The organism is Peribacillus sp. NPDC055009 (genome assembly GCF_053608705.1).
In genome coordinates this window covers 1-57671 of the sequence record NZ_JBSGVZ010000024.1, presented here as the reverse complement: position 1 = coordinate 57671, position 57671 = coordinate 1, and the positions used below count along the sequence as shown (strand labels likewise).

The following is a 57671-nucleotide window of genomic DNA, read 5'->3' as shown; positions in this document are numbered from 1 at the left end:
TTAATCGAAGAAACTTCCAAAAAAATTTACATGAAGCAATTGGCAATACAGACCTGTATCAATATGATTGGCCGCACCATCAGCCAATCAGAATTTTATGTGAAGAAGGACAAAAAGATTGTGAAGGACGAAATGTATTACCGATTAAATGTCAGACCGAATCCGAACATGTCAGCCAGCCGATTTTGGCAGATTTTGGTCCATAAGCTGATCTATGACAATGAGTGTTTGGTTATCCAGTCGGATACCGAAGATTTATTGATTGCGGACTCTTTCACACGAGTTAAATATGCGCTGGTCAATGATTCATTCAAAGATGTTTGCTACGTATTCCCTCTTTTGTTGAATATATATCATAACCGTCTATCCATCGGGTAGGCGTTTTTTATGTTCCTTGTAAACTAGGCATTCAGAAATACATGATCTACAACAAATAAAGTGATTGTAATGTCTTGTACCTATTTTAGAGAGAACAAACAATTAGGAATCCTTGCCTTTTAGTTGAATATAAATAGTATGAAAACTAAGGGGGAGAAAAGGTGGATATATTTGATGAACATGCGAAAGTGCTAAAAAAGTTGTTTGACAATAAAAAAGTCCAAAAAGAAATTATAGAGAAAATGGCAAACGGCATAAATTCAGAGTTGGAGAATCAGTTGCAAACTTTAAAAAAGGAATACTGCGTTTTGAGCAAATTAGAAAGAACATATGATAATCGCTATGAATTTAATTAAAATAGAGCACTCATACATTTAAGTGCTTATTATTTGCAGGAAAACTTCTCCTTTTGTCGTATTGGTTAAACGAAGGGGATGACAAAATGAATGATGATTATGAGAAAATCGGTATTTTATTGTCCAATATGACGAATGAATTAGTGTCGAATAGAGTAAGGGTTAAAGCTATAGTAGAATTACTGATTGAAAAAGGTCAGATAACCTACGAAGAGTATGAAAAAAGCTTTGAAAAAGTTTTTGAAAGAGATGCAAAGTCATTTAGAGATGATTTAATAAAAAACGTCAAGAGTAGTGAATAAAAGGAGGGGGCATCCATTAATTTGGGTGCTTTTTTTATTGGGGTGAGAACAATGAACCGTGATGAGAAGAAGAAACCTGTTAAGAAGCCAGAGACGTTTAGTCGCAGGGATCTGGAAGAGCTGATGAACATGAAAGCCCCAACATATACAAAAGGTCATGGTGGAGCGATTGATTTTGTTTCTGAATTTTTAGCATCTAAAGGAGATAATTGCTTAATGATTTCGACGAATGTTATTCTATTTATATAGTTCTGTGCTTAGATATTTAAGACAGAATCATTTATAGTTAATACGATATTTTCTCCTTTTTCTTCCTGAGATCAACAACCTAACCACTACAATCAATAACTTAGAGGACTTTGATATTCAATAATCTTGTTTTAGAGACCATACCAGCACTTTCTAAAGTTTGTTTAGACGGAATATTATAATACCAGCACCCACAAATCGGATTTAGATTATTGTCATAACACCATTCCTTCAAGTGATGTATTATCGTTCTACCTATTCCTTGTTTTCTGAACTGTTCATTTGTAAAAATGCCGATACTTGCATATCTGTCGAGTAACTTACTTCGTTCTACAATCCCTATTCCAAGTAGTATATTTCCTTTAGTGAAGGTAAATATTTCTCTATTTTTAATACGTTCCTCCACTTTATCAATGAAGTCCTGACATACCTGGGTTATTTTTATAGCATCATTAGGAACGGCAGCTCTGAAATCCCCACCTTTATATAATTTTTCTTTTGGAATTTCCACTTTGTTATCTTGAAAAAAGTAAGCTTGTTTTTCGATTTTATAATCATGATCTAATACCAAACTTAAAAAAAGTTCGTCGCATGTTGGAACAAGTACAGATTGGATTGAATGATTGCTCAGAACATTTTTAAAAATCTCTTGGGCTTCATTAAAATATGATAAGTCTAAATAAAATTGTGTAAGGCAGTGATTACTGTGAACGGAATAATAACCTGCAACTTCAGAATTGTAACTGATAGTATAAAATGCGGAATTAAAAATTTGATCCTCTAAGAAGGAATCAATAGGAGAACTTAATGCAATTACATATTCCCGGAGTAAGTTTCTAACGTCACTTTGTTCACATTCTTTAAAATAAAAACTCATGTTTACCCTTCCTCTCCAAATCATCTAAAAGTATATGTGAAAAATTCTCCTTAAGTTTGTGGAATCCTTCTTGAGATAAACTGACCCATTAGTTCCAAAAGAAAAAGCTGCCTTTAAAGTCAGCTTCGATCTTCAGCTAACGCACCCGTTAGTTCATTAAGAAAATCGATTCTTATTAAAGAATCGCGCCCTATAATCGAATAACTTTTTATATTCTTTTAACTATGCTTTTATAGAACCAAACATTTATATAATCAAAAAACAAAAATAAAATCTTAACTCCCATAGTTTTAATAATCTGCGATAACCCATTGAATTTTATATCATTAAACGATATATTATATTTAATGATATATCGTTTAATGATATAAAAAGGAGGAAGATCATGGGGAGAAATGTCTCATTAGAAATAGGTGAACTGACGGACACAGCTTACTATATTTTATTGTCTTTAGTTGATGCGAAGCATGGTTACCTCATTATGCAAACTATTGAAGAAATGACTGATCAGCGATTTTCAATTGGACCTGCCTCTATGTATACAACAATCAAGAAACTGTTAGCTGCTGAATTAATTCAACTGTTTGATGATCATGATCAGAAAAGAAAAACCTATATTGCAACAGAAAAGGGCATTGAACTTTTGAAAAAAGAAGTAAAGCGAAGACGGGAAATGGTATTACATGCAGAAGAAGTATTTAAACGAAGAGGGGAGCAGTTATCATGAATAAGGTTAAATATATTCCTAGTGGTGGTTTAGCTTTTTTTGAAGAAAAAGAGATGAAAAAGCTTGCCGAATATGCAAAAGAGGGATGGGATTTAGAAAATTTTGCAGGGCTAGGGTACAAGCTAAGAAAAGGGGAACGTAAGAACATTGAGTATTCACTGGATTATCAAAAAGAAGTAGATGATGAATATTTAGCCTTCTTTGAAGTTGCTGGATGGTCACATGTATGTTCTGTAGGTAATGAAATTCATATATTTAGTGCCCCTACAGGAACCAAGCCAATCTATACAGACAGACCCACTACTGTTGAAAAATATGAACGAGAAAAGAATCAAATGGGGAAAGCTTCTCTTCCATTCTTCATTTCTACCGTTATATTTTGGTTGCTTAGTGTCTTTAGTAATTGGGGATGGGTATCTGAAAGTATTGGGAACTTTTTTCGAGTATTAGGGATAATTTTCCTTATCATTCTTATCTTCCCCGGCCTACCATACCTTTCTTATCAATTTAAATTATTGAAATTACGAAAGGAGTAAATATCAAAAAAGTTCGAAAACAAAAAAAATTTTCACGAACGGGTAGCTTAGTAAAACAAATAAAAAGGCGATTTCTTAAGAAACTGTAAATCGCTTTTTTAATGTTCGAGACTTCCTTATCGTTGTAAATCCGCATTTTCCTGACGTTGCCCCTTATAGAACTAATCTGCGCCTTTAGTGCCACAAGAAAAAGCTGCCTTAAAGACAGCTCCAATCTTAAGCTAACGCACCCTTTAGTTCATTAAGACTTTTTGTAGAGTTTACACAAACTGTCAGTTAAGCAAAATTGAATAAATCAATTGGAGGACTCTAAACGGATTCCTCTTTTTTTATTTAATATTATAATCAGTAGGGGGGTATTCTTCCAAATCTTAGTTTGTTAAAATTGAGTTGTTTTTATTACAGGTTATTAGGGGAAGCTGATTTAGTTGTGAATTTTTAAAAGTGATATTAGCAGCAGTGATTTTATCTTTCATTATCTCTATTATTGGATCAATAATGGCCTATAATCCATATTTAGATAGAGATCCAGATGTATATTATCCTTCAATAGGTGAAAGTACTATTTACGGTGTGATTTATGTAACTCCTGTGTTGATTATACTCAGTGTAAGTTCTTTTGTAGTCTATTCATCGTTACGTAAGAATAGGCGTTTATCAAAATGGGTTAAGGTGATTGTTAGTTTAGGGGTTGCAATTGGATTAGGAATAATCATTACTTTAGCGATAAGTGAAGAAAGAAAGACAAATGATATATATCTAATACCTGAAGGATATGAAGGTGATGTTTTTGTATTTTACAATGTTAAAGGAGCTCCTGAAATCGAGAAAGAAGATGGCTATGAGGTGCATAAGATCAATGAAAAGGGCTATTATGCGACCAGGACTAAGGACTTGGACTACGGTACAATAACGGACAAATACTTCTATGTTGATGATAAAGGACATAGAACACCTATAGATAATAAGTGTGTAAGTACATTTGGAACAGGTGGAACTACTCTTGAGGATAATATAGATATTATTTATACAGGATTTAAGCTAAAAAAGGATAACTGCAGTGAGGAATTTTCGATGGAAGCTCAGAATGAAGATGGAAACGTACAGATGATTAATGATATTTTAAAGAAGTATTATAATATGGAACCACAATTATTTTAAAATTGTAGACTTCACAATTGGGAACAAACTATGCTTGATGAACTAACCTGCCCCGTTAGTTTAAGTACAAACCTTCACAACCCTTCTGACCTCAAACCCCTTACACCTCTGGTGTCAGGGGTTTTTTTTTGTGGGCAAATCTAAATTAATTAAATGAAATGAAATAGATTTACCCACCATTTACCCACAAACTTTAGCAAAAAAATTTAATCGATTATCCCTTTGGTATATTCCTCAAACTTATCCATGTTTTTCTTTTCGAGTGTGAACATATTTCATATCTGCTCCAGCTTCTAGCTGGAGCACTGCATGTGTATGACGGAGGGAATGGATGGGGGAAGTGATGGCAACTCAGCCCTTTTTAAGATGCGACTGAATGCGTTAAATAAGTAGACTTTGGCATGTAGCTGCGATTATCCCTGCAAAGAACTAGGTTTAAATCGTGATATAGTTCTGACAGGGCCAATTTATTTTGGTTCAGGAATTCTATGGTAAATTAAATATTGTACTTACACTAACTACGCAGATTAGTTTAATAAGAGCTTGAAATCTCATATTAATATAAGGTGTTTTTGGTAAAAATAAACAAAACGGATGAAAAAAAAGTTAATTTTAATCATATTCATTGTGGGCTAAAAGGTATATAAACTGCTTTCAAGGGGATAAACCGGGGCATTTGGTTACTGTATGATAGTTGAACTCTTACTCTTCCTAATTTAATTATAGCATATAAGAAATGGTAAATATAGACTATTTATTCTTAATTGCTACTGCTAAAATACAATAGACCTTTATTGAGATTTGTGGGAGGGGTATAGAATGGGTTCATTGGTTCTCGGTTTTCAGGAGATGGAAAAAACACAGCTATTGCTCGTTGGCGGAAAAGGATTAAATTTAGGGGAATTATCAAAAATTGAAGGAATACAAGTACCAGAAGGATTTTGTGTTACAACCGTGGGATATCAAAAAGCCATCGAACAAAACGAAACGTACCAAGCTTTGTTGGATCGACTGACAATTCTAAAAGTAGAAGATCGTGAACAAATTGGTGAAATCAGCAGGAAGATTCGACAAATCATTAAGGATGTAGAAATTCCTTCCGATGTTGTGAAAGCCGTTATTCACTTTCTCTCCCAGTTTGGTGATGAACATGCATATGCAGTCCGGTCCAGTGCGACTGCGGAAGATTTACCACATGCCTCTTTTGCTGGTCAACATGACACTTATTTAAATATCATCGGCGTCGATGCCATCTTGCAGCATATCAGGAAATGTTGGGCTTCCCTATTTACGGATCGTGCGGTAATTTACCGTATGCAAAATGGATTTGACCACAGTGAAGTTTACTTATCCGTTATCGTTCAAAGGATGGTTTTTCCACAGGCTTCAGGGATTTTATTTACAGCTGATCCGATAACTTCTAACCGAAAGCTGCTATCAATCGATGCCAGTTTTGGACTTGGAGAAGCACTCGTTTCTGGCTTGGTTTCTGCCGATTGTTATAAAGTGCAGGAAGAGGAAATCGTCGATAAGATGATAGCAACCAAGAAATTGGCTATCCATGGACTAAAAGAAGGCGGAACAGTGAAACAACAGATCGATCCGGATCAGCAAAAGACCCAAACACTTACTGATCAACAGATTTTACAACTGGCACGCATCGGAAGACAAATCGAAGCTTGTTTTGGTCGCCCACAAGATATCGAATGGTGTCTGGTTGATGATGCATTTTATATAGTCCAGAGTCGGCCAATCACTACTTTATACCCGATCCCTGAAGCGAATGATCAAGTAAATCACATTTATGTATCTGTCGGTCATCAACAAATGATGACCGACCCCATGAAACCATTGGGATTGTCTTTTTTCCTGTTAACCACTCCTGCACCTATGCGTAAAGCTGGCGGGAGGCTGTTTGTTGATGTCACACATATGCTGGCTTCACCTGACAGCAGAAAAATGTTTTTAGATGCCATGGGACAACATGATCCGCTCATGAAAGACGCACTCATTACCATAATAGAGCGAGGAGATTTCATAAAATCTTTACCAAATGATAAGCAAGAACAGAGTTCCGGTAAAAGCAATAAAAGTGTGATGTCTGCGGATTCTAGGGCACAAATCGAAAACGAGCCGACAATCGTTTCTGATTTGATTAAGAGCAGTCAAACATCGATAGAAGAGTTAAAACAAAACATCCAAACGAAATCAGGATCAGATTTATTTGATTTTATCCTGGAAGATATCCAGATATTAAAGAAGATTTTATTTGACCCAGAAAGTTCAGCTGTGTTTATGGCTGCTATGGATGCTTCATCATGGATCAATGAAAAAATGAACGAGTGGTTAGGTGAAAAAAACGCAGCAGATACGCTTTCTCAATCTGTACCAAACAATATTACCTCGGAAATGGGTCTGGCGCTATTGGAGGTCGCAGATGTGATTCGTCCTTATCCGGAAGTCATTGATTATTTACAACATGTAAAAGATGATAACTTTTTGGATGAACTGGTTAAGTTCGAAGGTGGACAAAAAACGCAAGAAGCTATCTATGATTATCTCGGCAAATACGGCATGCGAGGTGCCGGGGAAATCGATATTACTAGAACTCGTTGGAGTGAAAAACCAATTACACTTGTTCCGTTGATTCTTAGCAATATCAAAAACTTTGAGCCTAATGCTAGTAAACGGAAATTTGAGCAAGGGCGACAGGCAGCTTTGAAAAAAGAACAAGAGTTATTAGATCGATTGAAGCAATTACCGGATGGTGATCAAAAAGCCAAGGAAACAAAACGAATGATCGACCTAATCCGGAATTTCATCGGTTATCGTGAATATCCCAAATACGGCATGGTTAGTCGCTATTTCGTTTATAAGCAGGCTTTACTGAAAGAAGCCGACCAACTCGTACAAATAGGCGTCATTCATGAAAAAGAAGATATATACTATCTCACTTTTGAAGAACTTGGCGAAGTAGTACGCACAAACAAACTGGATTACCAGATCATCAGCAAACGTAAAGACGAGTACAAATTATTTGAAAAACTAACTCCCCCACGTGTAATCACGTCTGATGGTGAAATCATTGTAGGTGAGTACAAACGAGAAAATCTCCCAGCCGAAGCTATTGTAGGTCTGCCTGTTTCCTCCGGTGTTATTGAGGGAAGAGCACGTGTCATCTTAAACATGGAAGAAGCTAATCTAGAGGATGGAGATATATTAGTCACTTCCTTTACTGACCCTAGCTGGACACCATTGTTTGTTTCCGTAAAAGGCTTAGTCACCGAAGTTGGTGGACTGATGACCCATGGAGCAGTTATCGCACGTGAATATGGCTTACCAGCAGTTGTTGGGGTGGAACATGCGACTGAACTGATAAAAGATGGGCAACGAATTCGAGTGCATGGGACAGAGGGGTATATCGAAATATTGTAATTGCTGAATACCTTACAGTATAAAGGATGTTATATTGAAATTATTATCGAATAATCATTTTTGTGTTCTCTAAGACCATTAAAAATCCCTGCTTTTTGATCAGGGATTTTTTTCTATGTTAAATGATTGTAATTGATTTTAAACACTACAATGGAGTAACACTTCATATGAGATGCTAGTGTGTTACTTTTTAGTTGAAAAACAGTTTGAATTTCTATAATGATTCAAACTACAATTATGTCACTTTAACTTGATAAGATTGCATGATACGGTTCCTTTGTCAGGCAACTCTACAGTTGCCTATGATTGACAAGCAACCGTAGAGTTGCTTATAATCGATATATGAATTGGGACAAAGACGCTATATTCAAAGCACTAGGCGATTCGACTCGTCGACTTATATTAGACGAACTATCCGAACGCAATGAGTTGACGTTGTATGAACTTACGGTACGTCTCATTATGAAGCATGACCTTTCCATTTCGAGACAGGCGATAGCTAAACATCTTTCTGCTTTGGAAGATGCAGGGCTCGTAAAATCTAAACGAAAGGGAAAATATCGTGTACTTATGTTCAACAACGAACCACTTAAGAACTTGTTGAAAGGATGGATAGAGTAATCTTTTGGAACAGGACTTCTGACGAATATGGGTTGTTTTGCTTGCAGCCAGATTGTCAGCAGATCACCATACGTTGCAAATATCTAAGGAGGCAAAACATTATGAAAATAATTGTTACCAGTATATTCGTACAAGACCAAGACAAGGCACTGGAATTTTATTCAGAAAAGCTGGGATTTGAAAAAAAACATGACGTTCCCATGGGGAAATTCAGGTGGATTACGCTTGTTTCTCCCGATGATCATGACGGTACCGAGCTTTTACTTGAACCGAATGAGCATCCTGCCGCAAAGGAGTATCAAAATAAGATATTTTCCGAAGGAATCCCAGCAACAATGTTTGGCGTTTCAGATATTCGTAAAGAGTACGAACGATTATTGGAAAACGGTGTGAAGTTTACTATGGAGCCGACAAAAATGGGCGAAGTCACAATAGCTGTCTTCGACGATACATGCGGCAACCTCATTCAAATAATGCAGCAGTAATTCATGACGAAATAGAAGTAATTGTTATATGAGAGTAAAGCTTTTCTTGTATAAAATTAAAGGTACGATTGTGGAACGAGAAGTAGAAGGGTGGTACAAATATGTACCACCCTTTCTATCTATCATATTGGTCAAAAGGTAACACAAAAGATACTCGATGGATGTACGGGAATAGTCCAGCTTATTATGATTTAGTGAAACAATAAGGGCTTGAAGGAATTGTCCAGATGAAGGTTTAATTAAAAGGACGTTGAAGTAGTAATCAAACATAATGAAAAGTTATAGAGAAGGGGAACAAAAACTAATGAAATACGAATGGAGAAAACAAGAGAAGAATTTATATATCCCAAAACAAAAATCTGAACTTGTAACAATTCCAGAACAGAAATTCTTTTCGATAAAGGGAAAAGGAAATCCAAATGAGCACGAATTCGCTGAAAAGATAGGTGTTCTTTATTCATTGGCTTATGCGGTAAGAATGATGCCGAAGCAAGGATACACTCCTGATGGATATTTTGAATATACCGTATATCCATTGGAAGGAATATGGGATTTAACAGAAGAGGGAAGAAAAAAAGATACTTTAATTAAAGATGAATTATTATATACGATCATGATTAGACAACCAGATTTTGTAACAAAAGAAGTAGTGGAGAGAGCATTTGAACATGTAGGAAAAAAGAAACCACATCCATTTCTAAATGATGTAAAGTTCGGTACATTTCATGATGGATTATCTGTCCAAATGCTTCATGTAGGTCCATATGATGATGAACCTCAAAATTTTAAATTAATGAATGAATTCATAAAAAATAATAATCTTGAAAGAACTTCATTACAACACAGAGAAATATATCTTTCAGATTTTAGAAAAGTCGAACCTGCAAAATTAAAAACTGTTTTGAGATATAAGGTTAAGCCAATAGACTAGGATAAACTCTTCAGTTTGTAGACAAAAGTGTTCTATCAAAAGTTAAAAAAGTTGATTGGAACAGGTGTGTGTGACTCCTGCGGATTTGCCTATGATCAACATAAAAATCCGAAATCCAGTTAATAATATTTTCCAATAAATCCCGTAAATTGATTTTAGTTGTAAAATAATAAGAATAAGAAATAAATTGTACTCATGGGACACAACAAGTCCGGGTTGACCCAATTGGAGACGGGGAATAGCTTAATATCAGAGCTGTCTTTAAGACAGTCTTTTCCTTATTCAGCCGGGGCAATTTTGTGGAAGAAGGATTCACGCGTGCTTACGAACAACTAATAGAAAAAAGCATGTAAAGGTGAAACTTAAGAACTATAATAGTGATCTTACATATAGTTAAGAGTGAAATTTCATAAAGTGGCAAAAGGTAAAAGAAGCACCTCCATTTTTCGTGGCGCATGGTGACCAGGACAGGTTAGTGTCCGTGGAAAATTCCCGACGCTTCACGGAGCATCTGCGTGATTCCTCATCCAATCCGGTTGTTTATGTCGAACTTCCTGGTGCGGGGCACAATTTTGATTTGTATCACTCCATACGGACCAAAGCAGTCGTGAATGGCATTGAAGCCTTTGTGGATTGGGTTCAAGCCAATAACAAACGTATATGATAGCAAATACTTAAACTATAGGATGCATTAGCTTAAAAAAATTATAGAATTTCAACACACCACTTAATGAGAAGGAAAAGAGTGTTAATCCTTATTTGATCAACACTCCCGTTAGGGCAGTAGCATTCACTTTGTTTTTTTAGGTTTGATTTCATTAATAATGAAAACTGTTGCTCATTAGTGTTTGGGATTTTTTCCAGTTGCTAAACAATTAACTTTTGTCTTAGTAATGGATGATTTTGACTTATCTTTGCTTTCGCTTCAAATGTTCATGTTTAATATTAACGCTAAATGAGTCCCGTAAGCCATCCATAATGTTTAAGAAAAAAGGTTCGCAATATTATGTTCCCTCATAATGTCGAAGGCAAGTGTTGAGTTGTGCAGGAATATACATTTTTTATTTGATTATATAGAAATCTCAATTGAACATGCAGTTAGGTTTTCCCCGATACAGCTCTGTTTTTTGATACAGGAGCATTTTTGCCTAATATAACAGAAAAGACAACAATCACTGCTATTATAAGAGTGAAAATTGTGATGGATTCATTTAGAAATACTGTTGCAAATAGAATCATCAAAAATGGTTGTAAGTATTGAATCTGGCTAACTCTTGCTATCCCGCCCATAGCCATTCCACTATACCAAGCAACATATGCTAGAAATTGACTAACGACTGCGAGATAAATGAAACTGATCCAAGCTTGTAAAGGGGCATGAAGCATTTCATTCGTGAGGTTTAGCCCAACTGGAATAACGAAAAATGGAGCACCGATCATAATTGCCCAAGCAATCACTTGCCAGCTGCCTATTTCTTTTGCTAATTCACCCCCTTCTGCATAACTAAGTCCCAGTATGATCACTGCTGCCAGTAAAGCTAAATCGGCAAATTGCAATTGGCCGAATCCAAGATGAAGTGCATACATAACTACCGCTAAAGAGCTGATTATACTTGAAATCCAGAATTTGAGAGATGGGTTTTCACCTGCCCTAAATATAGCAAATCCGGCTGTTGCTAACGGCAACAGAGCTAATTCCACAGCTCCATGAGAAACAGGCAAGGTTTCCATTGCCCAAGAAGTGAGGAGAGGAAATCCTAAAACTGCACCAAAAGCAACTATAAGTAGACGTTTGAATTGGCGAAGAGATGGTAGCTTTTCTTTTCGAACAATTAGTACCACGGCTACTAAAATAGCGGCAACAACCGTTCTTCCTAAACCAACGATCGTAGTCCCGAAATATTCTACTGCAATACTTGTAGAAGGGAGCGTTAAACTAAAACAAATGACCCCCACTAATCCCAAAAATAATCCGAATTTTTCTCTTTTTTCTCCCCGCATCTGTTCCAACCCCAATCTTTATACTTTGTACCACATACCATTTTTTATTTAACTTAAAAACAGTTTTGATATAATTAACATACTATGAGTATGCTTAATAAAAATAAACCATTTTTTTACCTATCTGTCCTGGTACAGATGAAGGGGGATCAATATATGAACTCAAAATATATAAAGATAATGGAAGACATTAAGTTTCGCCTTGAAGATGGTTCGCTAATTGCAGGCAGTAAGCTTCCTTCGATTCGTCAGTTATCTGAGTATTTTTCATGTAGCAAAAATACGGTTATTAAAGCATACGTAGAACTTGAAAAGGAGCATTTAATTTATTCTGTTCCTAAAAGCGGCTACTATGTTGTGAATGAATATCAAAAAGAGTCGGTAGAAAATGAGGTGATTGATTTTTTGTCTGCCGGTCCAGATAAAAATGTTATGCCTTATGTGGAATTTCAACATTGTATGAATCAAGCAATCGACCATTATAAAGAAGAGCTTTTTACATACTCTGATCAACAAGGGCTTTACTCACTGCGAGTACAGTTGGTGAAATATTTGCAAAACTTACAGGTGTTCACTCAACCGGAGAGATTAGTGGTTGTTTCTGGCTCGCAGCAAGCCCTTAATTTATTAGTTTCTATGCCATTCCCGAATGGAAAAAACAATATTCTAATTGAACAGCCGACTTATTTCGGATTCATTGAGTCGATCAATCTGCATCAAGCTACTACTTTTGGTATTGAATTATCAATGGAAGGGATTGATCTTGATCGGCTGGAATACATTTTTCGAAATAATGATATAAAATTTTTTTATATTATCCCGAGATTTCACAATCCACTTGGACATAGTTACACGAATAGCGAAAAGAAAAAAATCGTTGAGTTAGCTGAAAAATACGATGTATATATAGTGGAGGATGATATTTTAGGAGACCTTGATCCAAATCCAAAATCTGATCCTTTATTTTCTTTTGATCCTTCTGGGAGAGTGATCTATATTAAAAGCCTATCGAAAATCTTTCTCCCAGGATTAAGGATTGGTACTGTCGTTCTTCCTGCATTAATGATTAACAATTTTTTGCGATATAAATTCAGTTCTGATTTTAATAGTTCAGCACTTTCTCAAGGTGCGCTAGAAATCTATTTGAAAAGCGGTATGTTTTATAGTCATCTCAAAAAAGTAAAAGAGGTATACCGTACTAAAATGCAAATCCTTCAAGAAGCATGTGAATTATTGCTGCCGGCTAATACATCTTTTTCTAAACCGAATTCCGGATTCTATCTTTCCATCAGTTTGCCCGAGAATGTGAAAGCAAAACAGGTGGTTCATATGCTAAACGAGCAGCATATATATGTTGATGATGCCTCCAGAATGTTTTTAGCAGAATATAAAAAGGAAAATCTCGTTCGATTATGCATCTCTCAAGTGAACGAGAATCAAATTAAACTAGGGGTAGAACGATTGGCTCACTGTATTGCTTTAATTGATAGTAGAAAAAACCATATTACTCCAAATAACTTTTTACTCATTTAGAAAGTGTCGGGTTTTTCCCGTCACAACCTATATATAACCACAATAGTTATTTAAAATAATGTATATTTCCTTAAATGTTTTTACTTGTCCCTCCCTTAGTTCCTTAATATAAAGCTGTAAAATAAGAGCTTGTTTATAAGGGTAGGTTCTGGTATGATTGTTTGATGAATTTTTTAAAGGGTTTAGAGAGGGTGAGTCAATTGACTAAAAACCTTAGACAATTGAAAAACGTTTCGGTGTTCCAAACGCTTCTAACTTAGAAAAATAATTTAGAAGCGAGGAATAATTATATGAAAAATCAAAGAATCTTTAATAAATCATTTCTTTTTTTATTTATAAGCAACTTTTTAGTTTTTATTGGGTTTGAAATGTTGCTTCCTATTTTGCCCGCCTATTTGTTAAGCATGGATGCATCTTCCATTCAGGTTGGTCTAGTAACATCATTATTTACGATAGGTGCTGTTTTCATCAGGCCTTTTGTAGGTTACTATTTAATTGATAACCAGAGGAAAAGTCTAGCCATTTGTGCAAGTGCAGCTTTAATGATCATTACGATACTATATCCGTTTCTTAATATTATATGGCTTATTCTATTGTTACGACTTTTCCATGGTGCAGCGTGGGGGGTATCAACTACAGCTAATAGTACAATAGTAGTGGGTTTGATTCCTAAGACACGCTTAGGAGAAGGAATAGGGTATTTTTCTATATCCACGACAGTCGGGGCTATCGTTGCACCGAGTATAGGTATCCTAATCTATGACTCTTTTTCCTTCAATATTTTGATATGGTCATCAGTAATACTGAGCTTATTGGCAGTAATTGCGCTTCAATTTGTATATTCACCTACTATTGTAAAGCGTGAGAAGAAGCCATTTCATTTTTTGGATATGATTTTTGAAAAAGACGTTTGGTTCCCAGCATTACTTACAGTTATTACAACACTTGGTTTTGGGGCTATTATTACATTTTTGGTTCTTTTTGGTGAACAAAGGGAAGTAGATCATATTTTTCTATTCTTCCTTCTCAATGCAACTGTCTCAACTTTACTACGTCCGTTTACCGGAAAATGGTATGACAAAAAAGGACCTTGGTCTATTATCATTATGTCAGCTGTGTTAGGATTTTTTTCACTTGTTATCCTGTCGTATACGACAAATGATTCTCAACTTATCATTGCGGCGATTTTATTTGGGGCAGGTTATGGAACTGTTATGCCATGTTTACAAACATGGACTGTTCAAAAGGTAAGTGAAGAAAAACGAGGAGCAGCCAACGCAACCTTTTTTTCCAGTTTTGACGTTGGTGTTGGAGTTAGCGCATTTGTATTAGGTATTTTAGCTAAATGGATCAGTTTAGAGATGATCTTCAGGTTTGTTAGTCTAAGTTTTATTGTTGTTGCTGTTTTAGTCTATAAGGATTATATAAATGAAAAGATAAGGCATAAGAAATCGATCTAAAACAAGTCCACCTCTATTTTAATAGAGGTGGACTTGTTTATTTGGCTGATTCTACAGTAATTTTCTTGCCAGTAGAAGTGCTTTGATTTACGAATCTCACGCTCCAAAACTCATATCAAATTTCCCAGGTTCGAAGTTTGAGTTATAATAGTAAAAAACACCCGACTATACTAGGATGGATGTTAGTAAGCTTCTTGATTAATACATAAAAAGGATTGGTGAATAAAAATGGCAATTGTTGATGTAACGGTTATTCCTGTCGGTACACAAACTCCAAGTGTTAGCAGCTATGTGGCAGATATTCAAAGAGTATTAAAGCAATATGAAGAGAAGGGAGAAATCCGTTTTCAACTGACACCCATGAATACAATCATTGAAGGCGATCTGCCTAAATTATTTGAAGTGATCCAAGCGATGCACGAAGTACCTTTTGAAAAAGGTCTTGCTAGAGTCTGTACGAATATCCGAATCGATGACCGTCGTGATAAAGAACGCAGGATGGAAGACAAAGTAAAGCGAATTAAGGGCATGCTTGAGGAATAACAGGTTTTATAAGCAATAGAGACAGATATACCTCGATTTTCGTCTTTCGTAGATATATTATAGTTTTCGGAGATATATCCTGATTTTCGTAGATATATTATAGTTTTCGGAGATATATCCTGATTTTCGTAGATATATTGCTGTTTTCGGAAATATATACCGATTTTCGTCGATGATTTTCAATTAATGTCAATGTATTATTAGCTTTAAAGCCTTGGTATTACTGATTTCTCAGTTACCAAGGCTTTTCTTATTTATTATTTAATGAAAGGGAGCCAACTGGCTGATCCATTTCATAGATTTCCATATTCTATCTTGCATAATCCATGTTTTTGAATAACCATTTCACTTTTTTCTTGTCATTAGCATGCTACGGGTATCCTCTTTACAGGCGTCCATCTGCAAAACTGCATGAGTTGAGGTAGTGAGTGTAGATAATTTATAAACGTTCGCCATAAAGTTCTCTTTCTTCAATTGGATGAAAAAGAGTGAATCCTTTTGAACAAAATACAAACCTTCTATCTATCTCGAATCCAGCCTTATTCAAAATTTCAACAGTTCCATGCGAACCTGTGCCAGCATACCCGCAGCTACAACCTGATAGGTGTAGCTCATTTCCTTTTTTGTCAATAAGGATGAGATCGCTATCAAGCAAATTATTATCTTTATTAATTTCTTTAACAATTTTTGCTATTTTAAAACGGTCAAAATGATCTTTAACTGCTTCGAATAACTCTATACTTTTATTCGTAACACCGCGGTTTTCACCGTAATCTTTTATGATGAATACTTCCCGCTCATATGACTTCTTATATAGTTTGTATTTTTGGTAAGTGACGTCATTAATTTTACCTATAAGTGGACTGTTACTATCCAGTTTTTGATTAAACATTGCACCCCTCCTAAATAGTTAGTTTATTAAGTTTATTAGGAGAAAAAAAGATTAGTACTAAGAAGCTGTTAATAGGCAAAATTTTTTCATTTCTGATTATCTTTTAATTGATAGGATGAATCGTGATATCGAATGGAACAGTTAGGGGGAAGTGGAGAAATTAAAAAAACACCTAAAGTGTGTTTTTTAATAATATATCTTTATAAAATAAAGGATAAACATAATGTTCATGACAAACCCGATTATAGCAGTAATACTGACATCGATAATATTAGTTTTCCTTGAATGATAAGGGGCAAACAAGACGGTATAAATAGAACCAATGATAGTTAAAATTAAGCAAAAAAAAAGACTAAATCTTTTCCTCTTCTCTTCAAGCGTTGATCACAACTGAAAGGGGGAGATGAATGGCGGTTGGCATAAACAAAGTAATCTTTTGACAATTAACATGTCAATTCGTAGGCTATATCGTAAACGCCTATCCATAGGGTAGGCAGTTTTTTATGTTATTAGGCAAATGCATTTAATAAGTGTGTGCCTAAACACCTTCTGTATGTTTTATAAATCATCGAAAGGCACTCATTGTCTGGGTGCTTTTTCACTGTATATAAAATATGTAATTTAATTATTGGGGACAAGCACAAGCGTAATTTAATAATTTCTATAATATAAAGCAAAGCATGAGATGGAGGTGATTACATGGGAAAAGAAAAAGAGGAAGAAAATAATAGTAAGAAAGACAATAAGTCTAAAGAAGAAAAATGCTGTTTTAAATTGGAATATAGTTTTAAACTAGAGAAATGCAGTAGCAAAGAGGATAAAAAATGTTGTAAGAGCAAAGATAAAAATAGTAGCAAGAAAAAAGAAGATAAAAATGGCAGCAAGAAAAAAGAGGATAAAGAATGATGTTGTGATTGCAGTAAAAACAAGAAACAATTGCTAACACCATTAAGGGTTAAACCGATTTCCTTGGAGCATCCATTCATTGGGTGCTCTTTACTTTGGGAAATAATGTGACTCGAATGTATCATACAAGGGTATGAGAGTTCCCTATATGTATTCAGCTAAAAACATAATTTCGGAAAAATTTAAGTGAATCTATATGTTACCTCTTGAAACACATTTAGTTCCAGTTGGCGGAAATCAGTTTTATTAAATAGGAAAGACATGATGCCGAAGAATATGACAACCCCTCTTTGTCATACCCTTTAAAAAAAGATAAGGGTGTGACAATGCTGAGTATGAAGAAAAACGACCAAATCGTTATTTATATAATAAAAGGCTCAACAATTAAAAGGTTTTTAATCCTAGATCTAATTATTGGATCAGGAATTTTTTATGTGGTCAAATTCATTTCTTCAAGCATATTAATAGCGAGTGCGAGCAGTTTTGTTGGAACGGAAGGAATAAAAAAGGCACCGAAAGTTCTGAAAAATGCAATTGGATTAATATCCTAAAGGATTATGCATTCCACAAAATGGAGCGTTGTTTAACAAGAAGAGAATACATATTATAAACGTCTGATATGTATTCTCCATTTTATAAAGATACAACTTTGGCGTTCTCTACGTATTTTTCCATACAGTTGCATACTTCTTTTGATATTTTGCATTCTCTTCTTTTTCAATTAAATTCAGTGCCAATTTGCTTTATTTCTTCATCTTTTATTTCATTAAATAAGTTCCTAAGTCCTTGAATAATATCAAAACGAATTAACGTGTAGTTCTTTTCATGAACGCTATTTAAATACCAATCAACAAGACTTCTTAGTACCATTTCATTTTGCTCAGTGCCAGCTAGCCCTATTTTCCATATAGATTGTAGGCTATGTCTTGCAGTGACGAATTTTTTATCTTTTGTCACTTCCCAAATCAATGGGAAATCATTTAGCATTCTCTTCTCAGGATCACTTTTCGCCAAACTGCAAAGAAATTGTGCCGCCCTTGATCTTCGGTGGTTATCAGAATGAGTTAAATCCTTCTTCAATTGGTCCCATACATCATAAGCCCAGTCCACCTCTTCTTTGGTAGAAGCAAGGATATGATTGTAGGCTTCGTATTGTAAGTCCTTATCTTGAGAAAGTAAATTTTCAAAAGAAGTTTGTATAGTATTATCCATTAGAAATACTCCTTCTTAAAATATGATAGGCAGCCTCTCATCACTGTAGTTCTGTCCCGAACACAATAACTTTCTGGAGAAGCGGCCATTTTTAGCCGGCATAAAGCTCTTCTTTATTTGAAGTTAAAATTAATAACCTAATTAGGCTATACCGAACGTATACATCTATAATGATTCATATTAATTAGAGGGGGGAATTATGGCAAATCCACATAAAGTGAAACCCTATTTATTGACACGTAGTTTGCAGCCGGAAAATCAGGAGTCACCAATTCATTTCATCAATAATGATAGCATGGAAAACCAATTATTTTATAGAAGGAACCACTTTTCTTATCCGACTCTTTCCTATTCAAACTATTGGCTCCCTATAAATGGGTTAGTATCCGCTCCTTTACTGCTATCCATGCAAGACATTCTTCAATACCCATCCAAAACGGTGGAAGTTGTCCTTGAATGCTCGGGTGACAAGCGTAATCTCTTCGAACCTAAAATATTTGGAGAACAATGGGGAAAGGGAGCTATTAGCCAAGGTAGGTGGAAAGGTGTACCATTACGGACATTACTTGAATTATCTGGCATGGGGGAAGGGGCAAAAGAAGTTGTTGTGGAGGGTTATGATAATGGAAATAGGAAAGATCTAGATGAGATTTTTACCTATACAAGGAGTTTGCCTATCGAGAAAGCACTGCATCCAGATACCATTATTGCATATGAATATAATGACCAGCCAATTCCTTTTAAACATGGTTATCCACTGAGGTTAATAGTTCCCCAGTGGTATGCAATGGCATCCGTTAAGTGGATAAAGCAGATAAGTGTTATTGCTTCTACATTCAATGGGCCGTTTCAAACAATTGATTATGTGTATTATCCAAATCAAGACAATGTTCAAGGTGCATTTCCAGTTACTACAATAAATATCAATTCGACTATCCAAAAACCGCTGGATATGGAAATTATTAATACTGGTAAGCATTTAATAAAAGGAATTGCATGGACAGGAAAAGGAGTAATTACAAAGATTGAAATTAGTCTTGATGGTGGCTATACATGGAGAAACGCCGATATTTTACCTCGTCAAAATATTGGTTATGGATGGGTTAGTTGGTCATTTGAATGGACTATATTAGAAAAAGGTGAATATACGATTAAATCCAGAGCAACAGATTCATTTGGTCAAATTCAACCGGATTTTCCTTTTTGGAATAAAAAAGGTTATGGGCATAATGCCATTGATCAAATTAAAGTTAAGGTAGAATGACTATCAATTTATATTTAGGGAAGAAACAGGAGAAAAATTATTGAAGAAGAATATAAGTGATCCATTCTATATGAAAAAATCAGCTGTGATTATCTTTGAAATTGGTTAAATCAATTTACCAGGAACGTGAGACTAAGAGACGCTCGCTTCCGTAGCAAGAAACTCCTTCAGTGGTAAAAGGCGTTAATGATAATGAGAAAAGCCGTTCCTGGATTTGGCCAAATAACGGTTTTGTTTTACAGGGAAACACCCTACCAAAAGAGTTTTGGAGGGTTATTTGGCATGGTCAATTAAGTACTGAATAAGGGAATTGACAGCCTATTTAGCTGGTTAGTTGAGAAGTTGAGATGTGCGTGAAAAGCAGTATAGAATTCTCATGTCTCCAAATATTAAATTAAAGGAGGGCTGCGATATCGACATTTTGTAATTCATTTTAAATGTGAAATTATTTTGGGACCAAAAAGCATTGTTGAAAATATAGCAATAGTTATTTTAATAGGAGTGACCCAATGAAGTTAACAAGAATATTTTTTATAGCAGTTTTTCTTTTTACTTATTTACACTTTCAAACTTACTCCTATGCAACAGAAATTAATATTTCTGAAAAAAGTAGAGTTTTGTTTAAAGTTAAAGATACTAAAAGGATTAGTTATAATGTTTATTTTTTTGCTCCTAAAGAAACTAAAACAGACTATTACCTTTGCAGCACAGGCGATGAAGTATTTGTTGGTAATTATAGTTTTCTAATTCAAAAACAAGGTGAAAAAGATATAAAAACGACGTCCGTTATATTAAAGGATTATCCTTATAACCAAACCCAAAGAACGGTTTTTCCTATAATATCCAAATCTTATCCTGATATCGTGATGGTTTCAAATCAATTGGACTGTAACACAAAGGTAGGCTATCTGTATTATGTAGATAATGAAAAAATAGTATCGGTAAAGAGTGCTTTGTCTTATACTTTACCACCAAGGTTTAATGAGAAAAATAAGTTAGAAACAATGAATTATTACAATATGGAAGATTTACCTTGGGTATTAAATACTTATGAATTGGATTTAAAGAGTAATTCATTGAAAATGATAGATAAAAAATCCTTGTCTTTTGAGGAAGGTCAGAAGTTGAAAAATAAATGGCAATGAATTCTTTGAACTACTGCCTGAAACGCCCAAAAAGGCGTTTTTTTAATGTGAGGGCTTATATAGATAAAAGTGATTGAATTAAAAAATCATACTCTTGTATATAACCGTTGATTTTTGGTCCAGTTTAGGAAATTTAGAGTTCTCATCATAGTAGAAAAAGTCGCAGACTTGCTGAAGAACCATTATGACAACAAAAGCGCCGGAGCTAGATTCATGCTCCGGCTTTATTTCATGAATGATATTGTGATGAACTGATCTGCCTAGGGGAGTAGATCGTTCATGGTTTGTTATCAAAGGTACAAAAATGGTAAAGAAACCTTAGCTATTATTTTGGCAGCCAGCTGCTCATATACGCATCATCTTCTATAGCGTGTGCTTCTTTTACGATATACAGCGGACGGAATGTATCGACCATGACTGCCAATTCACGCGTTTCTTTTTTACCGATACTCGCTTCAATTTTGCCAGGATGTGGCCCATGTGGTAAACCGCTTGGATGAAGGGTAATCGATCCTGTTTCAATGCCGCGGCGGCTCATAAAGTCACCATCCACATAATATAGGACTTCATCACTTTCCACATTGCTGTGGACATATGGAGCAGGGATGGCTTCCGGATGATAGTCATACATACGTGGTACAAATGAACATACGACATAATTATGTGCTTCAAACGTCTGATGTACTGGCGGTGGCTGATGAACGCGTCCGGTTATTGGTTCAAAATCATGAATGCTGAACGCATAAGGGAAGAGATAACCATCCCATCCAACCGCATCAAGCGGATGAAAATCATACGTATAGGATGTGATCATGCCTTGTGCCCGCACTCTGATTTCATATTCTCCTTTTTCATCTTTAGGCTCCAGTTTTTCTGGTGTCCGGAAATCACGTTCGCAATAAGGTGAGTGCTCAAGAAGTTGTCCAAACTCATTGCGATAGCGCTTTGGCGGTACGATTGATGAATTAGATTCAAGGATGAAAAAGCGAGCTTCTTCTGTTTCCAAGACGACGCGGTACGTGGTGCCAATCGGAATGATGAGGTAGTCACCTGGCCCAAAGCTTAATTCACCGAAAATACTTTCGATTTTGCCTTTTCCTTCATGGACAAACAACATTTCATCACCTTCACCGTTTCGATAAAAGTAATTCATTTGCTGGTTAGGGCGTGCAACGCCAAGTGCTACATCTTCGTTTGCCATGAAAATTTTGCGAGATTCAAGAAAATCGCCGCCAACTTCCGTATTCCATGTCCTGAAATGACGATGTTTTAATGCATCTTTTTCTTCATATTCATAACGGACATCGCGGATTTTTTGAGCTTTTTTTACTTGTGTTGGCTGATTGATATGATAAATGAGTGACTGAATACTAGAGAAACCTTTCGTACCCATCAATTGTTCATAATACAGGCTTCCGTCCTCCTGACGAAACTGAGTATGACGTTTATGAGGAATGCGACCCATTTTAACATAATGTGTCATTGCCAAAACTCCTTCCATGTAACTATCTTTTATATTTAGTAGATTAGTTGCTACATCTTCACTTTATGGGTACCTAAAATCTTTGCCTCCGAAAGGGCTGGCAAAACTTGACCGCTTACTTCACCAAATCCAATTCGATACCCATCTCCTTGACACCAGCCACTGATGGTCAACTTGTCCCCATCCTCAATCCAGCTTCGTTCGCCCCCGCCTTTAAGTTGAAGCGGTTCTGTGCCGCGCCATGAAAGTTCAAGGAGGCTGCCTCGTTCTTCACGGCTTGGACCGCTGATAGTTCCAGATCCATGCATGTCACCGGGACGCATATTACAGCCTGTAATGGTGTGGTGAGCCACTTGCTGAGCGATTGACCAATACATATAGCTAAAGTTGGTATTCGTAATCCTAGTTGCTTGTTCTGTATTTTCTGGTGTCAAATGAACTTCAAGGTTAATATTAAATGCCCCATCTTTCTTTTGCTGCAAGTAGGGAAACGGCTCTGGATCCTGTTGCGGTCCAGCAGTACGAAAAGGTTCCAGTGCTTCTAGCGGCACAACCCAAGGCGAAATGGATGTAGCAAAGTTTTTAGAAAGAAATGGACCAAGAGGCTGGTACTCCCATGCTTGTATATCACGTGCACTCCAGTCATTTACCAGAACGAGCCCGAAAACATGATCTTCAGCCTGATTAACTGGAATTGGTTCCCCAAGAGTATTGCTGGGTCCAATAAACCAGCCCATCTCTAGTTCGAAATCAAGCTGTATCGAAGGTCCAAATACTGGATAATCTGCATCCTTTGGTTTGCGCTGTCCCGAAGGACGCCGCACCTGGGTACCACTTGGAACGATCGAACTTGCCCTTCCATGATATCCAATCGGCAAATGTGTCCAGTTTGACATGAGGGCATTGTCTTTTCCTCTAAAAATTGTCCCCACATTGGTTGCATGCTCTCTGGAGGCATAGAAATCTGTATAGTCTCCAATATCTGCTGGCAGAAGCATCTCTATATCTGCCAATGGGTGAAACGCTTTAAAACGAAGCTCTTCATTATCTCGTAGTACAGACGTTTTCGAATCCAAAAGGTATTGAAGTTTGTTACGTACAGCAGTCCAAACCGGACGGCCAAGTGACATAAATTGATTAAGTGAGGAAGAGGAAAAGACATTTTTTCCTTCTGCACCTGTCCCACTTAGCAAGCCAACCTCATCGATTACAGATAAATCAAGAACATAATCACCGATGGCTGTACCGGCACGGGGGCTTTGCCCGTTTTTTTGGAAAATGCCGTATGGCAAGTTTTGAATTGGAAAATGTGATTCTGGTGTTGTCTCAATAAAGGAATGTTTCATCTTACTGCCTCCCCATGAAAAATAGTAAGCTCCCCTAGTTCCTCCCGAGGCTCATTAAAGCTGCAGCTTCCATAGGAAGCTGCAAAGAAACTGCGTGCTTTGATGATTTCGGCCGAACTGACTTTCAAATCGCGCCAGGAAAGCGAGTCTGTTGTAAATGAAAAATTAGTTGGGTCTTCATCATGCAAAATGGCTTGAATGGTTGCTGTATTAACCGAACGGCTATATGCCATAATAGAAGCGGTAAATACGTTAACAAAACCATGCATGCGTGTTTTAACTTCCGTTCGGTACTGGCGTATCGGATGGTGCAGACCAGCTGTGAATTTAAGTGGCAGTTCTCGTTTCTGGCATTCGTGAATAACGAATGCTGCTTGATTGACTGTAGGAAACAAATTAGCCGTGATTCCACCCATGCGCATTTTGATACCTATACGTTTTAGGGATTTTTGGTTAATCGAATGGATAGTATCCAATGTGTTTAGAAATTGATCATTCGTTCCTTTCATTTCGCAATAAATGGGATAACTCCCAGTTTGTTTTTCAAGATTCTCCAAGAATGAATAATTAACCTGTGTTGGAAGCGGAAATTCTATTGCTTGTATGGTTCCAGCTGTTTTATATGTTTCTAAAAAATGACGAATAGCTTCCATTTCGGTTTCGATTTCTTCGAATTTCGTAAAAATAACAGATAACCGAAGTGGATATTTGTCATTAAATAGAGCTTTATATGGTTTAAGTTCACTCAATCTTGAAGCAGGAATAACAAACGGGCCGAGCATCCAGCTGTCCGAATCATGGATGTATGCATGAAAATTTGAAATAGCTTCTGGAAGCGGAAGTGCAGCCGGTGGAAATAGACCTGCATAATCAATGAGTTCTGTCATAAAATGACTGACCGCTTCTTCTCTCCACTTTACATTTACTTTTGTTAACAACAACCTCAACACCTCCTATTAAAGGAGGCCATACCGCGAGAGACAACGGTATGACCGTTCCAAATCAAATATTTCCGCGAAGTTCTTGTTCGCGTTCAATCGATTCAAACAATGCTTTAAAGTTTCCGTCGCCGAATCCAAGTGCACCTTTACGCTGTATGATTTCGATAAACAGTGTTGGACGATCAACAAGTGGTTTAGTAAAGATTTGAAGCAAGTATCCTTCATCATCACGATCGACCAGAATATTAAGTTCTTGAAGTCGTTTCACATCTTCATCAATATCTCCTACACGATTGGCAAGTTCTTTATAATAAGTCTCAGGGGTGTTTAAAAATTCCACACCATTTTCTTTGAGGGCAGCCACCGTGCCGATGATATCGTTTGTCAAAAGGGCTAGATGCTGAACGCCCGGTCCATTATAGTAATCTAGGTATTCTTGAATTTGAGACTTTCGCTTTCCTTCCGCAGGCTCATTAATTGGGAACTTAATGCGTCCTGTTCCATTCATCATAACTTTTGACATTAGAGCAGAGTATTCTGTCGAAATGTCTTCATCATCAAAATGCTTCAGAACAGTAAAACCGAATGCACTTTCATAATAGTTTGTCCATTCTTCCATAACTTCCACATTACCAACGAGGTGGTCAACACCAATTAATCCGGTTGGTTGAGATTCAAGGGTGTTCTCGCGAGCTTCAAACCCTGGCATAAATACGCCTTTATAATCGACTGATTCTACAAGCGTATGAATTGTATCCCCATATGTACCTAATATCGCTTTTTTTACCTTGCCGTTTTCATCTTCTTCCACCCATGGTTCCCGAAGAGCGATGCCACCTCGTTCGATCGCACCCGCATATGTTTTTTCTAGATCCTTTACTAGGAGGGCGATATCTTTTACACCCTCGCCATGAAGTTTTATAAACTCGGCAACGTCTGTATTGTCTGATAGGGTACCTGTTAAAATCAATCGGATAGCGCCCTGTTCCATTACGTAAGATACACGGTCACGGGAACCTGTTTCTAATCCTTTATATGCTACAAGTTTGAAACCGAAAGATTTCGCATAGTAATAAGCAGCCTGCTTTGCGTTTCCTGTATAGATTTCTACGTAATGAACACTCTTTACCGGGAACAATTCTTCTTTTTTAGTTTTAGGTGACGCTACCATTTTTTCAGCCATTTTAACCTCTCCTTTATCATTTTTAACTTTAAGAAACAGAATTTTCAAAATTTAGATTCTGTAATGTTTCACATCTTAATCTATAAAAATTCATCGCGCAAATATGTGTTTTAACGCGTTTAGTATTTATGGCATAAGTCTTTTAAACCGTTAAAGCGAATATGCGTTTGAGTGTACTCTTGCAAACTTTTGATTAATCCAATTAAAATGTTGGCAACAAAAACCGAAGGGGAGTTAGCCATGAAAATTAACGTAAAGTTCTGTCCATGTAATTTCGAAGACGAGTTGGAAACTATGAAGGGAAAATTAATTGAGCGAACCGATTTGGAGGTTATTGAAGAAAGGTGCTTGTTATACTGCGGCCAATGTTTGATGGAGCCATTCGCACTTATAAATGGTGAAAACATTGTCGCAGACGATCCGGATGAACTTTATAAAAAAATAGATCAATATGTGGCTAACATTAAACTAGGGGAAATCGTGTAAAACCGAAAGAAAATATATTTGATAGATGTTTTGATCGAGAATTATATATTTAGAGTTGTTACTGTCCGGAAACTTGAGACCTTCAGAAGGAATCTATATATGATAAAATATAAGTAAGCCCTACTCCAAAATGCATGATAGTAGGGCCTTATTTTTATTCTGAAGGGAATTTCATTATGACTGCATTAATTGGTAAAAAGTTTGAAAATGGTGTATTTATTATGGCTGATAAAAGAATAACCTATAGAGGAACCGAAAACTTCAGTGATGATGAAAAAAAAGTAATAGCATTAAATCAAAATGTGATTTTTGCATTTGCGGGTGTTAAAAATATCATCGATATATGCATGGAGGAACTAAAAATGTTTTCTCTTGGAACAAATTCAATTGAAGAAATCGAGGCACAATCTCAAAAATTATTTAGAAATTCATTGGAGATGTTCCAAAAATTATATCCTGAACAGGATTATGCAACTGTTTATTTATTGGCGGGGTTCACAGCTGATGGTATACCTCGTGTCACTTACTTCTCATCAGATGATGCTTTTCAAAAAAGCCATCCTCTCGATTTTTTTTATAAAACATTTCCGAATACAGAAATGATGTATCTTCGGAATTATTTAATAAATGAAGTGGATGCCACCAGAACAGATCTAAATTATTTTATCATTCAATTTTCTTCTGCCATCCGACAGATAAACAATGAAAAGGTTAGTAAGACTGCGTATTCTATATTCTTAACCAAAAATGGCTTATTTGAGATAGACATTGATGAAGATGGAATCATTAAGATTGTACAAATGAATCTTGATAGTTAAAACAAAGGTGATAATGCTGACAGCAGATTCATTTATTTTTGATTAAAGAAAGCTATTTAACTTTAACGCGGTGAAAGCTAGCCGTTTTACAGAATGTATGCTTTAATGTATAAGCTTGCAGTGGTGGGAAACTTATAATAACATTTAGAAAAATTGTGGAAATTAGTGACTAAATGATTTTAATTCACTAATTGCACAGTGAAGGGGAGGTGCAACTTAAAAAAATCGAGTCTTCAGTTATGAAGCTGCAGAAAAAAATATCCACTATAGTCAAAAACAACAAATTGATTTATGATGAGGTAGACATATATTTTTTTGTATACATTATCTGAAAATTATGACTATGGGTGTGATAAAAAATGAAGTTAAAAACAATACAGTCGCAAACTCTTCAAAATCAAGTATATGAATATTTACATGAACAAATTGTAAGCGGCAACATACCACCTGGTCAACGAATCGTGGAAGGAAAGGTTTCTCAGGAAACAGGTGTCAGTAGAAGTCCAATCCGAGAAGCGATCCGCAGGTTAAACAGTGAAGGATTAGTATCCGTCAGTCCAAGAGGCGGAGTAAGAGTATACCGCGCAACCTTTTCAGATTTTAAATATCTTTATGAATGCAGGTTAAGCCTGGAACCTACAGCTGCTTTTTATGCCGCTTCACGTATGAATGAAAAACAGCGTAAACAATTGTCAGATTCAGTTGATAAAATGAATCTCATGGTTGATAAGAATGAGATTGAAAAATTAAAGGTCCTTAGCAGCCAATTTCACTACCTGATTGTGGAGGCTAGTGGTAATCCTTATTTGATGAAAATGATGAATCAGTTAAATTCCTTAATTTCTTTTTATCGAAATGCCGTATTGAATATCCCAAAGAGAATAGAAGAGGGTGCCGGTGAACATAAAGCGATATGGAATGCTATTAAAATTGAGGATGGGAAAGCTGCAGAGGAGTTAATGAAGGCACATATTCAACGTGATTATCAATTTTATGTTTCCATGTACTCGGGTGTTAAGGATGACGAATATTAATAAAAGGAGAGTGAAAAAAATGATTTTTCCAGAAAAACTTAAAATTCGTGATGTTACATTGAGAGATGGCCTGCAAAATGAACCCGTTTTTGTCGAAACCGATCAAAAGATAAATAAAATTAAAAATTTAATTGAAGCAGGATTTGACCGCTTGGAAGTCACTTCCTTTGTTCATCCAAAGTGGGTTCCTGCTATGAAAGATGCGGATGAATTAGGACAGAATCTGCCAATGGCTCGTGGAGTAGAATATGAAGCTTTGGTCCCAAATAAAAGAGGATTAGACAGGTTCCTAAATTCAAAGATTCACAATGCGCTTTTTTTCCTCTCTGCGAGCACACAGCATAACCAGGCAAATTTAAATAAGAGTTCTAATGAATCTTTAATTGAAATAAAAGATTTAATTGAAGAAACGACTAAGGAGGGGAGAAAAACAATTGGTGCAATTTCAACGGCATTTGTTTGTCCGTTTGCCGGGATCGTACCATACTCAGAGGTGGAAAGGATTGCAGAGTACCTCGTTAATAATGGGGTTTGCGAATTAGGCCTGGGTGATACAATCGGCAAAGCAACGCCGAGACAGGTATATGAATACTGTAGCCGTTTGGTAGAGAAGTTTCCGGATATTCCTATTGGGCTTCATCTGCATGATACCTATGGATACGGATTGGCAAATGTTATGGCTGGGATACAGGCTGGTGTTCAATTAATTGATGTAGCCCAAGCTGGACTAGGAGGATGTCCATATGCTCCTGGATCTCCTGGGAACATTCAGGCAAGTCGTGTAGTAAAATTTTTAGAAAAACAGAATATCAAAACAGGTTTGGATTTGGAACATTTAACGACATTAGATACCGAATTTCCCCAACTGTTAGGAGACAGTAAAGGATTAACAAAAACAGTATAAAGTAAAATTCAAAATTAGGAAAAACCACACAGTTGATTGTATACGTTATTGTAATATTCAGAAAATTAAAAAAGGTAATTCAGAAACAGGTAGGATATGTTAATAATTGAAGGGCGGGAATACAATGAGAAAACCTTTAGAGGGTATTAAAGTTTTAGAATTAGGTAACTTTGTAGCAGCTCCGTTTGCCGGGAAGATTTTTGGTGAATTTGGTGCTGAAGTGATCAAGGTTGAGGATCCCAATAAAGGGGATTCTTTACGAAATTGGCGAGTGATGCATAACGGAACGTCCCTGTGGTGGTACGTGCATGCAAGAAATAAAAAATCCATAACTCTTAACCTTCGTGAAGAAGAGGGACAGGAGATGGTTCGGGAGTTAGCAAAAGATGCGGATGTAATTATTGAAAATTTCCGGCCAGGAACGTTGGAGAAATGGGGAATTGGCTATGAAGATATTAAGAAAATTAATCCAAGCATCATTATGACAAGGATTTCTGGTTATGGCCAAACAGGCCCTTACCGAAACAAAGTAGGATTTGGCAGCGTTGCGGAATCGATGGGTGGCCTTCGGTACCTGACAGGATTTCCTGATCGTCCCCCAGTTCGAGTTGGTTTAGCAGTTGGTGATTCTATAGCAGGTTTATATGCAGTGAATGGTACGTTAATGGCATTAAGAGCGAGAGATAACGATCCATTAAAAAGAGGACAATATGTGGATGTCGCTCTAACTGAAGCGGTATTTTCTTTGCTGGAAGGCGTGCTGCCAGAATACGATTTAAAAGGAATAATAAAAGAAAGAACAGGTGCTACCTTGGAAGGAATTGCTCCTTCAAATACCTATATATGTGCAGATGGTAAATATATCGTCATTGCGGCAAATAGCGATAGTATTTTCAAAAGATTTGCGCATGCGATAGGACGGCCAGAATTTGCGGAAAATCCGACTTATTTAACCAATAATGGCAGAGCTGAAAATGCAGAATATCTAGATCAAGTCATTGAAGAGTGGACTAGGAAACACTCACAAAAAGAAGTGCAAAAAATATTAGATGAGGCTGGTGTGCCGGTTGGGCCTATTTATAATATTGAAGATATTGTAAGGGATGAACATTATCAAGCACGTGATATGCTTCAGACGGTCACTTTGCCGGATGGGGAGCAGGTACTAGTTCCAGGAATTGTACCAAAACTATCTGAAACTCCAGGCAGCATTGAATGGATTGGTCCTGAACTAGGACAACATAACGAAGAAGTCCTTGGGGGAAAAAAATTGAATCAGCAAAAATAGTTTTCTTTATTCTTGCTAGCTAAACCTTAAAACATGTCATGCCTGGCTGTCGGCTTACACAGGTAAACAGGGAATGAAAATCTTTAAGATAAAAGGGGGTTATAATGCTTCTTTTCTGACCTGAGAAAAAAAGAGAGGGTTACAGTAAATTTCCAGGCATATTTGAAAGCGGTACCAATAACGAACCTTGGGGAGGAACTAAGTTTATGTTATCTATTTTAGGATTTGCTATGATTTGTACCTTCTTATTTTTGATTATGTCAAAACGTATATCTCCGTTTATTGGCCTAACGATTGTACCTATCATATTTGGTTTAATCGGAGGATTTGGACCAGAATTAGGGACATTGATAATGGAAGGTATTCAAAATGTAGCGCCTACCGCAATTCTTTTGTTATTTGCCATTTTGTATTTTGGTGTCATGGTAGATACAGGGTTATTCGATCCATTAACCTCAAAGATTATAAAGTTAGCTAACGGAGATCCACTAAAGATTATCGTAGGAACTGCTGTGTTAGCGGGAATAATAGGATTTGATGGTGATGGATCCACGACGATGATGATTGTTGTAACGGCTTTTCTTCCTCTATATAAAAAAATGGGGATTAGTCCTATCATATTGGCCTCCATTACAATCATGCAAATTGGTATCACAACACTTGTTCCGTGGGGGGGACCTGCTGGCCGCGTAGCGAGTGTGTTAAACCTTAATCCAACGGAATTATATCTTCAAATGTTGCCTGGAATGCTTGTAAGTTTGCTATATGTTATTACCGTTGCTTATTTTATCGGTTTGAAAGAAAGAGCTAGATATAAAAAGGAAAATACCGAATCTTATTCTATACCTGAAGCTAGAATAATAGATGCTGCAATTGAAAGCGCTACAATAGAAAATATCCCACCAAAAAACACAAACATTAAGCGTCCCAAATTAATTTGGATCAATTTCCTTGTATCAATAGTTATCATGGTTGCCATTGTACTTGAATGGTTACCTGCTGCCGTACTCTTTATCATTGGTACAGCACTAGGACTACTCATTAATTATCCAGTCTTAAATGATCAACGAGATCGGGTCGCCGCTCATGCACCTAATGCAATAGCAGTGGTTGCGATGGTTTTTGCTGCTGGGATTTTCTCAGGAATTTTCAAAGGTACTCCAATTTCTGAATCTATGGCACATTCGATTGTTTCAATTATCCCTACAGACCTTGGTCCATATCTGGCTTTAATAACAGCGGTTGTTAGTGCACCTGCCATCTTTTTAATTGGTCCTGATGGATTCTACTTTGGGATTTTGCCAGTCCTGGCTGAAACTGCTTCTACTTACGGCATTGATACTTTATCAATGGGAACAGCTGCATTGTACGGCACTCCTTTTGGTATCATGGGTCCGCTCGTAGCATCTGTTTATTTATTGATTCACATAACGGGTATCAGCCTAGGTGACCTTCATAAATATGCAGCAAAATGGTCTTTAGGGATATTGCTTATTTATATCATCGTAGGAGTGATTTCAGGGACGATTTCTTTCTAAAAAATGAATTCTAAACAAAATCATTGGAGAGAAGGAGGACAATCCAAAGGTAGCTGTAAATGTGGAGACATATAAGGGAAGGAAACGTGGCAGTTGAATGCAGGGGCCAGATTTAAGATTCTTATACTATATTGATGGTGTTAAAGAAAGGCTCCGAATAGAGGTACCTCTGGTTTTATTATGGAATAATGAACATAACGCAAAAGGAGGAATGAAGAATGATTCATAAATTTAAAGGACACTTCCCCAATGTACATTCAAGCTCATATATAGCCCCAGGAGCACAGTTGATTGGAAACATAGAACTTAAGGAAGATACGTCCGTTTGGTTCAATGCCGTTTTAAGAGGGGATAATGAGAAAATAACGATAGGAAAAGGATCAAATATTCAAGACGGTGCAATAGTTCACGTGGATCCAGGTTTTCCAATTAAAGTCGGTGAAAATGTTACTGTCGGACATAACGTGGTTCTACATGGCTGTACTGTAGAAGATGGCGCGTTAATTGGTATGGGCGCAACAATTCTAAATGGAGCAGTAATCGGAGAAGGCTCTCTAATCGCTGCTGGGGCTCTAGTTCCAGAAGGAAAGATAATTGAACCGGGTGTTTTAGTAGCCGGTGTTCCCGCTAAGGTCATCAGAAAACTTACACCAGAAAACATAGAACAGGCAAAAGAGGGAGCATCACAGTATATCAAAAATGGCGCTCTATATAAGAAAGAGAAAATAAGCGTAATAGAGAAAGCATTCAAATAATTAGAATGCACTTGTACGTTAAAAGTGAGAAGGCAGGCTGTCCGCAAGATTGGACGAGTCTGCTAAATTATTAATAAAACGGTAGAAGCAAAAGAACCTTTTTTTATGTAAGGCCATTTGCATGGGAGTTGCAAGGTATATATTGCATTTCATACCTCCTTCCGAGTGTGATTAAAGTGTCAGTCTGTTGAAATTGGTTCCCGTTTTAGCATGGGTAGGCAATAGGAGCGCATCCTCAATGTGAAGATAAATATTATTTTGAAAACTTTATTGGAGGTCAGTTATGTACAAAAGTAAATTGTCTGAAAAAAACATACAACAATTATTTAAGGCTATCCTTTCTTTACGGACACAAGAAGAGTGTATGGCTTTTTTTGATGATTTGTGCACAATGAATGAAATAAAAGCTTTTACCCAAAGACTAGAAGTTGCCAGAATGCTTCGGGATGGCTTTACATATGAAGGAATCGAGGCAGAAACCGGTGCCGCTTCAGCTACAATTTCAAGAGTTAATAAACTTTTGAATTATGGGAGTAATGGTGGGTATCAGATGTCGTTAGATCGCATGGATACTACTAAAAAATTTTAAGAGTTTCGGCAGATGGGTTTGACTTTTGGGTCTAGGTTCATCTTTGGATTTTTGGTAAAAAATATCAATATATATAGAAGAAACACGTCAATAAATAGCTTTTCATTTTCTTTTAAACATACATCACTTGAGATTGTCATTTACAGTCTCTTTTTTTGTTTGAAAAAGTGTAATCGAAGATAACTTTTATAAGTTAGAAGGATACACTTACAGGAAATGGGGAGTTGCATCTGGTTGTAGAAGGGGGAGCATGAAGATGGATTATCTCTTTTTTTCGCTATGTCTAAGTGCATATTTATAAGATATGAATTCCGATACTTTTAGACTGATTACTTTACTTGATTTGGCAAAATTGATGGCTGAATAGATGGATAGTCCGGCGGTCAATTTGTTGTTAATTTTTCGCTTTAGTTAAATTTAGTAGGAATACAATATTTATAATTTTTTATCCGGAGACACAAGGGGAGGGGGTGTTGTAATCGATATATTAATAGGAAGAAATACATCTTTATATGAAATAAATGCTGCAAAAGCTAGTTTACAAAGCAACTAAAATAGCAATTTTCCGTTAGTGGAAAAAATAACTTCATTGTTAAATTATTGTTATTACCTTATAATTTTCTAGAAACATATGAAATGTTATGAATAGGAGAAAAGTATGAAAAAACTGTGGACGATTTTAGTTTCATTTACGTTGTTAATTAGCTTATTCCCGCAATTAGCATCGGCAGCACCAAGCAAAAATTTTGAGCAGGAACTTACAAAGTATTTAAAAGAGGTAAGCCTTGTCAGGGGGTTTCAAGTGACAAAGGATGATATTGAAACATCTCTTTCTTTTTACGACGAAAGTATTAAAAACTTTGAATCTATTGGTGATCTTAAAGAAGCCTTGGGCGAAGTCATTAAGGCAGATTTAAGTAATTTAGATGCCATCTATGATGATTATAATCTAACCAATGAGAGCCTGATTAATCTATTACACGAAAATGGTGAAGAACTAGACGATTATATCTTTATCTGGGACCTCGATGAAGCTGTTTATTTCTATACAGAAGAGGGCGATTTTGAACGCGATCCGAACTTTGACAAAGAATTAGTCAATTATTTAGCCAAGGTTAGCAAGGAAAGAGGCTTCCAAGTAACAAAGGAAGATATCGAAGCGTCATTGGAACTCTATGATTTTAGCCTGGAAGAATTTGAATCTGTCGAAGAGCTTAGCGAATTCCTAGGTGACGTCATAAAGGCAGATCTAAGCAACTTAGACTATTTTAATGAGAATTATGGATTGGATAAACAAGCCTTGCTTCAAATGTTAGAAGAAAATGGTGAAAATATTAACGATTATATATACATAGATAATCTTGAAGAAACTGTTTGGAACCTTACTGGTGGCGGGATTGATGGCGAAGTTGCTGAAGATCTTCTTCCTATTTTCGAGCAGGAACTCGGTCTAACGGAAGAGGAATTAGAGCGGCTTGAAGACCACTTGATGTCTTTGGAAGACCATCTTTCCAACCCGGAAACAGTCAAGCAACTTGAAGAATTGGGCAACCGCATGATGGCTTTCGAGGAATTTGATGTAGCAACCGAGCTTACAGCTGAACAGATAGCTGAAATGGCCTCAATCTATGAAGAGTTACTTTCCATCTTTAAGCTTAATGTTTCCTATTCCCTTGTGAAAAGTGGCTCGGAATCGCCTGTATCCCTTTTAGATTTAATGAAATTGGAAGAATTGAAGGGTGCTAACCTGAAAATAATGATATATAATACTGACGGGAAGTTCTTGGCTGATCTTTTAATAACAGGTGAAATGGTCGATTCTGATACTCTTACCAATGCAGGCGGGCAAATAAAGGAATCTGCAAAAGAGGTGCAAAAAACCATTGAAAAGGCACCAATTGCTAAACCAGTAAAACAAAAGATCAGTACCAATACTACTTCAGAACAACAAACCGTAAAAGGGGCTAAACTGCCAAATACCGCTTCCGATTATTTACCTAGCGCCCTTTTAGGATTATTTCTTGTCTTGATCGGAAGCTTGATGTATCGAAAAATTAGGAAAGCTTAATATGAAACAATTAAAGAAAAAGCGGCTCCTGCTGCTTTCTTGTACAATTGCCATCATTTTATTTGGGATTTGGTTTTCCACATCCAATATGTATAAGTTTGCAAAAGGCTACTTTCTTTACAAGACTCATGCTCCAAGTAGTCAAGTAAATGAAACAGTACAGAAAACACCAAGTGATAAGCCAGCAAGTAATAAAACAACAAAGAAAGAGCTATATCCTGTCCGCCCTGAAACGGGTGAAGAAATCGGGGAATTGTATATACCCAAACTAAAAACAAAACTCCCTATTTTCCATGGCACAAACGAGGATGAATTGGAAAAAGGCGTTGGTCACTTTGCAGGAAGTGTGCTACCTGGTGAAAATGACAATTCCGTTCTTTCCGGTCATAGAGATACGGTATTCCGTAAACTCGGGCAAGTTGGCGAAGGAGATTTGTTGATAGTAACAACATCGGCAGGAGAGTTCACATACAAAATCAAAAAAGTTCGAATTGTGGATGAGGATGATCGAACCGTAATCGTACCAAAGCCACGGGCAACGCTAACCGTCAGTACCTGTTACCCCTTTGATTATATCGGGTCAGCACCTGAACGCTATATACTTGTCGCTTATTTGACTTCAAAAACAGTAAGTTAATCATCTAATTTCTAAAAACAAGAGTCCCAATAAGGAAACCTATTGGGACTCTTTTAATTTCTTTTTAGAAAAGAAAACGAAGGTGAAAGTCACTATAACCAAATGAAAAAACACCGATATCGATGTTTTTTCATTGCTAATTTATTTATATTGTTAGGTTATCCTTATTACTCACTGAAGCGGATTTTAATATTTTATGATGATAAATATAAGAGCCGGCTATCAAAATATATCCGATAATGAAAAGCAGCCATCCACTGGCAGGGTCGCCCACTGATATGCTTGAATACATGGCACCCGTCAAATCAAATACAAAACCTGCATAAGCCCATTCCTTGATTCTCGGAAAGCCAGGAATAAGTATTGCCACGACACCTAATAATTTGGCAATTCCAATAAAGGGTAGGAGGTAGGTAGGATAACCCAAATGATTAAATAAGGCGACTGCATCGGGAACAGACATTATATCCGGAATAGAACCCAAAACCATTAGTGCCACTAAAAGCCCTGTGAAAATCCAATATATAATTTTTGTTTTTTTCATCTATTCTCATTCCCTCCCTTAGATTGACATTCTAATCATATTCCACATTCCTTTTATTAATGCTTTCTGTAACAAATTATTAACATCAACGGTAATATCAAGAGTGAATATGCTGAATTCACGAGTAAAACAGCAAAATTCACGAGTAAACGGCGCGAAATCACCAGTGTAGCACGAAATCCGAGTAAACGAGCGACTGTCTGCCAAGCCGCATCAAAGCAAGCGTCTACGGTACTCGGCTAGCCAGTTTTACGGCAGGAGTGCCGCAATTTTCTTAAAATTAGAGAGGATTTCCTCCGTTTGATCTTTTACATCCTTAAGAAAGAGTTGATCACAAAATCATGAATTAAGAATATCGTTTGCCCAATTGTTCTATTCCAAAAGTCTACTGCTTGAAGGTGATTTTGGAGTTTTCTTTAATGTAAAAGGCAGTGGCTGCTTTAACCACTGCATTTTGATAAAAAATTTCAAGAATATTCCATGATTAGCTTTGCTGCTTTTATTCCTGAGGTTTTGGTCGATATGTATAGTGAACATTGCCAACACTGTATTTGACACATGCAGGTATGGCTTTATCTTGTAAAAAAGTTTATTGATTTAAAAGAATTGATTAAAATGACGCATAACCCGACACAGGAAATCGTGATGAGGGAATACATTAACTTTAAGTCTTTCAATATAATAATTCCGGCAATTACTATGAGAGAATCAATGATAAAAATAATAATTCCAGGATTAGTTGCTGTAGCTTTAGAGATTAATAGTGCTAGTAAATCCACTCCACCGGGGCTAATATGTTGTCTCAGCATAAAACCGACACCAATCCCAATCGTCAATCCACCGATAATGGCACTTGTTATGATCGGTAGATGAATCAAACCGTTTAGTGGTGTTAGCCAATCGATAATGGTTGATGTAAAAGCTAACCCAAGGATGGCATTAAAGAAATAAGATTTATCGTATAGAAGAGATAGAAGGTATATGGGAATATTGATCATAATCATGGTATGTCCAACCTGGATTTCCCACACATATTTGATTAACAAACTTATTCCAAATATCCCGCCATTTATTAGATGAATGGGAACGATAAACAGGTTAATACCAATTCCAATGCAAAAACTTGAAAAAAGCAGAGTAACTAACTTTTTCATTAATACATTCCCCTTGTCCAAATCATTATCTTAAAATATATGAGAGGAATGTAAATATATACTCAGCATATTTAAAGTACCGGTGCAATTTGTGAATTGTTGGCTTTGTTCTTCAGAAGATATTCTGAAGAGACATGGGATTACACTGGGTCATAATAAAGGCCGTCTCCTGGAGGCCAGGAAGCAATTTGGGCAAAAAAAGAGACACTCTTAAAAAGTGTCTCTTTTTTTTTGCATTTATATGTCTTCATGGGGCAAGTCAGTTTAATAATATAAGAATTTTTTTACCTTGGAAAATAGGTTGATTTAGCCTTGATTATTAAAAGCCTTTTTTTGATAGGCGATTTGTAATGGTATCTTCTTGTGGTGATGTTTGCCGAATATAAAAGGCAAGTATGAATGCAACTATGGTCAAACCTGTTGCGATCATGAATGCATCATCCACTCCCATTACGCTGCCTTGTTTAATGGCCATCGCCATTTGTGATGTATTATCTGGTGATATATTCCTTTGAGATAAGATTTCCTGTACATGTTTCGTTCCCTGGTTTGTCATGATGGACACAAAGAATGCCATGCCAACAGCGCCTGCTACCATTCTCAATGTATTGACCATTGCTGTTCCATATTTGTTTAGGCTAAGTGCCAATTCATTTAATCCAGCTGTGAAGATAGGCATCATCAGTATCGACATTCCGAACATTCTAATCGTATATACCCATACCACATAAGAATAGGACGTATCTGTTTCAAGCCGCGTTAAAAGGTACGTTGTAATGATAGTGATGGCAAGTCCGCTCACCGCAAGCCATCTTGCACCAAATCGATCAAACAGCTTTCCGGTGATAGGAGACATGATCCCCATTAAAATCCCGCCAGGCAATAGCATGAGACCGGATTCCATCGGAGTAAACCCACGGATATTCTGCATATAGATTGGCATGATGATCATTCCGGAGAACATACCCATAGTTGCGATGATGTTGATGATTGTCGTTAAAGTGAACATCCGATACCGGAAAATTCTAAACTCCAAAATGGGATGAGATACAGTGAATTGCCTCCAGACAAATAAAGCTAAACTGATTCCTCCAACAAGGAACATCATCAGTACTTCAGGGCTGCCCCAGCCCTTGGTGCCGCCTGTAGCAAATCCATATAGAACTCCGCCGAATCCGATAGTGGATAGAATTACACCCAGTTTATCGAGTTTAGGCCGGCTGGTTTTCCCTACTTTTTTAATGATGAAAATGGCAAAGATGAAGTCAAGCAGGGCGAATGGGAAAATGATAAAAAACAGAACCCGCCATGAATAGTTTTGGATAATCCATCCTGATAATGTCGGTCCTACAGCTGGGGCAAAATTCATCGCGATACCAAATATGCCCATTGCAAAACCGCGTCTGTTAGGTGGAAATAAAGTGAAAATTACATTTGTAATCAACGGGAACAAAATCCCCGCACCTGCAGCTTGAACCACACGTCCGATCAATAAGACGGAGAAGCTGGGGGCAATCCCACATAAAAATGTTCCTAATGCAAAGAGTCCCATCGAAGCAAGATATAATTGTCTTGTATTGAATCGTTCCATTAAGAAAGCGGTAATCGGGATGACAATCCCATTGACCAATAAGAAGATTGTAGTAAGCCAATTAGCTGTTGCAGCTGATATGTCAAAATGAGTCATTAATTGAGGCAATGCGATATTGATTAAGGTCTGATTTAAGAAAGCGACTAGAGCACCAGCCAGCATCACCGCAAACATGGGGCCTGTACGAATTTTAGTGATGGCTGTTTTTTCGTGATTCATTATTATGGCACGTCCTTTCCGCTAGGATAGTACAAATTGTACTGTCTGCTATTTTTAAAGAAACTAATTCGTCTCACGAAGTATTAGTGTAAAACTAACCTATATTTTCCAATAAAATACACCATTTAAGGAATCTCAATTTACGCTTTTTTTGAGGTGTTTATTCTTTATTAACCACTAACTTGACAATATTTCAGGATACATTCTCATGGAAATCCCCCAGGCTAACATCCATTCTACAGGTATATCATATTTCAAACAATAATCACCAACATAATACTTACAATGTACCAGAGAAATTTTTGCACTAGGTATAAATACTTTAACATTCTATCATTCGTAGTCACTAAAAAATAGTTAATTTATAAAAAGGTGTGATGAACAATAAAATCACGACTTTTCCGCATTTTCCGAATGTTTATTTTTTAAATATTCAAAATATATATTGCAATCAATGTATTGGTTAATTATAATACAAAACATAACAAATAAAAGTCGTTTTGAGGGGGTGAAAGAATTGAATATTGCAGGGATGAATATCACTTTTAGGCATTTCCCTTTTCATTATTTTTTGGAATGCATGGACAAACTTGAGATTAAAAGCATTGAATTATGGGGTGGGGAGCCGCATTTGTATGTTTATCGCAACATACTAGGAAATATAAGGAGTTTGAGAAGGGAACTTAAATCTAGAAATATGAAAATCATCTGCTATACTCCAGAACAATGTATCTATCCATATAACATTGCATCCTCGGATGCTCATTGGCGAAAAAAAAGCATTGAATATTTTATGGAGAATCTTTACGCCGCGCTGGAGTTAGACACAAACATGATGCTTATCACTTCTGGAATAGGGGACTTTTCTGTTTCACAGGAGGAATCATGGAAGTATGCAAGTGACTCAATCTTTCAATTAACCAAAGTAGCTGAGAAGGAAGGTTTGATTCTTGCTTTAGAGCCATTGACAAAATATGAATCCAATCTGGTAATTGACTCTAAGGGGTTAAAGAAAATGTTAGAGGAAATCCAATCTCCTTCGCTAAAAGGAATGATAGATACAGTTTCCATGCAACTGGCAGGTGAAACACCTGATGAGTACTTTTCCTTCCTTCCCGAATTAAGCCATTTTCACCTAATCGATGGAGATGGTCAATCAGATACGCATTTGGCACTAGATGATGGTGTTTTAAATTGGAGAGAATATTTAACGAGTCTTAGAAGCCATGGTTACAAAGGAAGTTGTACTCTAGAGATTATGGGATCAAATTATTATCAAAATCCAAGCGATGCAATTATGAAATCTATTGAAAAAGTAAGGGAATTGGGAATTTAATCATCTAATTTGGAGGAACTCTTTATGAGTAATGGCACACTTACACGAAAACTGGGTTTTTGGTCTGCTCTAGCTATTGCTGTTGGAACTACTATAGGATCGGGTATTTTTGTCTCATCTGGTGATGTTGCAAGGGCTGCGGGTACTCCTTCCATTTCTATTCTAGCCTGGATAATAGGCGGGGTGATTGCCATACCTCAAGTAATGGTGCTGGCCGAGTTATCGACCGCATACCCCCAAAATGGAAGCGGTTACGTTTATTTAAATAAAGCTGGGTGGAGGCCTTTGGCATTTTTATATGGATGGGCCACTTTCTGGGCGTTGGATCCTCCATCCATATCGATAATGGCTTTAGCGCTTGTTTCTTATTTAGCAACCTTTTTCCCATTTTTCTCGGGAGTTGCCGGAAAATTATTGGGTATTGCAATCATCCTGCTAATCACATCGATTCATTATCGAAGTGTAAAAGAAGGAGGTCTTTTCCAGGTCATTATCACGGCTATCAAGATCATTCCTTTCCTGATCGTCATTGTGCTTGGAATAATGTATATGAACCCTGAAAACTTTGCTTATACCCCAGCTCCTGGTGCTCAGAAGTCAAGTTTGATAGGCGGTGTATCTGCAACCACATGGGCATATACGGGAATGGCTGCGATTTGTTTCATGGCTGGGGAGTTCAAAAATCCAGGGAAAATACTTCCCCGAGCTCTTATTAGTTCGGTATTCATCGTGTTGGCTTTATATACGCTGCTAGCCATTTGTGTCATCGGCTTGATGCCATTTGAAGAATTAATCAACTCCAATGCGGCTGTTTCCGAAGCTGTAAAATATATTCCGGGATTATCGGATATTGCATCATCATTTGTGGCCATTACAGCGATTATTGTTATCTTGGGTTCGTTGAGCTCTTGCATAATGTTTCAGCCCCGCCTTGAGTATGCAATGGCAAAGGACGGACTATTCTTTCAACGCTTTGCGAAGGTCCATCCTAAATATGAAACTCCAAGCTTCTCCATCATCGTTCAGGTTACGTATGCATGTATTCTTGTGTGCTTCAGTAATTTAACGGTGTTACTTGGCTATTTCACACTGATTCAATTGGTTATTAACATTATGGACTTTGCCGCTGTTTATAAATGTCGTAAGAGGGATGATTATAACCCAATCTATCGTATGCCAATGTGGAGATTAACGACGGTGTTAGCTATTCTTGGAGCATCATGGCTGGCTTGGGGAACTTTTACTTGGGCGCCTATTCAAGGAGTGATTGCAGCATTGATCGTCATCGCAACAGGTCTGCCGGTTTACTATTATTGGGAAAGGAAATATGGATCCAAGAAAAATAACGACAGCGATATCGTGGCTTAGCAGAATGTGTTAAGGGAAGTTGGGCCTTCTTTTGTCAAACGCACTAAAATTTAAAATAAAACAATTGTACAAATTATTATGTTTAGATATAATACAAGACATAACAAATATACAGGGATATGGGAGGAAGCTGTTGATGCTAAAGTTTGATGAAGAGTTATTTCTAAATCTTGTAGAAAAAGAGGGCCTTGCTTTTAGAGGCCAGATTGAAGAAATCGTAGATGGAATCACCAAAAGGGGCTACAGCAATATTTTTCTGATCGGCGCTGGTGGCACCATAGCCATGATGTATCCGTATGAATACATTTTAAAGTCAAATTCTACCATCGATGTCCATGCAGAAATTGCTGCTGAGTTCATGGTGATGAATCATAAGCATTTCAGCAAAGATTCAGTCTGTATTTTTACATCTGTATCCGGGACTACTCAAGAAACAGTTGCAGCGGCTGAATATTGTAAAGAAAAAGGCGCCACTACAATAGCTTTAGTTGCAGAGCCAAATACTCCGTTAACACAAATTGCGGATTACTGTATAACGACAGGTTCTGAAACGCACTCTTTTGATACTTTCTTTATGCTTTTGTACATGGTCGTCTTCCGTTTCATGCATAACAATAATGAATTCCCGCAATATGAACAATTCACGAAGGAGGTTTCTCTACTTCCGCGTGCAATTCTAGATGCCGTTAAATCTTTTGACAAAAAGGCAGAGGAATTTGCCATTGCACATAAAGACACGGATTACCACATGATGGTCGGTTCTGGTAACCTATGGGGAAACACTTATTCATATGCCATGTGCATTTTAGAGGAGATGCAATGGATCCAGGCGAAATCCATCCACGCGGCAGAGTTTTTCCATGGTACGCTTGAACTTGTTGTAGAAGATACAAGTGTTATTTTACTAAAAGGAGAAGATGAAACTAGACCGCTGATGGACCGTGTAGAGAGATTTGTAGAAAATATCTCTAAAAATTTAACGGTTATTGATACCAAAAGCTTTGAAATGGACGGTATCAGCGAAGAATTCAGAAAGCACTTTTCTGTTAGTATTAACTGGTCGGTATTAAGTCGAATCAGCGTTTACCTTGAGCGTGAAAGAAATCATCCATTAACACTTAGAAGATACTATCGCCAAATGGAATATTAAGATATGTGGAGCACTACTTAGTAGTGCTCTTAATTTTAAAGAAAGCGGGGGAAAATGATGAGAACGGTTACAGTCGGAGATAACTGTATGGATGTCTATCAAAAGAGCGGGGAGGTCTATCCTGGCGGTAATCCTTTAAATGTGGCTGTCTATTTAAAAGGGTTAGGTGCTGAATCTGCTTATATTGGCTGGGTGGGCTCCGATCAATACAGTGAAAAGATGGTTAAAGCGATTCAGGAAAAAGGTGTTGATATTTCCCATCTTTCGCGGAAAGAAGGAAAAACAGCTGTTACTTTTGTTGAAATGGTAGGAAATGACCGCAGGTTTGGAGAATACGACGAAGGTGTCATGGAACATTTCTGTTTAACGACGGAAGAACTCCATTACATTCAAACATATCAGCTTATACATTCAGGGATTTGGGGACATGCGGATAAGTACTATTCCTTTTTTAAAGAAAAAGGAATGCTCACGTCTTTTGATTTCTCAGATCAGCTAGATCACGATTTAGTGAAGACTTTACCGCAGTTTATTGATTATCCTTTTTTCTCTTATACGAAGGACGATGCTTTTATCCGCAAATTTTTAAAGGATGTAAAAAATCAAGGACCTAAAATTGCGGTCGCCACTTTAGGTGAAAATGGTTCACTTGCCTATGACGGCATTCAATTTTATCAATGCGGTGTCGTTGAAGCGAATGTGGTGGATACGATGGGGGCGGGGGACTCCTTCATTTCCGGTTTTATTTATGGAATATTGAAAGGCCATTCCATCGGCAATTGTTTAGAATTGGGCACAGAGTCTGCTGCGAAAACAATTAGCTATTTCGGTGCGTGGTGACTGGGAATGGAAATAATGTATAATAGGTAATAAATAATAAAATTTGACGGATAAGGATGAATCTAATATGAATTTAAATCCTTCAACCCCCCAGCCACTATATATGCAAATAAGGCAAATGTTGAAGAATGATATTCAGAACGGTAAATACAAACCAGATGAACAGATCCCAACCGAAGCAGAGCTTTGTGAAACTTATAACGTTAGCCGCATTACCATACGAAAAGCAATAGAGGAATTGGTGAAGGATGGAACACTGACACGTATTCCGCGCAGGGGTACCTTTGTTGCATCTAATAAGTTTCATAATGAGTTGTTATCCATAAGTGGATTCTCAGAGTTTAGTCATCAGCTGGGGAAGATACCGAATTCCCGGATTTTACGAAGTGAGGTCATAGCCGCACCAAAAGAAGTTGCAGGTCATCTCCTCATTGAAGAAGGAAGCCCCGTTCTCGAACTTGAGCGACTCATGTATGTAGATGAGCGTCCGCTTTTCTACGATACCGCTCATTATTCGTTACTTCGTTTTCCGGATTTAGAAAAGAAGATTGCAAGGGATGAATCAACTTATAAGATCCTTTTGGAAGATTACCATACAGAAATAGTCAGTAACGATAAAATTATCGACGTGATTGGTGCTACAAAAATCTATGCTAAATATTTAGAATGCGATATTGGCGCAAATTTATTTAGAATAGTGAAGATTGCTTTCGATGCAAACGACGAACCTGTTCATCTCTCAACCTTCATGTGTGAAACCAACAAGGTCAATCTGACCGTTCATCGGGCAAAATAGGTCATGCCAATAATTTGGCATGACCTATTTAAATATCTAGTTTTGATTTTCCTCCTCCAATCTTTCTTCTTCGGTCATCGCATTTAAAATATCCTTACAATTAAAACATAAGATTTTCTTGTTATCTAACAGAATGCCGTTCAGGAAACCAGCCGTACAATATACATCACTTGCACAGCGAACACAAGAGCCAACTAGTTCATCCATCTATTAATCTCCTTAATCAGGAATCGGGTATAGTTTGGTGTTTTATTTTGCATAAAGATAAAGGCCAAAATCTTGCATAACGGAAGTGTGCCCCATTTGCCGTAACATGGTAGCTATATTGCCACGATGATATGATCCGTGAGTGACAATGTGTAATACCGATTCGGAAATGGTAGTTTCAAGCAATCCGGCATACGGGTTATCCACGACAATTACCTTTTCCATATCCTCTGTACTCAGAAGTACTTTGTTTCTTTCGTATAAGTCTATAAATGTTTTTTTCATTTCCTCAATGCTTTTCTTTTCCACCGCTTCTTTTAATTGATTAGAAGATGCCATTGCTTCATTCATACTTTTACCTGAGATAATGTCAAACCACGCAAAATCTGTGAGATAAATATGAGACAACACTTTTGATACCGACGAAAAACCAGTCTGAATTTCCTTATGGTAAATGTGCTGTGGAAGTTCATTTAACCGATCGATGATGACTCCATTTGCCCACGCGTGATAGTTATACATTTCTTGCTCGGGGTGATTCATTTAAAAAACCTCCATATACACTAGTTTTTTCGTTTTGAACAATTCATGCAGTGAGAACAAAAGTATACAGGTGAATTCAATCCAGTACATTCATTAATATGTTGTTCTCTAATATATATAACAATTCCTCCTGAAGATTCTCCCGGTATATGTGCTCACCATAAATGTAAAATATATAAAAATAAGAGATAATACGAACTACGAACATTGATTATTAAATGAATAGCTAATGGAGCATCACATATAGGCATTTTTTCTTGCAGGAAAATAGCTCCCTATATCGAACTGATAGTAAAGGAGATGGTAATATGAATCTGAGGATTAAATATAGGCTTTATATCCATGTAGACGGAAAACTTATTCCAGAACAGTATGACCGATACGAGATACTAAACGTCAGAGAAGGTATTGATCCAAATGATACTAAGGATTACCAAGAGCTTATTAAAAAATTGAGTAAGTCGATTAATCGGCCCTTAAATGAATTTGAAATAAAAGACTATGAATCAATGTAATTGCATCCTTTTGAAGATTGATCGAATGTTACGTATCTAAAATTTTCTCCTTCAATAGAACGAAATTCATAAAGTTTAAAAGTGAAAATAAATAAAGAAAACCTAAAATGAGCCTCCTCCTTATATTAATAAATGTAAATGTAAGGAGAGAGGAAAATTCGATCTTGCTTCAGCAGTTGTAATGGTGATTGGAATAAAGAAAATGGGTATAATTAATCAAGCAAAATCTTTGTCTTCAAAAAGCTATGAAAATTTGAAATACCGTGGTTTCAGCCCAATTTATCTAAGCTTTCTAGTAGGTTTCTGCGCACGGTCGGAAGGATTTTAAATATTTTGAAATAGACCACGATAGAATATGTATTGTATACAACATTCCATGTTATAGGAATTTCAGTCCCTTCCTCAGGTAGTGGCTAGGGGGACGCAATGATTAAAGTGCTTGGGTAGATAAACGCCAATAAAGCGCTCCATTTTTGGAGCGCTTTATTGGCGTTTATTCAATTGAATTTTTTTTGAACAGTCGTTGAATCTACTTCACCCTTATGGAGATTTTGCAAAAAAATTCAAAAATTAAGGTTTATCAGAGATTCGTCTCAGGTGAAGAGTTAGGGAGGAAGCGGGATACCAATTATTATTTATAGCCAAACATTGATAATTCTATCTGTTTAATAATATCTATGTAAAACTCTCTTGTATCAAGAGAGTTTTTTTGCATGAAAAGGTATTTAGCTAATATGGAGTTTTGTTAACGGCGAGCTAAAAAGAAGGGGAAAAGGATGATATGTTTTTAATGAAAATTTTTCACATTCTCTTTTATAGACTTGTCTTTACTTGGTCCTGTTTGCGGACTGTTGTTAATGCTTATGAAGATAAAAGCTGATGAGTTGGAGAAATAAAGAGCAGGTTTACAAAATCTTAACATTTGGTTTATGTGGGATTAATGTTTTCTGATTATGATTAAACCGTAATAAACAGTAATAAACATTAAAGATTCCACACTAAATGGAGGCACTTTTTATGAATCGCACATTCAAGAAGAATTGTTACAAGTCTATTCAAGCTTTGATGTTAGGGGTGAGTGTACTGGGATTAGCTGCTTGTGGAGCTACTAATGAGGAGGCTGCTTCAGTGGTTAAGGATCCAAGTTCGTTAACCTTGAAAGAAATTGAAACAAAGGCAAAAGAAGAGGGGACTATTAATAGTGTCGGTATGCCTGATTCATGGGCTAACTGGGGAGAAACTTGGAATGAAGTGATGAAAAAATATTCATTGGAACACAATGATACAGATTTGTCCAGTGCCGAAGAGATTGCCAAAATGGAATCTGAAGGAGAGAATGCAACAGCCGATATCGGCGATGTAGGGATTTCCTTTGGGCCAATCGCGGAACAAAAAGAATTAACGATGCCATATAAAACTTCCTATTGGGACGAGGTACCTGAGTGGGCAAAAGATGACAATGGAGATTGGGTTGTTGGCTACCAAGGAACGATTGCATTCTTTACTAATAAAGAATTAGTAGAAAACCCGCCTAAATCTTGGGATGACATATTAAAAGGGGATTATAAAGTAACAGTTGGAGATGTACAGCGTGGTACACAGAATCAAATGGCCGTACTTGCTGCCGCTATCGCTTACGGCGGTGATGAAACAAATCTCCAACCAGGAATTGACTATTTTGCGAAGCTTGCCAAGCAAGGCCGCCTTAGCTTGACTGATGCCAAGCCGGCTAACATCGAAAAAGGGGAAGTGGAAGTTGCACTTGTTTGGGATTTTAATGCTCTTGGTTACGCTGACCAAATTGACCGCGATCAATTTGAAGTGATCATTCCAAGTGAAGGTTCAGTCGTAAGCGGCTACGCAACCATTATTAACAAATTTGCCAAGCATCCGCATGCGGCAATGGCAACTAGAGAATATATTTTAAGTGATGAAGGACAAATTAATTTAGCTAAAGGGTTTGCCCGACCTATTCGCGATGTAGAACTTCCGAAAGAAGTAGCTGAAAAAATGGTTCCAGAAGAACAGTATAAAAATGCGAAACCAATTGAAGATTACAAAGCTTGGGAAGAAACGGCTAAAGGTTTACCGCAGCTTTGGCAAGAAAAGGTGTTAGTCCATGTCAAATAAAGTAATAGCAATTGTTGTTGATGGTATGAGATACGATAAAGCATGCGAAGCGCTGGGATTTATTCAGCATTTAGTCGAAACGAATCAAGCGTCACTTTACAAAGTTAAGTCGGAGCTTCCAAGTCTTTCCCGTCCATTATATGAAGTGTTGTTAACAGGTACGCCGGCTTCAATAAATGGGATTACGTCCAATCAAGCCGTTCGTTTATCTACTGAGAAAAGTCTCTTTCATCTTACGAAAGAAAACGGGTTAAGAAACGGAACAGTGTCCTATTACTGGGTAAGCGAACTTTATAATCGTGCGCCATTCCATTTTATTGAAGACCGTGAGCAAGAAGATGAATCCAATCCAATTCAATACGGAAAATTTTATTGGGACGATGACTATCCAGATAGCCATGTGTTAATGGATGCAGAAGCTTTACGCAGAAAGTATGACCCTCACTTTTTATATATTCATCCGCTCGGTGTAGATGTAAAAGGAGAAATTTTTGGTTCGGAATCAAAAGAATATCGTGAGCAAATCCTAAAAATGGGAAGCTTGTTGGCACAACTATTGCCAATTTGGATCAAAGAAGGTTACCACATATTAATTACATCGGATCATGGCATGAGTGAATATGGCAACCATGGCGGCAGAACTGATGGTGAACGTGATGTACCGCTCTTTATCATTAGTCCAAAAGTTGAGCCTGGCATTTATGGTGAAGTGGTTCCGCAATTAGCTTTTGCACCGCTCGTTTGTGAACTAATAAATATTGAGCCGTCCGATAAAATGATTTCATATCAATTTCCAGGCCTGAAAGGGAAAGTCACCCTTTAAAAAAGATACATCATTCAAAATAAAAATAAAATGAAGAATGAAGATTGACTGGAATTGGTTTAACGAATGTACTGTTATACCAATTCCCAAATTGTTAGAGAACATAGAGGAGCGAGAAGTCTTGCGAAAAATAAAAAAACAAAAAATTTACTTATTAGCTCTTTTACTGCCATTTATTATGCTTGTGATTGGATTTGAGATAGGACCATTAGTGGCAATGATTAAAAATAGTTTTTATGCAGATGATGGAATTCAAGTTACGATTGATCAATACTTAACCATATTCAAAAGTGAATTTTACTTACAAGCCATTAAAAATAGCCTGGTCATTTCCTTGTTTTCTGCTATAACTTCTGTGATTGTAGCAGTCATTGCAGCCTATTCGTTTACAAAGTTCTCTCAAAAAATACAAAACCGACTACTGATGGTTACCAATATGACGTCGAACTTTGAAGGGATTCCCCTTTCATTTTCATATATTATCTTACTTGGAAACAATGGGTTGTTTACGTTGCTATTTGCCAAGATTGGTTGGGACCTGTTTGCAGATTTTAATTTATATTCCTGGACAGGCCTCATTCTTGTTTATATTTATTTTCAAATTCCGCTTGCCGTTATGCTCATTTACCCGTCTTATCAAGGAATTAGGCAACAATGGAAAGAAGCATCTTCATTATTAGGAGGGTCAACATTTTCATTTTGGCTTCGGATAGGGGTTCCAGTTCTTTTACCTAGTATTGTAGGTACATTCAGTATTTTGTTTGCTAATGCGATGGGAGCCTACGCAACAGCCTATGCATTGGTCGGCAGCAACTATAACATATTGTCATTGCAAATTGCTTCTCTAGTTGCTAGTGATGTTGCATTAAAGCCGCAGCTAGGTAGTGCATTGGGAGTCCTTCTAGCAACGACCATGATAGGGGCGATGTGGTTCAATGAACGAATGATGCGTAAAGTTAGGAGGGATTTACGATGAAGTCTTCATTGACATTTCATAAATTGTTTGTTGGATTACTAGTTATGTATTTATTAATTCCGCTTGTAGGAACACTTTTATTCTCGATTGCTGGTAAATGGGATCATACGATTTTACCTGAGAGTTATACAATGAAATGGTATATTGAATTGTTTCAAGATGAACGGTTTTATGATGCTTTCCGACGAACACTGTTTTTAATTGTCATGTCTGTAGGTCTTAGTGTTGTTATTATGCTTCCGACAATTTTTATTATCACGGTATATTTCAGTAAATGGGAAGGATTGCTCCAAGCCGCAGCCATGCTTCCTTATGGAGTTCCTCCGATTGTTGGAGCCGTTGGATTAATCAAGCTATATTCTGCTGGACCGATTCAAATTGCCGGAACACCTTGGATTTTAATTGGTGCTTATTTCATAACCATTCTACCATTTATGTATCAAGGAATTCGTAACAGTCTTCGTACGCTTAATGCTGTACAACTTGTTGATGCAGCTGAATTACTCGGTGCCACAAAATTCCAAGCCTTTCGTACGGTGGTGTTTCCAAATATTATATCTGGAATTTTAGTGTCTACCTTATTATCTGTCTCTCTTTTATTTAGTGAGTTTGCTTTTGCCAATTTGCTTGTCGGGGGCCGATTCGAAACCCTTCAAATTTATCTATCCGACAAACTAAACAGCAGTGGTCACTTAACAAGTGCAATTGTTATAACCTATTATTCAATGATTTTACTTTTAACGGGGACTGTATTAAAGCTTACGTTTAGAAACAAAAGAAATCCTGTCGGGTTAAAATAAGAAGCGAATTCCTTCATTTTTTTAAGAAAAATACCGTCATAAAATACTACTTTAGAAGGTGAAAACTAATGAGCTATGTAACCATCGAACAAGTGACTAAGGGATATGACAATCAATTAGTTTTAAATAATATTTCTTTAACATTAAAAAAAGGTGAATTTGCTACACTTCTTGGGCAAAGCGGGTGCGGAAAAAGTACATTATTACGTTCCATTGCGGGACTTGAAGACGTTGATGTAGGAAGAATCTTAATTGATGGAAAAGATATTACTGATTTATCACCGCGTCAGCGTGAAGTAGGTATGGTGTTTCAGTCTTATGCGCTTTTCCCGAATATGAATGTTATTGATAATATCGCTTACGGCCTTAAAATGAAAAAGGTGAAAAATCTTAAGTCAAAAGTGAAAAATATGATTGATATGGTTGATTTAATAGGAAAAGAAGAGTCTTATCCTCATCAATTATCTGGTGGACAACAGCAGAGGGTTGCTCTTGCCCGTGCGCTTGTCATGGAGCCAAAAGTACTGCTTCTGGATGAGCCGTTAAGCGCATTAGATGCTAAAATTAGAAAAAGTTTACAAAAAGAATTAAAGAGAATACAGAAAGAATTAGATATCACAACTATTTTTGTTACACATGATCAGGAAGAAGCAATGACGATGTCTGATCGGATTTTTGTCATGAATAAAGGACAAGTTGTACAATCCGGTTCTCCTTCAGAAATTTATACTTCTCCAGTCAATACATTTGTTGCAAAATTTATCGGGAATTATAATGTCTGTAATATGGAAGTTTTCCGAAAACTTGTTCGCACCACAGAATTAAAAGGGAATGAAGTTGCCATTCGTCCAGAAGTTTTACAATTAGTTTCTGTTGGTGAGGACAGCTTGGACTTACAAGAGAACTGGGGAATTAAAGGATTTATTAAAGATGTTTCCATGGCAGGTAATGTTTTAAGATATGAAGTAGAAACAGAGGAGTGCGCTTTTCATGTAGACTATCTTCACCACCGTGGGGAAATGTTTGAGCAAGGAGCACGCGTTCAAATTCTTGTACCGAAGAAAGAATGCATTATTTTATAAAGTATTGATGATCTAGGGGGAGAAATATGTCTGTTTTGCCTGAAGAAAGAAAGAATGAAATTTTAAAAGAACTTAACAAAATGGGAAAGGTAAAAGTTATAGAATTAGTTGATCAATTTAATGTTTCAGAGGAAACGATTCGACGCGATTTGATGATATTAGAGGAAAAAGGACTGTTAAAGAGGGTTTACGGTGGAGCGATTAAAACAGTCTTTGAATTTGAGGAGCCTCCATTTACACAGCGTACAACGGTGAATCAAGAAGCGAAAATCAAGGTTGGGAAAAAAGCGGTGGAACTTATTTCCAATGGAGATGTGATTGCCATTGATGTAGGTACAACGATGCTTGAATTTGCCCAGTGTATTGAAAATAAAAAAGACATTACGATTTTAACCAATTCTCTTCCTGTGTCGTCTGTGTTGACTGAATTGCTCAATCAAAATAAATTTACAGGACAAATTCTATTACTGGGAGGACAAATTGATCCAAAGCATCAATCCATATGCGGGGGTCTCACTGAACAAATGTTAAATCAATTTAATATCGATAAAGCGTTCATTTCAGCTGGTGGTGTTTCCATTCAAAGTGGCGTTAGTAATTATCATTTACGTGAAACATTAGTTTCACGCAAAATGGTCGAGGTATCAAAGCACGTCATATTGCTAACGGATTACTCTAAAATTGGTGTCGACACCTTTTGTAAAGTTTGTCCTCTAGAAAAAGTAGATGTGATTGTCTGCGAGCAACCATTTCCAGAGGAATGGAGAAATGATTCTAAATTAGAGGAAATCAATTGGATTCAAGCATAGCCCATAAAAGGATATATCGAGATGGAAGAGGGAGTACTCTCTTTTTGAATAGATTTTTGTTGATAGCAGAAAAAAAGCTAGAAAGAAAATTTAATAGATAGAATGAGAAAAGGAGCTATATAGCATGAGTTTCATTGCGATAGATTTAGACGGAACATTATTAAACGACAAGAATGAAATTAGTGAAGAAAATATAAAGGCGATTCAATATGCCCAAAATAGAGGCTTTGAAGTAGTTATCTCAACAGGACGGGCTTATTTTGACGTTCAAACAATTTGTGAAAAAGCCGGGATATCCCCATTTGTAATCGGGACAAATGGCGCAACCATTCATTCAAAAAGCGCAAAGTGCATTTCTTCTATTACGATAACTAAAGATCGTGTTGAATCTATTCTCCAATGGTTAGATGAACGGAATTATTATTACGAAGTGTTCACTGATAAAGCCATCTATACTCTTAAAAAAGGAAGAGAACAGTTCCATAATGAGATTAAAAGTTTGAAAAGCGCAGATTTGAATCCAGATATGAAAGAATTAGTTGAAATAGCGGAAAGGCAATTTGACCAGTTTGGATATGTTTTAGTTGAAAACTATAATGATATCTTAAAACAGGAGGAGGAATTCTATAACATTTTAGCATGTTCTTTTGATGAAAATAAATTAGAGGAAGCCTGGAACCAATTCGAAAATTTTGGTGAGTTGATGGTCGTTTCATCTGCTGATCATAACATTGAAATTACCAGTAAAAGAGCTTCAAAAGGAATTGCCCTTGAAAAATTGGCTTTCTTGATGAATGGCTCATTAGATAAGGCTATGGCAATCGGGGACAGCAACAATGATTTATCCATGTTTCAGAAAGTTGGATACAGCGTAGCGATGGGAAATGCAAAAGATGTCATAAAAAATGCTTGTACAACGACAACCCTTAAAAATGATGAAAATGGGGTAGCTTATGCGATTCATCGATATATGGAGAACTTCGTGGTTCAAAAATAAGTGTCAATGCCAAAGGGGAGAGCGATAAAATGGCATGGATATATATCATAATGGCAGGACTTTTGGAAATTGTCTGGGTGATCGGTCTTAAATATTCACACGGATTCACCAAAATTATACCTAGTATTGTTACGGTAGTTATTATAATCTTTAGTTTCTTTTTACTTTCAAAAGCTTTACATTCAATACCCTTAGGAACTGGTTACGCCATTTTCACTGGATTGGGAACGGTGGGAACTGTAGTAACTGGGATGCTTTTTTTGGGTGAGACCATTAATCCACTGAAAGTATTTTTTATGGCTTTAATGATATTGGGGATGATTGGAATAAAAGTCAATCCAGCAGAGCCTAAACATTAAAGGAAATGAACTGATATAGGGGATGATTCAATGGCTTGGTTTTTTCTTATTATTGCCGGATTTGCCGAAATCGGTAGTGTTATAAGCCTGAAACGTGCAGACGGCTTTAAAAAATTGCTCCCCTCTGTAGCGTGTCTTTTTTTGGGGAGTTTAAGCTTTTATTTTCTATCCTTGTCATTAACTTCTCTTCCAGTCGGGACTGCCTATGCAATATGGACAAGTATCGGCTCTGTTGGAAGTGTTTTAGCAGGAATGATTTTCTTTAATGAACCTAGAAGTTTAAGATTAAACCTATTCATTATGTGTATCATTGCAGGGGCTATAGGAATCAAAATCACTTCTTGACATTAAACTTAAAAAAAACGACCTTAATTTTTAGACAAATAGTTGACTCCCGTAAGGTGTGGGAGTCATTCTATTTAGGGTCCATAGGTAAAGAAGTGTTTTCTTCCATAAATTCTCAAATTGATTAGCAAATTAACCAAAATGTTATGTAAGCGGTGCAACAGTTTCTATAGCAGACTGCTTAGTTGGATATGCCCCTTCCATGTTTTCATTTATTCTATATGGAAGCATTATGAATCAATCACCAGGAATAGAAGGCAAAAGACTTGTCTTTTGTCAATGATTGCGTTCGGTGTCAAAAGTTTTATTATAAGCAGCTTAGTTAAAATCGTAAACAAAAAAAACTAAATGCTTAATTAAAGGTGGGGAAAAAATGAAAATTGGATTAGAAACAGAAAGCTATCACTTGCAATTTATTACGGGTCGAATGGATATTTTCGGTTTTATCAGAAAAACAGCTGAATTGGGATTAGACGGAGTCATGATCAATATTGTTCCATGGCCAGGGTTGTCAGGATGGGGTACATTAGAATCATTTGAGCCGGAATATTTAGAGAGAGTAAGAAAAGAAATTCAAAAGTATGGATTTTTCGCTGAAATAGACACAAATGGAAGCGATCCGGAACATCTAAAAAAGGTCATTGAGGCAGCACATAGAATCGGAGCAGATGTGATTCGCACGTATACATGCTTAGGAGAGTATGATCCGGAAAGATTGAAAAAAGCACCAGGAGATATTAAACAAATTGTACCACTATTGGAAAAATACAGGATAAAACTAGCTGTGGAAAATCATGAGGAAGAGTTAACAGATGAGGTTATTCAAATAATAAATGAAGTCAACAACCCTTGGGTTAGCGCTCATTGTGATGTGGGCAACGGAATGATGGCATGGGAGGATCCAGTTGAAGCTGTAAGAAAATTAGCGCCATATGCATTCACAACCCATTTTAAAGATCATATTATCATTCATGATGGCGAGGATTATAGGGTATGTGGAGTACCAGTAGGGACAGGCAATATTGATACAGAAGAGTGTTTTAAAATACTTGTTGAGAAATCTACCCTAACTAGAATCAACGTTGAAATGTGTTTTCCATATGCCATCAATTTTAAGAGAGAGCTTGGTGCTGGCGGAGTGTTTGCGGTTGGAGAAGGAGCTTTCAAAGTCGAACAACCTCCATATGATTTAAGTGTCATTAAACCATTAGATTACTATTATCCTCCAAAAGAACTTTTAGAACAAATGATTGAAGATCAAGAAAAAGGTACAGTGCAATCGGTTAAGTATACCCTTGCCTTACGGGATAAATATTGCCGATAAATAATATGTAGAAGCAGGGGTGTTGTATAATTCTGTTCATATAATAAAAATTATTACAGCAGTTCCAGCTAATACTTGCTATTGGGTTGATAGAGAGCCTCTTTTGATTGTTATTTAATAAGTGTCGCCTATCTTGTTATAGTAACGGATACGTAGTTCATTATGACATTAAAAAGCCCCTCTCAATTAAGAGAGGGGCTTTATATAATTCTTTAGTGAATTTTTGGCTATTTCTACCCTTTTACTGATTCAGTATTATACTTATGATGTTTCATCCTGCCGTGAATTTTTTTGTAAAAGATCACGGATTTCCTTTAAATATTGTTCGGATGCCGGTACCGCTTCCAATACCTCTTCCTCGTTCGCTTGTTTTTTTCTAATAAGAGAATTCGCTATCTTCATAAACATGAAAATCGCAAATGAAATGATCAAGAAATCAATCACAGCTTGGACAAATTTACCGTATTGAACAACTGCTTTTCCAACTGTGATAGATAACGAAGAAAAATTGACCCCACCTAATAAAATTCCAATTAGCGGTGTGATAATATTATCTACTAGTGATGAAACGATCTTTCCAAAAGCAGCACCCATTACTACAGCTATCGCAAGATCGAGAACGTTTCCTTTGGTAATAAATTCCCTGAATTCCTTTAACATTGTAACTACACCTTTCTTATTTCAATTGATAAAAGCATATCAGAAACATGGTGAAAATTAAATAGTGTAAGAGGCATCCATAATTCAAAAGATAGGACCATCCATCCGTTTAATCATTTGAATCCGTTAATATAATGCCAATCACGACACTCCGATCAAAGGAGATAAAACGCTATTTTCCATTCGAAACCATTAAAGAGCCGCTATAATAAAACGTCTTATTGAAGAAGGATTTAAGAAAGGTCATGGAACAAAGCAAAAAAGTAATGGAAGGGCAGAGTGGGAACGACTAAGGCGTCAATTTTCAATGTCACGTAAGGCCGTTTTCACCAACTTGAGGAAGGGGGTGAATATAAATGTATTCGTTTGGCGATAATTATATTATTGTACTACCCCCTAAGTGGTACTCCTCCATTGTTAAAAGCCCTTCTCTTAATTGAGAAGGGTTTTTTGTTTTGGGATTTGTTAAATGGTTTTTGTTAATATGAGGTATTTGGACTGAACTTAGATCGAATTGGATTTTTTATACTTCTTTCCAACCAACAATATCAGAGGGGAACCTATAATGCTTGGAAGAAACCAAAAAATTAATGGGTTCCATTCATTGAAGATAGTTATATTGGATACATTTACTACAAGAATTGCTGTACAAATAGCGATATAGGAACCGAGCATCCCGCTAATATGAGATACAGTCCAGTTTTTCCATTTCTTCTTACCAGCTACATAGCCTATAAATGCGAAAGAATATGAAAATATTCCAATGAAAAATAAATATGCGCTGCTTTCCCAATTCAATATTGCCATAGTCAGGGATGTGACAAAGACTACAACATATGCACTGTGATAAATTTCACCACAAATTGTATGCATACCTCTTTTTTTCTTTGAAGACATAGCACCTATTCCACTAATAAGACATATTGCTCCAGCGCAAATGTGAATGAACAGAATGGTCTTAAAGATAAGCAATCTTCCCTTCGTTAAATAATCTTTATCAAAATGTAACAGATTAAATA

General features: G+C 36.7%; 58 protein-coding genes and 2 pseudogenes (1 of these 60 running past the window's edge). 44 read left to right on the top strand and 16 right to left on the bottom strand.

Annotated features, from left to right (window positions below):
• The 4 genes from ACWF5P_RS24230 to ACWF5P_RS24215 all read left to right on the top strand — a co-directional run.
• A protein-coding gene (locus tag ACWF5P_RS24230) for a phage portal protein (RefSeq protein WP_434169154.1) crosses the window boundary here: on the top strand, positions 1-378 show its 3' portion. Its footprint begins 63 nt before the window's first position; only the last 378 of its 441 coding nucleotides appear in the window; its start codon lies beyond the left edge, outside the window; it ends in the stop codon at positions 376-378.
• A gap of 161 nt (positions 379-539) precedes the next feature.
• On the top strand, positions 540-734 hold the full coding sequence (locus ACWF5P_RS24225; protein WP_434169155.1) for a hypothetical protein: 195 nt from the start codon (positions 540-542) through the stop codon (positions 732-734).
• Positions 735-820: 86 nt separating this feature from the next.
• On the top strand, positions 821-1036 hold the full coding sequence (locus ACWF5P_RS24220) for a hypothetical protein (RefSeq protein WP_434169156.1): 216 nt from the start codon (positions 821-823) through the stop codon (positions 1034-1036).
• Between the two features lie 51 nt (positions 1037-1087).
• Positions 1088-1285 carry a hypothetical protein gene (locus tag ACWF5P_RS24215; RefSeq protein WP_434169157.1) on the top strand — a complete coding sequence of 66 codons (198 nt, stop codon included), beginning with the start codon at positions 1088-1090 and terminating at the stop codon, positions 1283-1285.
• Positions 1286-1385: 100 nt separating this feature from the next.
• Here ACWF5P_RS24215 and ACWF5P_RS24210 read toward each other — a convergent pair whose 3' ends face one another.
• Positions 1386-2162, bottom strand: coding sequence for a GNAT family N-acetyltransferase (locus tag ACWF5P_RS24210; RefSeq protein WP_434169158.1), 777 nt, complete (start codon positions 2160-2162; stop codon positions 1386-1388).
• 385 nt (positions 2163-2547) lie between these two features.
• Here ACWF5P_RS24210 and ACWF5P_RS24205 point away from each other — a divergent pair, with 385 nt between their 5' ends.
• From ACWF5P_RS24205 to ACWF5P_RS24195, 3 genes are all read left to right on the top strand, one after another.
• The gene (locus tag ACWF5P_RS24205) at positions 2548-2889 is read left to right on the top strand and encodes a helix-turn-helix transcriptional regulator (protein ID WP_434169159.1); all 342 of its coding nucleotides are present in this window, start codon (positions 2548-2550) and stop codon (positions 2887-2889) included.
• Positions 2886-3425, top strand: coding sequence for a DUF2812 domain-containing protein (locus ACWF5P_RS24200; RefSeq protein WP_434169160.1), 540 nt, complete (start codon positions 2886-2888; stop codon positions 3423-3425). Before ACWF5P_RS24205 ends, ACWF5P_RS24200 begins: the two co-directional genes overlap by 4 nt.
• Positions 3426-3869: 444 nt before the next feature.
• On the top strand, positions 3870-4586 hold the full coding sequence (locus tag ACWF5P_RS24195) for a DUF6843 domain-containing protein (RefSeq protein ID WP_452445393.1): 717 nt from the start codon (positions 3870-3872) through the stop codon (positions 4584-4586).
• 258 nt (positions 4587-4844) lie between these two features.
• Here ACWF5P_RS24195 and ACWF5P_RS24190 read toward each other — a convergent pair.
• Positions 4845-5067 (bottom strand): annotated as a pseudogene (locus ACWF5P_RS24190) (site-specific integrase); the annotation flags it as partial.
• 338 nt (positions 5068-5405) lie between these two features.
• On the opposite strand from ACWF5P_RS24190, the gene ppsA reads away from it, so the two are divergent.
• The 5 genes from ppsA to ACWF5P_RS24165 all read left to right on the top strand — a co-directional run bounded on the left by ppsA (position 5406) and on the right by ACWF5P_RS24165 (position 10722).
• Positions 5406-8021: a phosphoenolpyruvate synthase gene (gene ppsA / locus ACWF5P_RS24185; protein ID WP_434169162.1), complete on the top strand. Its 2616-nt coding sequence runs from the start codon at positions 5406-5408 to the stop codon at positions 8019-8021.
• A 342-nt stretch (positions 8022-8363) separates the two neighbouring features.
• Positions 8364-8642, top strand: coding sequence for an ArsR/SmtB family transcription factor (locus ACWF5P_RS24180; protein ID WP_101221498.1), 279 nt, complete (start codon positions 8364-8366; stop codon positions 8640-8642).
• Between the two features lie 101 nt (positions 8643-8743).
• A complete protein-coding gene (locus tag ACWF5P_RS24175; protein WP_260357158.1) occupies positions 8744-9127 on the top strand; it encodes a VOC family protein in 384 nt (127 codons plus the stop codon).
• A 304-nt stretch (positions 9128-9431) separates the two neighbouring features.
• Positions 9432-10058: a GyrI-like domain-containing protein gene (locus ACWF5P_RS24170; RefSeq protein ID WP_434169163.1), complete on the top strand. Its 627-nt coding sequence runs from the start codon at positions 9432-9434 to the stop codon at positions 10056-10058.
• Between the two features lie 409 nt (positions 10059-10467).
• The gene (locus ACWF5P_RS24165) at positions 10468-10722 is read left to right on the top strand and encodes an alpha/beta hydrolase (protein WP_402942954.1); all 255 of its coding nucleotides are present in this window, start codon (positions 10468-10470) and stop codon (positions 10720-10722) included.
• A 434-nt stretch (positions 10723-11156) separates the two neighbouring features.
• On the opposite strand, the gene ACWF5P_RS24160 is transcribed toward ACWF5P_RS24165, so the two are convergent.
• Positions 11157-12059, bottom strand: coding sequence for a DMT family transporter (locus ACWF5P_RS24160; protein WP_101221502.1), 903 nt, complete (start codon positions 12057-12059; stop codon positions 11157-11159).
• A gap of 156 nt (positions 12060-12215) precedes the next feature.
• Here ACWF5P_RS24160 and ACWF5P_RS24155 point away from each other — a divergent pair, with 156 nt between their 5' ends.
• The 3 genes from ACWF5P_RS24155 to ACWF5P_RS24145 all read left to right on the top strand — a co-directional run bounded on the left by ACWF5P_RS24155 (position 12216) and on the right by ACWF5P_RS24145 (position 15595).
• A complete protein-coding gene (locus tag ACWF5P_RS24155) occupies positions 12216-13592 on the top strand; it encodes an aminotransferase class I/II-fold pyridoxal phosphate-dependent enzyme (protein WP_434169164.1) in 1377 nt (458 codons plus the stop codon).
• A 290-nt stretch (positions 13593-13882) separates the two neighbouring features.
• Positions 13883-15052, top strand: a complete 1170-nt coding sequence (locus ACWF5P_RS24150) for an MFS transporter (RefSeq protein WP_434169165.1) — start codon at positions 13883-13885, stop codon at positions 15050-15052.
• A 228-nt stretch (positions 15053-15280) separates the two neighbouring features.
• A complete protein-coding gene (locus tag ACWF5P_RS24145) occupies positions 15281-15595 on the top strand; it encodes an MTH1187 family thiamine-binding protein (RefSeq protein WP_230178269.1) in 315 nt (104 codons plus the stop codon).
• A 439-nt stretch (positions 15596-16034) separates the two neighbouring features.
• Here the strand turns inward: ACWF5P_RS24145 and ACWF5P_RS24140 are convergent, their stop codons facing one another.
• Complete coding sequence (locus ACWF5P_RS24140) at positions 16035-16487, bottom strand: hypothetical protein (protein WP_101221506.1); 453 nt, start codon at positions 16485-16487, stop codon at positions 16035-16037.
• Between the two features lie 699 nt (positions 16488-17186).
• On the opposite strand from ACWF5P_RS24140, the gene ACWF5P_RS24135 reads away from it, so the two are divergent.
• On the top strand, positions 17187-17393 hold the full coding sequence (locus tag ACWF5P_RS24135) for a hypothetical protein (RefSeq protein WP_434169166.1): 207 nt from the start codon (positions 17187-17189) through the stop codon (positions 17391-17393).
• 659 nt (positions 17394-18052) lie between these two features.
• Here ACWF5P_RS24135 and ACWF5P_RS24130 read toward each other — a convergent pair.
• A pseudogene (locus tag ACWF5P_RS24130) lies at positions 18053-18605 on the bottom strand (hypothetical protein).
• 199 nt (positions 18606-18804) lie between these two features.
• Between ACWF5P_RS24130 and ACWF5P_RS24125 the strand changes: the two are divergent.
• Together ACWF5P_RS24125 and ACWF5P_RS24120 are read left to right on the top strand one after the other, a co-directional pair.
• Positions 18805-19869, top strand: coding sequence for a molybdopterin-dependent oxidoreductase (locus tag ACWF5P_RS24125; protein ID WP_434169167.1), 1065 nt, complete (start codon positions 18805-18807; stop codon positions 19867-19869).
• 509 nt (positions 19870-20378) lie between these two features.
• Positions 20379-21014 carry a hypothetical protein gene (locus ACWF5P_RS24120; protein WP_434169168.1) on the top strand — a complete coding sequence of 212 codons (636 nt, stop codon included), beginning with the start codon at positions 20379-20381 and terminating at the stop codon, positions 21012-21014.
• Positions 21015-21339: 325 nt separating this feature from the next.
• On the opposite strand, the gene ACWF5P_RS24115 is transcribed toward ACWF5P_RS24120, so the two are convergent.
• The 4 genes from ACWF5P_RS24115 to hppD form a co-directional block, all read right to left on the bottom strand.
• Positions 21340-22497, bottom strand: a complete 1158-nt coding sequence (locus ACWF5P_RS24115) for a homogentisate 1,2-dioxygenase (RefSeq protein ID WP_434169169.1) — start codon at positions 22495-22497, stop codon at positions 21340-21342.
• Positions 22498-22547: 50 nt separating this feature from the next.
• Positions 22548-23843, bottom strand: a complete 1296-nt coding sequence (fahA, locus tag ACWF5P_RS24110; protein ID WP_434169170.1) for a fumarylacetoacetase — start codon at positions 23841-23843, stop codon at positions 22548-22550.
• Positions 23840-24784, bottom strand: a complete 945-nt coding sequence (locus tag ACWF5P_RS24105; protein ID WP_434169171.1) for a hypothetical protein — start codon at positions 24782-24784, stop codon at positions 23840-23842. Before ACWF5P_RS24105 ends, fahA begins: the two co-directional genes overlap by 4 nt.
• A 61-nt stretch (positions 24785-24845) precedes the next feature.
• Positions 24846-25967, bottom strand: coding sequence for a 4-hydroxyphenylpyruvate dioxygenase (gene hppD / locus ACWF5P_RS24100; protein WP_427573127.1), 1122 nt, complete (start codon positions 25965-25967; stop codon positions 24846-24848).
• Between the two features lie 240 nt (positions 25968-26207).
• Between hppD and ACWF5P_RS24095 the strand changes: the two genes are divergently transcribed.
• The 10 genes from ACWF5P_RS24095 to ACWF5P_RS24050 all read left to right on the top strand — a co-directional run bounded on the left by ACWF5P_RS24095 (position 26208) and on the right by ACWF5P_RS24050 (position 36084).
• Entirely contained in the window at positions 26208-26453 is a 246-nt protein-coding gene (locus tag ACWF5P_RS24095; protein ID WP_157830942.1) for a DUF1450 domain-containing protein, read from the top strand.
• A gap of 176 nt (positions 26454-26629) precedes the next feature.
• On the top strand, positions 26630-27271 hold the full coding sequence (locus ACWF5P_RS24090; protein WP_157830943.1) for an Ntn hydrolase family protein: 642 nt from the start codon (positions 26630-26632) through the stop codon (positions 27269-27271).
• Between the two features lie 359 nt (positions 27272-27630).
• On the top strand, positions 27631-28305 hold the full coding sequence (locus tag ACWF5P_RS24085) for an FCD domain-containing protein (RefSeq protein WP_434169172.1): 675 nt from the start codon (positions 27631-27633) through the stop codon (positions 28303-28305).
• A 19-nt stretch (positions 28306-28324) separates the two neighbouring features.
• Positions 28325-29209 (top strand): hydroxymethylglutaryl-CoA lyase, encoded by an 885-nt coding sequence (locus ACWF5P_RS24080; protein ID WP_434169173.1) that lies wholly within the window; start codon positions 28325-28327, stop codon positions 29207-29209.
• A 124-nt stretch (positions 29210-29333) separates the two neighbouring features.
• Entirely contained in the window at positions 29334-30497 is a 1164-nt protein-coding gene (locus tag ACWF5P_RS24075; RefSeq protein ID WP_402941950.1) for a CaiB/BaiF CoA transferase family protein, read from the top strand.
• A 206-nt stretch (positions 30498-30703) separates the two neighbouring features.
• On the top strand, positions 30704-32035 hold the full coding sequence (locus ACWF5P_RS24070; RefSeq protein WP_402941952.1) for a CitMHS family transporter: 1332 nt from the start codon (positions 30704-30706) through the stop codon (positions 32033-32035).
• Between the two features lie 218 nt (positions 32036-32253).
• Positions 32254-32790: a gamma carbonic anhydrase family protein gene (locus tag ACWF5P_RS24065; RefSeq protein WP_452445392.1), complete on the top strand. Its 537-nt coding sequence runs from the start codon at positions 32254-32256 to the stop codon at positions 32788-32790.
• A gap of 283 nt (positions 32791-33073) precedes the next feature.
• Entirely contained in the window at positions 33074-33379 is a 306-nt protein-coding gene (locus ACWF5P_RS24060; protein ID WP_101221521.1) for a YerC/YecD family TrpR-related protein, read from the top strand.
• A gap of 658 nt (positions 33380-34037) precedes the next feature.
• On the top strand, positions 34038-35447 hold the full coding sequence (locus ACWF5P_RS24055) for a processed acidic surface protein (protein ID WP_434169174.1): 1410 nt from the start codon (positions 34038-34040) through the stop codon (positions 35445-35447).
• A gap of 1 nt (position 35448) precedes the next feature.
• Positions 35449-36084, top strand: a complete 636-nt coding sequence (locus tag ACWF5P_RS24050) for a class D sortase (RefSeq protein ID WP_230178309.1) — start codon at positions 35449-35451, stop codon at positions 36082-36084.
• A 145-nt stretch (positions 36085-36229) separates the two neighbouring features.
• On the opposite strand, the gene ACWF5P_RS24045 is transcribed toward ACWF5P_RS24050, so the two are convergent.
• From ACWF5P_RS24045 to ACWF5P_RS24035, 3 genes are all read right to left on the bottom strand, one after another.
• Positions 36230-36628 carry a DoxX family protein gene (locus ACWF5P_RS24045; protein ID WP_434169175.1) on the bottom strand — a complete coding sequence of 133 codons (399 nt, stop codon included), beginning with the start codon at positions 36626-36628 and terminating at the stop codon, positions 36230-36232.
• Between the two features lie 572 nt (positions 36629-37200).
• Positions 37201-37782 (bottom strand): YitT family protein, encoded by a 582-nt coding sequence (locus tag ACWF5P_RS24040; RefSeq protein ID WP_434169176.1) that lies wholly within the window; start codon positions 37780-37782, stop codon positions 37201-37203.
• 319 nt (positions 37783-38101) lie between these two features.
• Positions 38102-39592: a DHA2 family efflux MFS transporter permease subunit gene (locus ACWF5P_RS24035; RefSeq protein ID WP_434169177.1), complete on the bottom strand. Its 1491-nt coding sequence runs from the start codon at positions 39590-39592 to the stop codon at positions 38102-38104.
• 517 nt (positions 39593-40109) lie between these two features.
• Between ACWF5P_RS24035 and ACWF5P_RS24030 the strand changes: the two genes are divergently transcribed.
• From ACWF5P_RS24030 to ACWF5P_RS24010, 5 genes are all read left to right on the top strand, one after another.
• On the top strand, positions 40110-40928 hold the full coding sequence (locus tag ACWF5P_RS24030; protein ID WP_434169178.1) for a TIM barrel protein: 819 nt from the start codon (positions 40110-40112) through the stop codon (positions 40926-40928).
• A 24-nt stretch (positions 40929-40952) separates the two neighbouring features.
• Positions 40953-42296, top strand: coding sequence for an amino acid permease (locus tag ACWF5P_RS24025; RefSeq protein ID WP_260357176.1), 1344 nt, complete (start codon positions 40953-40955; stop codon positions 42294-42296).
• Between the two features lie 136 nt (positions 42297-42432).
• Complete coding sequence (locus tag ACWF5P_RS24020; protein ID WP_101221529.1) at positions 42433-43446, top strand: SIS domain-containing protein; 1014 nt, start codon at positions 42433-42435, stop codon at positions 43444-43446.
• 57 nt (positions 43447-43503) lie between these two features.
• The gene (gene frlD / locus ACWF5P_RS24015) at positions 43504-44286 is read left to right on the top strand and encodes a fructoselysine 6-kinase (protein WP_230178315.1); all 783 of its coding nucleotides are present in this window, start codon (positions 43504-43506) and stop codon (positions 44284-44286) included.
• 67 nt (positions 44287-44353) lie between these two features.
• The gene (locus tag ACWF5P_RS24010; RefSeq protein ID WP_434169179.1) at positions 44354-45082 is read left to right on the top strand and encodes a GntR family transcriptional regulator; all 729 of its coding nucleotides are present in this window, start codon (positions 44354-44356) and stop codon (positions 45080-45082) included.
• A gap of 36 nt (positions 45083-45118) precedes the next feature.
• Here the strand turns inward: ACWF5P_RS24010 and ACWF5P_RS24005 are convergent, their stop codons facing one another.
• Both ACWF5P_RS24005 and ACWF5P_RS24000 read right to left on the bottom strand, forming a co-directional pair.
• Positions 45119-45289, bottom strand: a complete 171-nt coding sequence (locus ACWF5P_RS24005) for a hypothetical protein (RefSeq protein ID WP_434169180.1) — start codon at positions 45287-45289, stop codon at positions 45119-45121.
• A gap of 42 nt (positions 45290-45331) precedes the next feature.
• Positions 45332-45832: a DinB family protein gene (locus tag ACWF5P_RS24000; protein ID WP_434169181.1), complete on the bottom strand. Its 501-nt coding sequence runs from the start codon at positions 45830-45832 to the stop codon at positions 45332-45334.
• A 308-nt stretch (positions 45833-46140) separates the two neighbouring features.
• On the opposite strand from ACWF5P_RS24000, the gene ACWF5P_RS23995 reads away from it, so the two are divergent.
• The 11 genes from ACWF5P_RS23995 to ACWF5P_RS23945 all read left to right on the top strand — a co-directional run bounded on the left by ACWF5P_RS23995 (position 46141) and on the right by ACWF5P_RS23945 (position 55992).
• Positions 46141-46347, top strand: coding sequence for a hypothetical protein (locus ACWF5P_RS23995; protein WP_101221533.1), 207 nt, complete (start codon positions 46141-46143; stop codon positions 46345-46347).
• Between the two features lie 1017 nt (positions 46348-47364).
• Complete coding sequence (locus ACWF5P_RS23990; protein ID WP_434169182.1) at positions 47365-48477, top strand: ABC transporter substrate-binding protein; 1113 nt, start codon at positions 47365-47367, stop codon at positions 48475-48477.
• Positions 48467-49300 (top strand): alkaline phosphatase family protein, encoded by an 834-nt coding sequence (locus ACWF5P_RS23985; protein ID WP_434169183.1) that lies wholly within the window; start codon positions 48467-48469, stop codon positions 49298-49300. The genes ACWF5P_RS23990 and ACWF5P_RS23985 overlap by 11 nt, the downstream gene beginning before the upstream one ends.
• Positions 49301-49421: 121 nt before the next feature.
• A complete protein-coding gene (locus tag ACWF5P_RS23980; RefSeq protein ID WP_434169184.1) occupies positions 49422-50276 on the top strand; it encodes an ABC transporter permease in 855 nt (284 codons plus the stop codon).
• Complete coding sequence (locus ACWF5P_RS23975) at positions 50273-51076, top strand: ABC transporter permease subunit (protein ID WP_434169185.1); 804 nt, start codon at positions 50273-50275, stop codon at positions 51074-51076. The genes ACWF5P_RS23980 and ACWF5P_RS23975 overlap by 4 nt, the downstream gene beginning before the upstream one ends.
• 68 nt (positions 51077-51144) lie before the next feature.
• On the top strand, positions 51145-52158 hold the full coding sequence (locus ACWF5P_RS23970) for an ABC transporter ATP-binding protein (RefSeq protein WP_452445391.1): 1014 nt from the start codon (positions 51145-51147) through the stop codon (positions 52156-52158).
• A gap of 26 nt (positions 52159-52184) precedes the next feature.
• Positions 52185-52967, top strand: coding sequence for a DeoR/GlpR family DNA-binding transcription regulator (locus ACWF5P_RS23965; protein WP_057276216.1), 783 nt, complete (start codon positions 52185-52187; stop codon positions 52965-52967).
• Positions 52968-53091: 124 nt separating this feature from the next.
• On the top strand, positions 53092-53964 hold the full coding sequence (locus tag ACWF5P_RS23960) for a Cof-type HAD-IIB family hydrolase (protein WP_230178322.1): 873 nt from the start codon (positions 53092-53094) through the stop codon (positions 53962-53964).
• 29 nt (positions 53965-53993) lie between these two features.
• Complete coding sequence (locus ACWF5P_RS23955; protein WP_101221540.1) at positions 53994-54323, top strand: DMT family transporter; 330 nt, start codon at positions 53994-53996, stop codon at positions 54321-54323.
• 30 nt (positions 54324-54353) lie between these two features.
• Complete coding sequence (locus ACWF5P_RS23950; protein ID WP_434169187.1) at positions 54354-54668, top strand: SMR family transporter; 315 nt, start codon at positions 54354-54356, stop codon at positions 54666-54668.
• Between the two features lie 373 nt (positions 54669-55041).
• Entirely contained in the window at positions 55042-55992 is a 951-nt protein-coding gene (locus ACWF5P_RS23945) for a TIM barrel protein (RefSeq protein WP_434169188.1), read from the top strand.
• Between the two features lie 261 nt (positions 55993-56253).
• Here the strand turns inward: ACWF5P_RS23945 and mscL are convergent, their stop codons facing one another.
• Both mscL and ACWF5P_RS23935 read right to left on the bottom strand, forming a co-directional pair.
• On the bottom strand, positions 56254-56652 hold the full coding sequence (gene mscL / locus ACWF5P_RS23940; protein ID WP_101221543.1) for a large conductance mechanosensitive channel protein MscL: 399 nt from the start codon (positions 56650-56652) through the stop codon (positions 56254-56256).
• Positions 56653-57156: 504 nt separating this feature from the next.
• A complete protein-coding gene (locus tag ACWF5P_RS23935; protein ID WP_230178324.1) occupies positions 57157-57624 on the bottom strand; it encodes a DUF2306 domain-containing protein in 468 nt (155 codons plus the stop codon).
• Positions 57625-57671 lie beyond the last annotated feature (47 nt).

What these genes read in the sequence shown, in the direction of transcription:
- ACWF5P_RS24055 (WP_434169174.1), top strand. Translation starts at nt 34,038, where the DNA reads ATGAAAAAACTGTGGACGATTTTAGTTTCATTTACGTTGTTAATTAGC.
- ACWF5P_RS23975 (WP_434169185.1), top strand. Translation starts at nt 50,273, where the DNA reads ATGAAGTCTTCATTGACATTTCATAAATTGTTTGTTGGATTACTAGTT.
- ACWF5P_RS24070 (WP_402941952.1), top strand. Translation starts at nt 30,704, where the DNA reads ATGTTATCTATTTTAGGATTTGCTATGATTTGTACCTTCTTATTTTTG.
- ppsA (WP_434169162.1), top strand. Translation starts at nt 5,406, where the DNA reads ATGGGTTCATTGGTTCTCGGTTTTCAGGAGATGGAAAAAACACAGCTA.
- ACWF5P_RS24145 (WP_230178269.1), top strand. Translation starts at nt 15,281, where the DNA reads ATGGCAATTGTTGATGTAACGGTTATTCCTGTCGGTACACAAACTCCA.
- ACWF5P_RS24065 (WP_452445392.1), top strand. Translation starts at nt 32,254, where the DNA reads ATGATTCATAAATTTAAAGGACACTTCCCCAATGTACATTCAAGCTCA.
- ACWF5P_RS23960 (WP_230178322.1), top strand. Translation starts at nt 53,092, where the DNA reads ATGAGTTTCATTGCGATAGATTTAGACGGAACATTATTAAACGACAAG.
- ACWF5P_RS24095 (WP_157830942.1), top strand. Translation starts at nt 26,208, where the DNA reads ATGAAAATTAACGTAAAGTTCTGTCCATGTAATTTCGAAGACGAGTTG.
- ACWF5P_RS23945 (WP_434169188.1), top strand. Translation starts at nt 55,042, where the DNA reads ATGAAAATTGGATTAGAAACAGAAAGCTATCACTTGCAATTTATTACG.
- ACWF5P_RS24010 (WP_434169179.1), top strand. Translation starts at nt 44,354, where the DNA reads ATGAATTTAAATCCTTCAACCCCCCAGCCACTATATATGCAAATAAGG.
- ACWF5P_RS24025 (WP_260357176.1), top strand. Translation starts at nt 40,953, where the DNA reads ATGAGTAATGGCACACTTACACGAAAACTGGGTTTTTGGTCTGCTCTA.
- fahA (WP_434169170.1), bottom strand. Translation starts at nt 23,843, where the DNA reads ATGAAACATTCCTTTATTGAGACAACACCAGAATCACATTTTCCAATT.
- ACWF5P_RS24090 (WP_157830943.1), top strand. Translation starts at nt 26,630, where the DNA reads ATGACTGCATTAATTGGTAAAAAGTTTGAAAATGGTGTATTTATTATG.
- ACWF5P_RS24120 (WP_434169168.1), top strand. Translation starts at nt 20,379, where the DNA reads ATGAAGTTAACAAGAATATTTTTTATAGCAGTTTTTCTTTTTACTTAT.
- ACWF5P_RS24020 (WP_101221529.1), top strand. Translation starts at nt 42,433, where the DNA reads ATGCTAAAGTTTGATGAAGAGTTATTTCTAAATCTTGTAGAAAAAGAG.
- ACWF5P_RS23950 (WP_434169187.1), top strand. Translation starts at nt 54,354, where the DNA reads ATGGCTTGGTTTTTTCTTATTATTGCCGGATTTGCCGAAATCGGTAGT.
- ACWF5P_RS24050 (WP_230178309.1), top strand. Translation starts at nt 35,449, where the DNA reads ATGAAACAATTAAAGAAAAAGCGGCTCCTGCTGCTTTCTTGTACAATT.
- ACWF5P_RS24180 (WP_101221498.1), top strand. Translation starts at nt 8,364, where the DNA reads ATGAATTGGGACAAAGACGCTATATTCAAAGCACTAGGCGATTCGACT.
- ACWF5P_RS23955 (WP_101221540.1), top strand. Translation starts at nt 53,994, where the DNA reads ATGGCATGGATATATATCATAATGGCAGGACTTTTGGAAATTGTCTGG.
- ACWF5P_RS24000 (WP_434169181.1), bottom strand. Translation starts at nt 45,832, where the DNA reads ATGAATCACCCCGAGCAAGAAATGTATAACTATCACGCGTGGGCAAAT.
- ACWF5P_RS24205 (WP_434169159.1), top strand. Translation starts at nt 2,548, where the DNA reads ATGGGGAGAAATGTCTCATTAGAAATAGGTGAACTGACGGACACAGCT.
- ACWF5P_RS24200 (WP_434169160.1), top strand. Translation starts at nt 2,886, where the DNA reads ATGAATAAGGTTAAATATATTCCTAGTGGTGGTTTAGCTTTTTTTGAA.
- ACWF5P_RS24005 (WP_434169180.1), bottom strand. Translation starts at nt 45,289, where the DNA reads ATGGATGAACTAGTTGGCTCTTGTGTTCGCTGTGCAAGTGATGTATAT.
- ACWF5P_RS24210 (WP_434169158.1), bottom strand. Translation starts at nt 2,162, where the DNA reads ATGAGTTTTTATTTTAAAGAATGTGAACAAAGTGACGTTAGAAACTTA.
- ACWF5P_RS24175 (WP_260357158.1), top strand. Translation starts at nt 8,744, where the DNA reads ATGAAAATAATTGTTACCAGTATATTCGTACAAGACCAAGACAAGGCA.
- ACWF5P_RS24150 (WP_434169165.1), top strand. Translation starts at nt 13,883, where the DNA reads ATGAAAAATCAAAGAATCTTTAATAAATCATTTCTTTTTTTATTTATA.
- ACWF5P_RS24075 (WP_402941950.1), top strand. Translation starts at nt 29,334, where the DNA reads ATGAGAAAACCTTTAGAGGGTATTAAAGTTTTAGAATTAGGTAACTTT.
- ACWF5P_RS24040 (WP_434169176.1), bottom strand. Translation starts at nt 37,782, where the DNA reads ATGAAAAAGTTAGTTACTCTGCTTTTTTCAAGTTTTTGCATTGGAATT.
- ACWF5P_RS23990 (WP_434169182.1), top strand. Translation starts at nt 47,365, where the DNA reads ATGAATCGCACATTCAAGAAGAATTGTTACAAGTCTATTCAAGCTTTG.
- ACWF5P_RS24215 (WP_434169157.1), top strand. Translation starts at nt 1,088, where the DNA reads ATGAACCGTGATGAGAAGAAGAAACCTGTTAAGAAGCCAGAGACGTTT.
- ACWF5P_RS24170 (WP_434169163.1), top strand. Translation starts at nt 9,432, where the DNA reads ATGAAATACGAATGGAGAAAACAAGAGAAGAATTTATATATCCCAAAA.
- ACWF5P_RS24155 (WP_434169164.1), top strand. Translation starts at nt 12,216, where the DNA reads ATGAACTCAAAATATATAAAGATAATGGAAGACATTAAGTTTCGCCTT.
- ACWF5P_RS24035 (WP_434169177.1), bottom strand. Translation starts at nt 39,592, where the DNA reads ATGAATCACGAAAAAACAGCCATCACTAAAATTCGTACAGGCCCCATG.
- frlD (WP_230178315.1), top strand. Translation starts at nt 43,504, where the DNA reads ATGAGAACGGTTACAGTCGGAGATAACTGTATGGATGTCTATCAAAAG.
- ACWF5P_RS24085 (WP_434169172.1), top strand. Translation starts at nt 27,631, where the DNA reads ATGAAGTTAAAAACAATACAGTCGCAAACTCTTCAAAATCAAGTATAT.
- ACWF5P_RS23970 (WP_452445391.1), top strand. Translation starts at nt 51,145, where the DNA reads ATGAGCTATGTAACCATCGAACAAGTGACTAAGGGATATGACAATCAA.
- hppD (WP_427573127.1), bottom strand. Translation starts at nt 25,967, where the DNA reads ATGGCTGAAAAAATGGTAGCGTCACCTAAAACTAAAAAAGAAGAATTG.
- ACWF5P_RS24160 (WP_101221502.1), bottom strand. Translation starts at nt 12,059, where the DNA reads ATGCGGGGAGAAAAAAGAGAAAAATTCGGATTATTTTTGGGATTAGTG.
- ACWF5P_RS23985 (WP_434169183.1), top strand. Translation starts at nt 48,467, where the DNA reads ATGTCAAATAAAGTAATAGCAATTGTTGTTGATGGTATGAGATACGAT.
- ACWF5P_RS24115 (WP_434169169.1), bottom strand. Translation starts at nt 22,497, where the DNA reads ATGACACATTATGTTAAAATGGGTCGCATTCCTCATAAACGTCATACT.
- ACWF5P_RS24140 (WP_101221506.1), bottom strand. Translation starts at nt 16,487, where the DNA reads ATGTTTAATCAAAAACTGGATAGTAACAGTCCACTTATAGGTAAAATT.
- ACWF5P_RS24125 (WP_434169167.1), top strand. Translation starts at nt 18,805, where the DNA reads ATGGCAAATCCACATAAAGTGAAACCCTATTTATTGACACGTAGTTTG.
- ACWF5P_RS24135 (WP_434169166.1), top strand. Translation starts at nt 17,187, where the DNA reads ATGGGAAAAGAAAAAGAGGAAGAAAATAATAGTAAGAAAGACAATAAG.
- ACWF5P_RS24045 (WP_434169175.1), bottom strand. Translation starts at nt 36,628, where the DNA reads ATGAAAAAAACAAAAATTATATATTGGATTTTCACAGGGCTTTTAGTG.
- ACWF5P_RS23965 (WP_057276216.1), top strand. Translation starts at nt 52,185, where the DNA reads ATGTCTGTTTTGCCTGAAGAAAGAAAGAATGAAATTTTAAAAGAACTT.
- ACWF5P_RS23995 (WP_101221533.1), top strand. Translation starts at nt 46,141, where the DNA reads ATGAATCTGAGGATTAAATATAGGCTTTATATCCATGTAGACGGAAAA.
- ACWF5P_RS24060 (WP_101221521.1), top strand. Translation starts at nt 33,074, where the DNA reads ATGTACAAAAGTAAATTGTCTGAAAAAAACATACAACAATTATTTAAG.
- ACWF5P_RS24220 (WP_434169156.1), top strand. Translation starts at nt 821, where the DNA reads ATGAATGATGATTATGAGAAAATCGGTATTTTATTGTCCAATATGACG.
- mscL (WP_101221543.1), bottom strand. Translation starts at nt 56,652, where the DNA reads ATGTTAAAGGAATTCAGGGAATTTATTACCAAAGGAAACGTTCTCGAT.
- ACWF5P_RS24080 (WP_434169173.1), top strand. Translation starts at nt 28,325, where the DNA reads ATGATTTTTCCAGAAAAACTTAAAATTCGTGATGTTACATTGAGAGAT.